Origin of the sequence: Sphingopyxis sp., from assembly GCF_016704835.1 — a bacterium.
Lineage (GTDB): Bacteria > Pseudomonadota > Alphaproteobacteria > Sphingomonadales > Sphingomonadaceae > Sphingopyxis.
The window spans coordinates 1337519-1393509 of the sequence record NZ_JADIZJ010000001.1; the positions used below are offsets into that span (position 1 = coordinate 1337519).

Here is a 55991-nt window from a genome sequence, read left to right on the forward strand (position 1 = left end):
GCGCGGGGCGCATGTGTTGCTCGCGGCAATCAGCGCGCTGTGCCTGCTGCCGCTGCTGTTTCTGCGCGAACCTGAACGCCAAGAGGTCGAGGCGAGCCCCGATGCGCCGTTCCGCATCGTCGCCGCCGAACTGTGGTCGCGGCGCTCGTTCCTCGGCCCGCTCTTCGCGGGTCAGGTCGCCGTCGTCATGGCCGATGTCGCCGCGACGGTGTGGGTCGCGCCGGTGCTGTCGCGCGATTTCGGGCTCCAGCCACAGCAATTTGCCGGTTGGGTCGGGGCGCTGATGTTCGGGACCGGGGTAGCCGGCGCGGTGCTCGGCGGCTTGTCGGCCGATATCGGCCAGAAGAGCCAGCGGCGCGGCGGCATATTATTAGGTGCGGTGATCGCGGCCGGGATCGGCGTGCCGGCGGCCCTGTTCCCGCTGATGCCGAGCGTGGCGGGCCTGGCGGTCGCGCTGGGGGTGATGTCGATGTGCGGTGCGGTGACCGGGCTGGTCGTATCGGTCGCGCTCACCGTGCTGCTGCCCAATGAGCTGCGCGGGCTGTGCATCGGCGCCTTTATAGCGATCGCCGGGCTGATCGGCTTCGGACTGGCGCCGTGGATCGTGACGCAGGTCAGCGGGCTGATGGGCGGCGAGGCGATGCTGGCCGAGGCGCTGGCGCTGGTTGGCGTGATCGTCAGCGCGCTGTCGTTCTTCGCCTTCATGCTCGCAATGCGGCGGGCGCCAGAACCTATCATACAGCTATTGCCAAAGCTGTAAGATAGGTCTATAGGGTCGGCGAGGGAGTTTCGTTCCATGCCGAGCAAGCACAGCGTCATCGTCTCGTCCGAAATGACAAGCTTTGTCGGTGCCGGAGCCTGCGATCGCCTGCTGCTGCCGCCCGATGCGTTGCTGATCGGCTTTGGCGATATCGGCGAGCCGGTCGTTCGTACGCTGGCGTTTAGCGAACTGGAAGGCGAAGGGCATTTGCTGGTGTTTGCGGTGTCGCGCGGCGCCTGCCGCCGATTGTTTGACGAACTGCCCGATCCCGGCGGGCGCTGGTATTTGCCGTCGGACCTCCGCGCGCTGGGACAATCGATCATCGCCCCCGAATGCGAGGCCGCCGCGGCAGATACGCTGCGGCTGGCGCGGAGCATCGAGATGCTCTGCCAGTTTTTTGCCGCGCTGCGGACGGGCAGCTTGGTCGCCGTCGACGGCCAGCCGAGTTTGAGCGAGGGCGACATTTCGCGGATCGCGGCAGCACGGCGGATCGTCGACACCCGCTGGCACGAGAAGCTGACGATCGACAATATTGCGCGCAGTTGCGGGATCAATCGCGACAAGCTGACCCGCGGCTTTCGCGAACTTTACCATTGCAGCGTCGGCGAGGCGCTGAGTGAGCGGCGACTGCGGCAGGCGCGGACCTTGCTTGCCGCGAGCGACTTGCCGGTTGCCAGCATCGGCTATCGCTGCGGATATCTGAACAACGCCAGCTTTACGCGCGCCTTTTCGCGGCGCTTCGGCATGGCGCCGACCGCGATGCGGCGGATGGGTGTCGCGGCATGAGCGCGGTGATCGACCTCGGCCGCGGCTCGCTCGTCGATCGTGCGGTCGATGCTGTTCGCGACTATATCCGCACCCATGACCTGAAGGTCGGCGACACGCTGCCGGGTGAGGGGAGCTTTGCGACGCAGCTGGGGGTCAGCCGTCCGGTGATGCGCGAGGCGTTCGGCGCGCTGACGGCGCTGCGGCTGGTCGACGTCGGCAACGGCCGCAAACCGCGCGTCGCGGCGATCGACGGCTCGGTGATGGCTGCATCGATGGGGCATGCAGTCAACACCGCGCAGGTGTCGCTCGCCGATGTGTGGGAGGTTCGCCGGACGCTCGAACTGCGCACCGCCGAACTGGCTGCGATCAACCGCAGCGAGGAACAGGCGCAGGCGATTCTGACCGCCGCGCACGGGCTGTCGGTCGAGCATGACGAAGCCGCGCGGACCGCGGCGGACACGCGCTTTCACCAGACGATTGCGGCGGCGAGCGGCAATCCGCTGTTCCTGCAGATCGTGCGCTCGTTCGAGCAGTTGATGGCGGTCGCGATCCCCCGCGCCTGGGCCGGGCGCACCACGCGCGAAGAGCGCGACGAAACGCTGGCGCTGCACCGTGAGGTCGCCGAGGCGATCGCGGCGCGCGATCCAGCGCGCGCGCGCGCCGCGATGGACAGCCATTTCGACAATTCGATCGGCGAAATGCTCAAGGATCAGTTCTGAGCCGATGTTGGCGGGGGTCGAACTGGGCGGCACGAAATGCATTTGCACGTTGGGCACCGGGCCGGACGATGTGCGGGCGCAGGTGGCAATTCCGACAACAAGTCCCGAAGCGACACTGGCCGCGATTGCAGCCGTTCTTGAGAGGTGGAATTTCCAAGCGCTCGGCATCGCCAGTTTTGGCCCGCTAGATCTCGACCGCGCGTCCGCAAAATTCGGGAGCATATTGTCGACGCCCAAGCCCGGGTGGAGTGGAACTGACCTGACGTCGCTCGCGAAGGACGTTCCATTCGCGATCGACACTGATGTAAATGGCGCGGCGATAGCCGAAGGTCTTTGGGGCGGCGCGCAGGGGCTGGACAGCTGGGCCTATATCACGATCGGAACCGGGGTCGGCGTTGGCTCGGTTTCCGCAGGGCAGATATTGCGCGGGGCGGGGCATAGCGAGGCGGGGCATCAGCGTGTCCCGAAACTGGCGGGTGATTGTTTCGAGGGATGCTGTGTTTACCACGGCGATTGTGTTGAAGGCTTGGCAAGTGGTCCGGCGATTGCGGCTCGGGCGGGCAAGGACGGCCGGGAGATCGCACCCGATGACGATGCATGGAACCACGCCGGGCACGCCATCGCGATGCTCTGTCACAATCTGGTGCTGACGACATTGCCGCGGCGCATTTTGATCGGCGGCGGCGTCGCGATCGGTCAGCCGCAGCTGCTCACAGCGATACGCTATCATTTGGGCAAGAGTCTTGCCGGCTATGGCCAAACCGAACGCGCCGAGGACTTGATCGTGCTTCCGGGTCTCGGCGAACGCGCCGGGCCTTGCGGATCGCTCGCACTGGCATCAAGGGCGGCAGATTAGCACTGATGAGCCCTCGCCAATTCATCCCGGCGCGGTTTTCGTCCGCTTTCGAAGTCTTTCAGCCAAAAGCGAACCAGCCGCTTCTGTCCAATTAATGTGCGACGGCCGCAGCCCCCTTCGGTGACGATCTCGCTTATGGCGTAGAGCCCAGAGGCCGCGCGAAGGGATCCCCGCTCAGCGATTATCTGGCGGTTGCGGGCAGGAAGTGGCGGGTGACCAGCCCGGCTTCGCAAGCGAGCATCACATAACTGGCGGGCAGGAGCGGGTCACCGGTGAGGCTGATCAGCCCGCTGCCGATCATCGGCCCCGTGCCGCCAAAGATCGAGGTCGATATATTACCGGCGATGGCGAAACCCGCGAAGCGCACCGCGGTGGGGGACATGGCGGGGAAGGTTGCCGAGATGGTGGCGAGCTGTGGGAGATAGGGAAGGCCGAGCAACAAAAGCCCCGGCGAAGGGGGCGGGTTGTCCCGGCGCCGGGATCATCCGTTCGGCCCGGCGTCACCTGTTTGCCAATGGGGCTCGGTTGCCGGAATGAATGAGCCAGGGCCGGCGGGATCAAGCAGCGCGGCGACGGGAGCCGTTCGCGGCAGGATCTCGCGACCCTGCTGTTCGAGGCTGGGCACCGGGTCGCTGATCGCGAGCCGGAACAGACCACAGGCAAGCATCGCCGCTGCCACCGCGGCGATGAAGAGGAAGAGTCCGCCGGCACCTGTCCACGTCATCGCCGCCGCAGTACCGAGCGGACCGAGTGCGGCGCCTGCCGAACGAAGCAGCACAAGTCGCCCGCTGGCGGCGACACACTCCGACGCGAGCAACCGGTCGGTCACGAAGGCGGCGCAGAGCAGATTATGGGCAAAGGCGAGCCCACCGAATGTTAACGGCGTCCCCCTTCCATCGGCAGAATGATCGGTAGCTGTTGCTGCGCGAACAGCCGCGTCTTTTTGCGTCGCGCGCATATTTTCCGTCGCCATGCATCCATAAACTGCCGCCGTGCCGTCTAGCCCTTGACTGGCCATAGCGCTGGTCCGGGCGGCGGCTTCGCGCGGCGGTTGATATGTGCTCCCCGGTGCAGTTCATCCCGCCTTGCCGGAAGTCGTCGCCTGTGGTTTCACCATCCCGGTGCGGTATGACGGAGAGATATGTCGATGGATTTTTTGATTGCAGCCGCGGCCGCTGCCGCCACCGTGTCCGCCCCCGCGGCGCCACCCTCCGCCCCGACCACGGTTTCGGTTCCGGTCGCGGAATCGATCAGCGCCGAAGATATCGCGGCCTATATCAGCCCGCGGGAAGTCGCGTCCTATGTCCCGGCGCCGCCGCCTACGACCGAGCTCGTTGCGGTCAGCGATCAGTTTTTCAGTCTGCTCGAAAATGTAACCGTCGTCGCGCTTTTTTCCGTGGGATTTTTCCTGCTCGCGCGGCTGCTCCACGCATGGATGCTGCATCGTTCGATCCGCCGGGCGCTCGAAGCCAAGTCGGATTCGGTCGGCCCGCTGATCGAAAAGCTCAACAAGCCGTATGAACATGTCGGTGGCAGCCGCGAGGCCGAAACGCCGGGTGACGACCGCAACGCGCTTGTCCTGCTGGCGATCGGCCTCGCTATGGCCGGCTTCGGGCTGATCCAGGGCAATGAACAGATCATCCGCACCGCTGCGGGCGCATCGCTCTTCCCGATCTTTGTCGGCATCGCGCTGCTCGTTCGCCGCCGCCTCGCGCGCGTCGCGGCTGCCGAGGAGCGCGCCGCTGCGTGATGACGGGAGCGCCGATGAAGATTGGGCTCTCAACCAGCGGGTTGCCGGGGGAGATCGCGCCGCTTTCCAGCTCCTCGTGCTACGACACGAAGGGCGGTTGCGCGCCTTCCTTGCGCGCGCCGCGGGATGCGACGCCGACGATCTGGCGCAGGAAGCCTTCGTCCGCGCGTGGCAACGCGCCGACGATTTTCGGGGGCAGGGGAGTTATGCGGCCTGGATCATGGGAATTGGCTGGCGGCTGTTTCTCGACCAGCGGCGCACCGCTCGGCGGCGTGAGGGACTGGCGGGCCGCGATGACGATGCGCCAACGTCAACCGATCCACGCGGCGCCAGCGACGCGGCGATTGACGCCGGTCGCTTGCTCGCCGCGCTGTCGCCACAGGAACGCGCCGCGCTTACGCTGTGCTTCGGCCATGGCTGGTCGCACGGCGAGGCGGCGGAGATCATGGGGGTGCCGCTCGGCACGCTTAAATCCCTGGTCTTGCGCGGGCGGGCCAAGGCGCAGAAGATGATCGGCGAAGGAGCGGACGGATGACGGCCCCGAACGACGCAGAAACGGACGCCATGCTGGCCGCAATGCTGGCGCCGCCGGCGCGCGCCGGCGACCGCGCCTTCACGCTCCAGGTCGAACGCGCGATCGACGCGCAGGCCGCTTACGCTCGCGCCCGCGCGCGCTTCTGGCGCAGCTTTGGGATCGAGGCGCTGACGGTCGCCGCGTTGCTTGCGGCGCTGTGGCTGCTGTCGTCGGCGCCGCTGCTCGCGCCGCTGGCCGGATCGACACATTGGGGACCCGCGCCGCCGCTGCTGCTCATCCTGCTGCTGTGGTTCGGGACGCAGCGCTGGCGCAATGCTTAGCGCACTACGCTAAATGCTGGGCGAATCCTCACCATCAATGCCCTGATATTTGAGCTGGAGATAACGTTCGCGGGTGGCGAGCTTGTCGAGTTCGCCCGCCGCGAGGCTGCGCGCGGCGTTGCCGATCTCGCTTTCGAGCATTTTCAGCCCGCCGACGAGCGTTTCGTCGGGGGTACGCCCGGCGTGTGCTTCGGTGCGCAGGCCGGCAGGAATGCGCTGATAGCCCGCGACGAGCTCGGGCAAATCTTCGCCGACGAGTTTGCGGATGTTCGCTGCCGCCGGGCTCGAAGCGTCGAGCGTCTGGAGCTGCGGTGCGAGCAGGTCGAGCTGGACGCCGATGCCATCGACGAGCTGGCGCGCAGGGGCGGGAAGGGCGGGGCGCTGCGCCTCGAGCCAGATTTCGGTGCGGCCCGCGAGCTGTTTCAAATCCGCCTTGGGCAGGTCGGCCTGGCGCGGCTCGGGGAAGGGCGAACGGCCGAACAGTACCGCGACACCGATCAGGAGGATGAACAAAGCGAGCAGTCCGGTGAAGCCGAGCGGCTGGATCAGCGCGCCGAAGACCGCGGCGCCGATCAACACGATCCCGCCCGCGATCAGCATGCGCCCGAGCTTTTTGTACAGATGCTGACGGCGCAGTGCGACGCTTTTGGTGCCGATTGGACGGCGGCGCTCGCGCGACCGTTCGATCGCCGATGCCGCCGAAACCCGAATCTTGTCGACTTCGCTCATGGTCATGATGTGCCTTAGCCTTCGAGCGACGCGAGCGGGCTGTCGGCGCCGCCGACGCTGGCCTGCGCCTGGCTCGCGCCCTCGGCGCGCGCGATATAGCCCTTCGATTTCGCGACTTCGCCTTCAAGCGTCGTCACCGTCGTCTTCATGCTGTCGAGTGCCTTCAGCTTGAAGGTGTCGATCGCATCCATCGTGTCATAGATATTCTGAAACGCGCGCTGCAGCGTTTCCATCGGGATCGTGCTCGACGCCGCCTGCTCGTGGATGCGCGCAGTGTTGTCCTTGAGCATCTTCGACGTGCCGTCGATGATGTTCGCGGTCGTCGTGTTGAGCGCAGTGATCTGTTCGAGCACCAGTTTCTGGTTGGTCATCGCTTGCGCGACGGTGATCGCGGTCTTGAGCGCGCCGACGGTGGTGGTGCTGGCGCGGTCGACACCCTTCACCAGCTCGACATTGTTCTTTTTGACGAGGTCGAGCGCGAGATAGCCCTGCACCGTCACCGCCATCTGCGTGAGCAGGTCTTGCGTGCGCTGGCGGGCGTAGAAGAGGGCATTTTCGCGCAGCACTTTGGCCTTGGCGGGATCGACCCCGTCGAGTTCGGTCGCCTTGGCTTCGAGCTTTGCGTCGAGCGTGCCCGCGATGTGGACCATCTGCTCAAGCTTGCCCATCGCTTCCCACAGCTTGCGGCGCTCGACGTCGATGGCGGCATTGTCCATCAACAGCTCGTCCTTGCCGTTGGACAAGGCGGTCAGGATGCCGCCGATATGCGTTTGCGCGCTGCGATACTGCGCGAAATAATTGCCGACCCTGTTGCCGAGGATCTTGTCAAAAAAGCCGCGCTTGGTCAGCAGCTTGCCATTCGCCGACGGATCGAGCCGCTCGACGGTGTTGCGCAGTTCGATCAGGTTCATCCCGATGTCGGTGTCGCGGTCCATGGCCTTGATCGGGCGGTCGAGGAAGCGGTTCGACTGGTTGGCCGCCTCCAGCATTTCCTTGCGGCCCATGTTGGTGATCTGGTCGACCTTTTGCCCGAAGGCAGGCGAATTGACATCCTGCGCGACGAGGTCGTCGATGAACCCGTCGACGCGTTCCTCGAGCTTCGATTTCTGCTCGGTCGACAGCGGCACGAGACCTGCCGCCTTTTCGGGGCTGACCACGGGCACAGGATCGGGCGGGGTCAGTTTCAGTTCGTCGGCTGCAGTCGCAGTGGCCGTCACGTCGCTCATTCGTCTTCCTTCCAACCCCCAAAGGTCCAAACGGGGCCGCCCGCCTATATGGCACGCGGACCTGTGTTATTCAAGCACCACACCCAGTGCGGGCCGATTCAGCGCCGGCGCGATCCACGCCGACAGGATCAGCTGCGCCATATGATAGACGAGGATCGGGACCAGCACCATGCCGGCAATCGCGGGCGGAAACAGCGTCGCGGCGAGCGGCGCGCCAACCGCGATGCTTTTTTGCGCCCCCGAAAACAGCAGGGTGATGCGGTCTGGCCGCGCGAGCATCAACAGCGCGCCAAAGCCCCAAGCTCCGCCGAACGACAGCACGAGCAGCGCCGCGACGACGCCGAACACAATAGCGATCTCGCGGCCGTCGAGCTGGCCCCAGATTCCCGCCACAACCGCGGCGGAAAAGGCGACATAGACGGCGACCGCGATTGCGGTGCGATCCATGATGGTTGTCAGCCCCTTGTGCGTCAGTACCCATGGCCGCAGCCAGCGCTGTGCCAGCTGACCGACGACAAAGGGCAACAACAGGATGGCAACGATCCGCAGCGCCGCCGCGCCGCTGATTTCGCCCGCGCTGCCCGCGAGCGCCGCGAATAGCAGCGGCGAGGCGATCACGCCGGTCAGGTTGAGCAGCGCCGCCGCGACGACGCTGGCGGCGACATTGCCCCCCGCCATGCTGCTCGCGGCGGTCGCCGACTGGACGGTTGATGGCAGGATGCCGAGGAACAGGAAACCGAGCGCGAGCGTCGCGGGCAGGACCGCTGCGATCGTGAGCTGCGCGCCGAGGCCGAGCAGCGCCATGACGCCGAAACAGAAAAGCAGCGCGCTGCCCTGCAACTTCCAGTTGCGGATGCCGTGGAGCACCTCGTCGCGCGGCAGGCGGACGCCATTGAGAAAGAACAGCAGCACGATCGCCGCAGTCGATACCCCCTGCGCAACCGGCACCGCCGCGCTGCGCACCGGCAGCAGGCTCGCGAGCAGGATCGTCGCGAGCAGGATGGGGACGAAGCGATCAGGGAAGATGCGGGCAAGCATGGCGGGGAGCGATGGCGGGGTGATACAGATTTGGCAAGCTGATGATCCTCCCTGTGGCCAAGCTATGGGGTGTCGCAGACGGCGCGTAGTGCCAACGGGACCGTTCGTGAGGCGAATGGTGGAGGGGCCTTGGCGTTAGGGTAATCGCCGCTCCGACAGCGCTTCGCGCTGCCATCTCCCCATCGCTGCGCGACAGGGAGGATCATCCTCGACGCGTTACCCTACCAAACCCGTTCGCATCGAGCGAAGTCGAGCTGCCCATCGGTTACGATCGCCTTCCCGGCGTCGCGACTTCGCTCGACACGACCGGAGGGAAGATTAGAGAGACGCAATGGCCAACCTCCTCATTCTTGCCGCGCTGCCGGAAGAAGCCGACGCCTTGCTCCCGGACACCGGCACGCGAGAACCTGGCCCTTTGCCCATCCGCCGCCTCACGGCCCACAAACACAATCTCACCGTAGCCACGTGCGGTCTCGGAAAGGTCAACGCCGCGCTCGCCGCTGGCATGCTTGGCCGCGACACCGATCTCATCCTGATGACCGGCACCTGCGGCGCGCTCGGCGCGGGGCCGGGGGCGTACTGGATCGCCGAGGCGCTGCAGCATGATTATGGCGCGATCCACCCGGGCACCTTCCGCCGCTACCGCGCCGGCGAATGGCCGATAGGCGAGGCTGGTGAAGCGCATTTCGCCGCGATGCCCGACCCTGGGCTCGGCCTCCCCCACGCGCGGATCGCCAGCGGCGACAGCTTCGTCGCCTGCCCCGACGCCGCGGCCGACCTGCAATCGCTCGGCGCGACGCTGGTCGACATGGAGGTCGGCGCTGTGGCGCAGGCGGCGGCGCGGCTCGGCAAGACTTGGGGGGCGATCAAGGCGGTGACCGATGACGCAAACGACGCCAGCGGCGGCGATTTCCAGGCGAATCTGCTGCGCGCGGCGCGGACCGCGGCGCAGCATATCGAACGGTTGGTGGCCCTGCTGTAACGAATGACTGGAACCCATCGGTTGCGGGGGCAATATCTTCCCCGCGATGGCAGGTCATGGGAAAGGGGACCCGTTCCCGAAGCCAATGGTGGAGGGGGTGCGGCGGCAGTGTCAGAGCCCCTGAGCCAGCCCGGCGCACGGCCACTTCCCCACCGCTCCTCGACCAGCGTCCGAAAGGTGGCCCCAAATGATCGGCTCGACAAAGCGAGGCAATTTTGTTGCGCCGCAGCACCGCTTCTGTTAGGGGCGCGGCGTTTCGCGGCGCTTCGGGCGCTGCCCCCTTCCATCAAGGCCCGTTCCCGCATGTCTCTGCGCAATATTGCCATTATCGCTCACGTCGATCATGGAAAAACGACCCTCGTCGACCAGCTGTTCCGCCAGTCGGGTACCTTTCGCGACAACCAGCGTGTCGAAGAACGAGCCATGGATTCCAATGACTTGGAAAAGGAACGCGGGATTACAATTCTCGCCAAATGCACCAGTGTCGAGTGGGGCGAAGGCGCAGACCTGACGCGAATCAATATCGTCGACACCCCGGGTCACGCCGATTTCGGTGGCGAGGTCGAGCGGATCCTGAGCATGGTCGACGGGGTCATCCTGCTCGTCGATGCCGCCGAAGGCCCGATGCCGCAGACCAAGTTCGTCACCGGCAAGGCGCTCGCGCTGGGACTCAAGCCGATCGTCGTCGTCAACAAGATCGACCGTAGCGACGCGCGCGCCGCTGAGGTGCTCGACGAAGTGTTCGAACTGTTCCTGACCCTCGAAGCCAATGACGAACAGCTCGACTTCCCGATCCTTTATGCCTCGGGCCGCGGCGGCTATGCCTCGGATAGCACCGACGCGCGCGACGGCACGCTCGAACCCTTGTTCAAGACGATCGTCAGCCACGTGCCGACGCCCGGCCTGCCCGAAGACGGCCCCTTCACTTTTCTCGCGACCCTGCTCGACCGCGACAATTTCATCGGCCGCGTCCTCACTGGCCGCGTTCAGTCGGGGACGATCAAGCTCAACCAGGCGATCCACGCGCTCGACATGGACGGCAAAATCATCGAGACTGGCCGCGCGTCGAAGCTGCTCGCATTCCGCGGGCTCGAGCGCGTTCCCGTCGAAGAAGCGCGCGCCGGTGACATCGTCGCGATTGCGGGGCTTTCGCAGGCGACCGTGGCGAACACCATCGCCGACATCAGCGTGACCGAGCCGATCGCCGCGCAGCCGATCGATCCGCCGACGCTGTCGATGCGCTTTGCGGTCAATGATTCGCCGATGGCGGGGCGCGAAGGCAGCAAGGTTACGAGCCGCATGATCCGCGACCGCCTGATGCGCGAAAGCGAAACCAATGTTGCGATCCGTGTCACCGAAAGCGCCGACAAGGACAGCTTCGAAGTCGCGGGCCGCGGCGAGCTGCAGCTCGGCGTGCTCATCGAAACGATGCGCCGCGAAGGCTTCGAACTCGGGATCAGCCGGCCGCGCGTGCTGTTCGGCGAGGACGAGAATGGCAAGCGCACCGAACCGTATGAAACCGTGCTCATCGACGTCGACGACGAGCATAGCGGCACCGTTGTCGAGAAGATGCAGATCCGCAAGGCCGAGCTCACCGACATGCGTCCGTCGGGCGGCGGCAAGACGCGCATCACCTTCAGCGGCCCGTCACGCGGCCTGATCGGCTATCATGGCGAATTCCTCTCCGACACGCGCGGCACCGGGATCATGAACCGGTTGTTCGAAAAATACGGTCCGCACAAAGGCCAGATCGCCGGGCGCCAGAACGGCGTGCTGATCAGCAACGGCCCCGGCGAGGCCAATGCCTATGCGCTCGGCCCGCTCGAAGAACGCGGCATCCTGTTCGTCTCGCCCGGCGAGGCGCTCTACGAGGGCATGATCATCGGGGAGAATGCCAAGCCCGATGACCTTGAAGTCAACCCGATGAAGTCGAAGCAGCTGACCAACTTTCGCGTCAGCGGCAAGGACGATGCGATCCGCCTGACCCCGCCCAAGCGCATGACGCTGGAGCAGGCGATCGCCTATATCGACGACGACGAAATGGTCGAAGTGACCCCGAAGAACATCCGCCTCCGCAAGGCGCTGCTCGACCCGAACGAGCGCAAGAAGGCGTCGCGCAGCAAGCAGGCGGCTTAAGATACGAACCGGCGGCTCCCAAGGCCGCCGGTTTTTCTTTGTGTGCGGTCCTATTTTCCCTTCGTGTCGAGCGCAGTCGAGACACCCTGCGGCTTGGCGCTGCCCCGATACCTGTCTCGGCTTTACTCCCCACGAACGGCTACGCGTCCCCTCATCGCTCCGCGGCGTGACCCAGCCCGACCTTGCGCAATGCCTGCCCGATTTCGCGGTCGCGGCGATGCGCGAGGCGACCGCGGTGTTCGGGCGCCAGTTCAAGCGGTACGAGCATCCCGATGTGATGATGACGGGGTCGAGACGCGCACGTCGTCGCCCGTGCGCTTTGCCCGGGGCGAGGATTTTCGGCGCTTGGACACCGCGCAAGGCGAAGGCGGCGAGGGAGGGGGCAGCGGCGTGATCCTCCGGTCGCCCTTCGGCTGGCCGGCAGGCCGGCCGCTCAGGATAAACGGCCCGTCGGGCAGCGATGGGGAGGGGGTCGTCGCCGCGGACGGTGGTGGAGGATTACTCCCCGTCGGCCATGCGGGCTGCCATCTCACCATGGCGCCGCCACAGGAGGATTTTCCGGTCGGATCGGACGGCGGCGCCCATATGGCCTAAGCCGCATCGCGCCGTACGGCCCTGGTCGATAAAGGCTAATGCGCGTTTACCGTCTTTTCATGCGGCCCTCATATGGCAGCGGTGAAGGGACCAATTTTAGAGAGGCGATCCATGCCGATTGGTCCCGAAATGCGGCGGCTGCGCGCCGAGCATGCTGCACTGGCCACGCTCGCACAGATATTGATAGGGCTGATCCGTACCCCCGAATCGCCGCGCCCGACCGAGCTGGCGTCGGTTCGCGTGATGCTGCGCGACACGTTGCTCCGCCATTTGAAGTGCGAGGACTGGATCCTCTATCCGCGCCTGAAGGCGAGCGGCAATGCTGCGGTGGTGGCGCTGGCGGGCGAGTTCGAGCGCGAACTGGGGCATATTGCGCAGGATTATGCGGCCTATGACGCGAAATGGACCGCCGAGCGGATCGCGGGCGACTGGCCGGCTTTCTGCCGCGAGACCGAAGCCGTGCTCGACGTGCTGGGCGTGCGGATGGAGCGCGAAAATTGCGAACTTTATCCGGTCGCTGAGCAGATGGACCTGGCGGGGCAGGACGGCGCGCGGGCGCAGCGATAATTTGGCGATGGCCTGCATGGCGAGCGGCCGCCTTGCCATTGACGATGATGGCGCGCTCCCGCTAGGGCCGCGCCATCATTTTATGGGAATATAGCTATGACCGATACCCCGCCCGACCATATGTCGACCAACCCGCGCTCACCCCATTTCGATATGGAGGTGCTCCAGCGCGGCATCGGCATCCGATTCAAGGGCAAGGAACGTACCGACGTCGAGGAATATTCGATATCCGAAGGCTGGATCCGCGTCGCCGCGGGCAAGTCGAAGGACCGCTTTGGCCAGCCGATGACGATCAAGCTGTCGGGCGAGGTCGAGGCGTGGTTCGAGGATACGGTGGCGGCCGGTGAGGGTGAAGCCGCCAAGGATGCGGGCGAGGCCTAACTTCCATTCGTTATGGCGAGCGCAGCGAAGCAATCCAAAGCGGTTTACGCCGCTTTGGATTGCTTCGCTGCGCTCGCAATGACACAGATTCGAGAAGGTTCGTCGAGCCTTACTGGCCCAGCGAGGCGACGACGACCTCGAGGCCGTTGCCGGGCTTCCAGTCGTTCTGTGCCCACACCGGAGCCTTGAAACTGGGCGCCTTGTTCGGCGTGCCGCCCGCATAGATGAAGCCCTGCACCGGGTTGGCGCGCAAGCCGAGGTCGCCGATCGGAGCGTACCAGACGCGGACCATGCTCCAGTCGCCGGCGTCGCTGACATCGACGACGCGGACATTGCGCTCGATCTGACCGCGGCGGCCGTTGATCGGCGACCAGTTGGCGTGGTCGATGCGGATTTCACGGTCGCTGACGATTTTCCTGACGACGGCAACATGGCCCAGCGGCATGCCGCGGGTACCAGCGAACGCCATCACCGCGCCTTCGCGCGGTTCGTCGCCGCGGGCATAGTCGCTGGCGGCCTGCGCCCACCAGGTCTTGGCATTGCCGCGAATATCGACGCCCGATTCGGCGCGGGCAAAGGGAACGCACTGGAGATAGCTCTGGGCCGCGGCGGGGGCGCTAACGAGGAGGCCGGTGAGCGTCAGCACGGACGCGATGGCGGCAGCCATAAAGCGGCGATAGAACATGAAATGCGACCCCCGATGCTTGTGTTCAAGCGTTGGAGTGTCTTTGCCATGCTTTGCACCGGCCACCACCCGCCGCGCGACGAGCCGCGCCGCGGTTGCGGTGAGCGGCGGAACCTCTTGTTCAGGCCGTCATTCGTCGTGCGAGAGGGTCGGTTGGTCGCCGTCAGGCGGCGGCGCTGGCGGTCGAATCGGCCGGACGGAACAGCGTTAGCACGTCGCTCGCGGGCATCGGGCGGCCGTAATAATAGCCCTGGATATTGCTGCATCCCATGCTGCGCAGCGTTTCGACCTCGAGCTCGGTTTCGGCGCCTTCAGCGGTCGTCGACATGCCAAGGCTGTCGGCGAGGGCGACGACGGCGCGGATAATCGCGATCGATTCGATGCTGCCTTTGGCGGCGCCGACGACGAAGCTGCGGTCGACCTTGATCGTCGAGAATTGCGTCTTGCGCAGATAGCCGAGCGACGAATAGCCGGTGCCGAAATCATCGAGTGACAGCCGGATGCCCAGCCCGATGAGCTGGTCGAGCAGCTGCGCGGCGCCGCCGCCGTCGCGCAGGAAAACGCTTTCGGTGACTTCGATCTCGAGCCGCTGCGGCGGCAGTCCGCTTTGCGCCAGCGCCGAGACGACGACCGAGGCGAAATTCGGGTCGGTCAGCTGGTCGGCCGACACGTTGATCGCGACCTTCAAATTTGACGGCCACTTCATCGCTTCGTGGCACGCGGTGCGCAGTACCCATTCGCCGATCGGCGAGATCAGCCGCGCATCCTCGGCGAGCGGGATGAACCGTCCCGGCGACACATTGCCGAGCTTCTGGTTGTGCCAGCGGATCAGCGCTTCGAAGCCGTTGAGCGTGCCGTCGACCGCGGTCACCACCGGTTGGTAATAGAGTTCGAATTCGCGGCGCTCGAGCGCCCCGCGCAGTTCCTGTTCCATCACGCGGCGCTCTTCGGCCTGTGCGTGCAGCGAGGCGACATAGCCGGCGACGACATTGCCGCCCTTGTCCTTGGACTTGTAGAGCGCGAGGTCGGCATTGCGGGTCAGCGTTTCGACCGTCGCGCCGTCCTGCGGCCCGATCGCGTAACCGATGCTGGCGCCGACGAACAATTGATGGTTGTCGACCACGTAAGGACGGCTGATCGTGGTGATCAGGCGCTTGGCGAGACCTTCCGCGGCATCGGCGGACGGAACATTGTGCAGCACGACGGCAAATTCGTCGCCGCCGAGCCGCCCGCAGGTCATGCCGCGTTCCATCAGCCCCTTCAGCCGCGCCGCGACCTGTGCGAGCAGCTTGTCGCCAACCGGGTGGCCGAGCGTGTCGTTAACCGCCTTGAAGCGATCGAGATCGATGATCAGCAGCGCGCATCGCGCCTTGGCGTCGATCGCGGTCGCCAGCGCGCGCGCCAGATCTTCGTTGAGACTGAGGCGATTGGGCAGGCCGGTCAGATTGTCGAAGCGCGCCATCTTGGCGATCTGTTCGGCTGTCGCGCGCTGTTCGGTGACGTCCGATCCGACGCCGCGAAAGCCGAGGAACTTGCCCGCTTCGTCGAGGCGCGGCGAGGCCGACAGCTCCCACCAGCGCGGCGCGCCATCGATCGTCACGGGGACGATCAGGTTCGAAAAGCTCTCGCGCCGCTTCATCCGTTCGGCCATTTCGTGCAGGCTCTTGGGGAAAAGCCCGGTATCCCAGGCATCGCCCGACAGCGCCTGCAACAGCGGGACGCCTTCGAGCGCGTCGGCGCTCGCGCCCAGCGCATAGGCCAGACGCGGCGACACATGGACCAGACGGCGGCTGTTGTCGGTCTGCCACAACCAGTCGGCCGAGGTTTCTTCGAATTCGCGCAGCAGCAAGCTGACCGTTTCGGTCTTTTCGTGCAGCGTCTCTTCGGCGCGGCGATAGCGGATGTGGTTTTGCGCGAAGCGAATACAGAAACCGCAAAGCAGTAGGCCGGCGACGAGCGCGACCGCGGCGAGCTGCGGCGCCCCGGCGCGCACAAGCGCCGTGGCCGCCGACAGCGTGACCGGCGCGATGAACAGGATGCATGCCATCGGGACGCTGTGCGCGACGATCGCCAGCGTGACCATCATCAGCACCGCGATGGTCCACATCGATAGCACATGGTCGAGCGTCGGTGTCAGCCCCTGTAGCCAGAAGGGCAGACCCCAGAGCAGCGCGGAATAGAAACCGTGGCGGTTGCACAGGTGATATTCGGCAACGCCCGACAGCTTCGGGTCGCCAAGCGGCAGGCGGCGGAACTGGTTGTAAGACCACAAGCTGAAGATCAGGCTGCCACCGAGCCAGCCGCCGACGAGCGGCAATGATACGCTGTGGATCATTGTGAATGCGGCGACTAGCGCCATGCCAAGCCCCATGAACAGGCGCAGCGATCCCTGACCGCGCAGCGGCGCAAGCTGCAGCTGGCGGAGGTTGCCGATGTCCGCATCGCGTGGTCCCAGCCCCAACAGGGTCCGCGCAGGAATCTCTTCGGCTGCTATTTGGTCGGTTAACAGGCTTTTCACAGGGCCTGTTTAGCGTCGGGGTGTTACCCGAAGGTAACCAGCGCGTTCATTTGACGTGTTTTTTGTCCAACTGCGGGACAAAATTTGCAGGCAAGGTCAGTGCCTTGAGTCAGGCAGCCATCGCAAAGGGTTGAATTTCCCCGGCAAGATATTGCGCGCGCGCTTTCGAGCGGCTGAGCTTGCCCGAACTGGTCCGCGGCAGGGTGCGCGGCGGGATCAGCTCGATCAGGCAATTCATGCCGGTGATCGCGCGCACGCGGTCACGAATCGTCTCGCGCAACGCGAGGCGTTCGGCTTCGTCGCTGGTGCGGCACTGAACGAGCACCGCAGGGGTTTCCTCGCCCCCCGGCGCGGTGATCGCAAATGCCGCGATGTCGCCCGATTTGAAGCCCGGCAATTGCTCGACCGCCCATTCGATATCCTGCGGCCAGTGGTTCTTGCCGTTGATGATGATCATGTCCTTGGCGCGGCCGACGATATAGATGTAACCGTCTGACAAATATCCCATATCGCCGGTATCGAGCCAGCCATCCACCAGGCAGGCGGCGGTCGATTCAGGGTCGCGATAATAGCCCGTCATCAACGACGGGCCGCTGCACCACACTTTGCCGACGGTCTGATCGGGCAGCGCGTTGCCCAGTTCGTCGCGGACCTCGATCACCATATCGCGCGCGGCGCGGCCGCAGTTGACAATGGCGCGATAACGCGTCGGCCGGCCCGCATCATTGGCGGCGCCCGACAGCTCGGTTTCTTCGACCAGTTCGACGACGATCCCTTCGCCTGGCGGCATTATGCTGACCGCGAGCGTGGCTTCGGCGAGGCCGTAGCTCGGCAGGAAGGCGCTGGCGCTGAACCCGGCATCGGCGAAGGCATCGACAAAGCTCTGCATCACGTCGGGGCGGATCATGTCGGCACCGTTGCCGGCGACGCGCCAGCGCGACAGGTCGAAACGGTCGGCGACATGCGTCTGGCTCGACACGCGGCGTGCACAGATGTCGTACCCAAAGGTCGGCGAATAGCTGAGCGTTGTGCCGGTGTTGCGGCTGATCAGATCAAGCCAGGCGAGCGGACGGCGCGCAAAATCTTCGGTCTTGAGATAATCGACCGACACCTGGTTGGCGACCGGCGAGAGCAGACAGCCGACCAGGCCCATGTCGTGATACCAGGGCAGCCACGAGACGCAGCGGTCGCTGTCCTGCACTTCCATGCCGTGCGAGTGCGCGGCGAGATTGTTGAGCAGCGCGGCGTGGGTGACGGCGACGCCGTGCGGGAATCTGGTCGAACCGCTGCTGTACTGGAGGTAGCAGGTGTCGTCCGACTGCTGCGCGGGCAGGTCGGCAACGGGCGCAGGTTTGGCGGCAAATTCGCTCCAGTCGACCGGCAAAACACTCTGAGCTTCGGCGGCTTCCACTGCCATGGCGGCGATTTCGGGCGGGAAGAACAGCATCGTCGGATCGCAGCTGGTGAGCTGAACGACGAGCTGGCCGACATAGCTGTCGCGGCCGCCAAAGCTGGTCGGCAGCGGCAGCGGCACCGGCCAGGCGCCGGCGTAGATGGTGCCAAAGAACAGCGCGGCGAATTCGGCGCCGGTCTCGGCGATCAGCGCGATGCGGTCGCCGGGCTTCACCCCCGCGGCGATCAGCCGATAGGCGGTCAGGACGGCATCGTCCTTCAACTCGCGATACGGATAGGGACGTACGAGCTTGCCGCGCGGGTCGTGGAAATTGAGCCCGCGGGTGCCGCTTGCGGCATAGTCGAGCGCTTCGCCGACCGTGGCGAAGTCCGAAAAGCGGCGCGGCTGGACGCAGTAAGTCGGCGTCGGCTTGAGCTCGTCCGCCGTAGGGGCGTTGGTATCGGTCATAGGGGGTGCGACATCCCGCGATACGAGCCGCGCGGCAACAAGCATGTCATCTTTCTGAGCCATGGTTACCGTGCGCGAGCCCTGTGTTGTTAGAACAATCGCCCATTTTCGGGCTTTATCCCCCGATATGGCGGTGTTGATCGTTCTCAATCAGGCCCGACTGTGGCACAAACATGGCATATGGCCAATCGCCGCGCTCCTCCTGACCGCTCAAAAAGGCCGCTTGGCGCAGTGCGGCTCGACGAGCTGGCGCTGTCCTACGTGGCGCGATTCGCCACCAGCCGCGCCAAGCTGACACGCTATCTCTCTCGAAAAATTCGCGAATCGGAGTGGACCGACGACCTCGATGCCGTCGCCGCGTGCGAGGCGGTGGCAGACCGGATGGAGCGGTTGCAGTTCCTCGACGACCGCCAATATGCGGCGATGCGCGCGGGGGCGATGACGCGGCGCGGGTTGGGGGTGCAGCGGGTCAAAGCGCAGCTCTATGTCGACGGGATCGCCGCAGCGGACAGCGATGAGGCGATCGAGACCGCCGAGGCGTCGGCGCTGGCATCGGCGGTCGGTTTTGCGCGGCGGCGACGGTTCGGTCCGTTTGCGACGCGACTCAGCGAAGATCCGAAACTGCGCGAGCGACAGATCGCCGCGTTTTTGCGCGCGGGGCACAGCATGACGCTGGCGCGGCGAATCGTGTCGATCGCTCCTGGCGACGAAGCCGCGCTGGCGGCGCTGGACGATGAAGCAGGGCTCGATTAGGGCTAGCCCAAATTGTCGGGATAAGGATCTGCCGATGCGCGCCATTTTGACCGCTCTTGCCCTGTCGCTTGCCATGCCGATGGCGGGGTGCAGCCCTTCCGCCAGCGAGGCGGAAAGCGTCACGACGATCCCGGTGACGATTACCGCAGCGGACCGGACGCACCGGTTCAATGTCGAAGTCGCGCGCACCGATGCCGAGCAGGACAAGGGATTGATGTTCCGCACCAGCCTGCCCCGGGATGGCGGCATGCTCTTTCCGTTCAAAAAGCCAAGGTTCGGCAGTTTCTGGATGAAGAACACACTGATTCCGCTCGACATGATTTTTATCCGCGCCGACGGTAGCATCGACCGGATCGCCGAAAACACGATTCCCGAATCGCTCGAGCCCGTGGTCAGCGGCGGCGAGGTGAGCGCGGTGCTGGAGCTCGCGGGTGGCACTGCGGCGCGGCTGAATATCGACGAGACGGCGAAGGTGACGTGGCAAGATAGGAAATAGCGCCGCCAAAGCGGGGTGATCCACCGTTTGACGCTTGCGAAGCGCGCATCCTTGCCTGTAAACGCCTCGCCATGAGCATCCTCGGCAAGATTTTCACCTGGTGGGACGGTGCGACCGTCGGCACGCTGCTGAATAGCTGGAAAACCGGCGAAAAGGTCGGTCAGGACAGCCTGGGCAACACCTATCACCGCGCGCGCAAGGGCGATCGTCGCTGGGTGATCTACAACGGATCGAACGACGCCAGCCGGGTGCCGCCCGAATGGCACGGCTGGCTGCACCGCACCTTTGACGAACTGCCGACCGACATGCTGCCCGCGCCGCGTGCGTGGGAACAGGCGCCGACCGCAAACCTGACCGGCAGCACCGGCGCCTATCGCCCCGCCGGCGCGCTCGAACGCGGCGGCCAGCGCGCTGCGGCGACCGGCGATTATGAGGCCTGGCGGCCCGACGAATAATGTCGCGCAGAATTTCGACCGCGCTGATCGCGCTGCTGGCCGCGACCGCGCTGACGGCTTGCGACCGGTCGCCATCGCCGGGCAATGGCAGCGCCACGGTTGCGACCGTCGCCAAATCCGAACGCGTGCGGCAGGAAGTCGGCGGGATCGAGGGCGCGACCCCGATGGCCGATCGCGTCGCCATCGTCGGCCTGCTGAACAAGCGCAACGGGCTGGTCCGCGAGCTCGAAATGAAGCCCGGCGAATCGGCACGCGTCGGGCGCGCGATCGTCCGCTTGCGCGCTTGCGAAAAAACCGCGCCGTGGGAGGACCCGCCCGAAACCGGCGCGTTCGTCCAGCTGACGGTGCAGGATCAACGGGACGACAAATGGCGGCGGGTGTTTTCGGGCTGGATTTTCCGCGAGCGCCCCGACCGCAATATCATCCAGCACCCGATCTACGACGTCTTTGTCAAAAGCTGTGCGATGACATATCCCGGCGGCGAGCCGGTGGCGCCCGCGGCGACGAAATCGGGTGCGGCGGCAGCACCCAAGGCATCGAGCGCACCCCAGTCGCCCGCGACGAACGGCGGCGAAGGCGGCGACGCGCCCGCTACGCCTGCTCCGGTTGCGGCACCCAAGGTGGCGGCGCCGTCGCCGCCCGCCAACACCGAATAGAGCCGCGCCAGATAGTCGGTCTGGCGGATTTCGATCGCGCCGAGACTGGCGAGGTGCGGGGTGATGAACTGGCAGTCGAGCAATTTCCACCCGCCCGCGCGCAAGCGTGAGACAAGGTGCGCGAGAGCGACCTTTGACGCGTCGCGCGTCCGGCTGACCATCGATTCGCCGAAAAAGGCGCGGCCGAGCGAGACGCCGTAGAGGCCGCCGACCAGTTCGCCATCCTGCCAGCATTCGACACTGTGCGCGTGGCCGATCTGGAACAGCCGGTCGTAACTCGCCTTGATCACGGGGTTGATCCACGTCGTCGGCCGGTCGCCGGCGGGCTCGGCGCACAGCGCAACCATGTCGGCGAAGGCCGTGTCGGTGGTGACGCGAAAGCGCTCCGCCACCAGCGTCTTTTTCAGGCTGTGCGACAGCCGGAAGCCGTCCAAGGGCAGGATCGCGCGCAGCCGCGGTTCGACCCAATGGACCGACGGGTCATCCGCCCCGTCGGCCATCGGGAAAATACCCTGCGCATAGGCGCTGAGCAGCAGCGCAGGGTCGATGGATTCGAAATGCTTCAGCTTGCGGGCTTTACGAATTTCAGCGTCATGCGATCCGATTCGCCGATCGCGACATATTTGGCGCGATCGACTTCACCTTCGCGCAGCACCGGCGGAAGCGTCCACACGCCCTTTTCATAATCCTTCGTATCCTTGAGATTGGCATTGATCTCGCTCTTGCCGGCCAGCTTGAAGCCCGCGGCTTCGGCAAAGGCGATGATCGAGCTTTCCTTCATATAGCCCGATTTTTCTTCCTTCGCGGCATCGTCGCTCTCGTTCAGCCGGTGATCGACGACGCCCAGCGTGCCGCCGGGTTTCAGCATCGCGAATATCTGCTTGAACGCATTGGCGGTATTGTCGGCGCCGCCAAAGCGCCAGTTGTGGACGTTGCGGAAGGTCAGCACGACATCGGCACTGGCATCGGGCACTTTGGGATTGGTGCCCGCATGGGGAAATTCGGCGAGCTTGATGCCGCCGTAGAGGTCGGCGTTCGCGCCTTGCCATTCCTTGATGCGGTTGAGACCGCGCTCCCAGGGTGCGGCGGCGTAGAGGGTGCCGCCGCCCGATTTCGCCAGCGGGGCGAGGATTTCAGTGTACCAACCGCCGCCGGGCCACAACTCGACCACGGTGTCGCCGGGTTTGACGCCAAAGAAGGCGAGCGTTTCGGCGGGATGGCGATAGGCGTCGCGCGCTGTGTTGGCGGCGGTGCGCGTCGGCGCGGCGACCGCGGCGGCGATCGCGTCGCTGGGCTTGGCGGCGGCTTCGCTCGCGGTGGCGTTCGGGGCGGGGGCGCTGCACGCCGCCGCGGCGAACAGGGCGGCTATTGCAACGGGACGAAAATTTCGCATATCGGCACCTCTCTTATTGGGGGGAAGTTCCCCTGTTTGCGAAGGTGCGCGCGTCAATGCAAGGGTCGATGCTGATTGTCAGTGCCGCGGGCGCTGCGGTGGCGATTGCCGCCGAGGTCGCCGACCATCGCCGCCGCAACCGGAGCGATGTCGACGCGGTGGGGTTCATGCCGTGGCGGGGGATTGCGTTGGTTGGGGTGGCGGTGGCGCTGCTCGCGGCGGCGCTTGCGTTGAAACCGTAAACCTTCACGTCATTGCGAGCAACGCGAAGCAATCCAGAGCGGTTTTTACACGCGCTGGATTGCCATGTCGTCTTCGGCTCATCGCAATGATGAGGATGAGTGGTTTTTAGAGACACGCCTCGAGATAAGGCTGATCGAACCCATACTGGCGCGCTTTTTCCAGCGTGTACGGACGCAGGCCCATCGCGCGATATTCGCCGACGATCTTGCCGTCCTTGTCCTCGTCGAGATATTCGAACTTGAACAATTCCTGGGTGACGATGACGTCGCCTTCCATCCCGATCACTTCGGTGACGTTGGTGACGCGGCGTGAGCCGTCGCGCAGGCGCTTGATCTGGACGATCAGGTCGACCGAATCGGCGATCTGTTTCGAAATCGCTTCCTTCGGAATCTTGATGTCGCCCATCAGCACCATATTTTCCATACGGCCGAGGCATTCGCGCGGACTGTTGCTGTGCAGCGTACACATCGACCCGTCGTGACCGGTGTTCATCGCGGCGAGCAGATCGAAACACTCGGCGCCACGCACCTCGCCCATGATGATGCGGTCGGGACGCATACGCAGCGCGTTCTTGACGAGATCGCCCATGTGGATCGCGCCGTTGCCTTCAAGGTTCGCGGGACGCGTTTCGAGCGGCAGCCAGTGCGGCTGTTGCAGGCGAAGTTCGGCGGCGTCTTCGATCGTCAGCACGCGTTCGCCGGGGTCGATCATCTTCGACAGCGCGTTGAGCATCGTCGTCTTACCCGAGCCGGTGCCGCCCGAGATGACGATGTTGAAGCGGCTGGCGCCCGCGATTTTCAGCGCGGTACACATCTTCTGGCTCATCGCGCCCCACTGGCAGAGCATGTCGAGCGTGATCGGTTTAGCCGAAAATTTACGAATCGAGATCGCGGTGCCGCGCAAGGACAGCGGCGGGACGATGACGTTGACGCGGCTGCCGTCCTTCAGACGGGCGTCGGCGAGCGGGGTGGTCTGGTCAACGCGGCGGCCGACGAGGTTGCAGATGCGCTGCGCGATCTGGAACAGATGCTGCTCGTCGCGAAACTGGATCGGGGCGATCATCAACTGCCCCTTTTTTTCGATATAGGTCTGGTACGGCCCATTGACCATGATGTCCGAAATGTCGGGATCGGCGAGCAGTTCTTCGAGCGGACCAAAGCCGAGCAGTTCGTCGACCAGCACCTTTTCGAGCGCGAATTGTTCGCGGCGATTGAGGGTGATGCGCAGTTCCGCGAGCACCTCAAGGATGATCGGGCGGAATTCTTCGGTGAGCTCGTCCTTCGACAAGGTCGCCGCAGCTTCGGGATCGACGCGTTCGAGCAGGCGCGGCAGCACCTGTTCCTTGATCTTGTGAACGCTGGCTTCGAACCCTTGCGCCTTTTCGGGCTCCATAGCCTCGGCGGTCGAACGCTGGTTCAGCCGTTCCATCGCCTCTTCTTCGGGCGACATGTTCGACGGCATTTGCGGAATGTTGATAGCCGGCGGCGTGTCGATCGCAGGGAATTGCGCGCCGCCACCCACGCCCGATCCACCCTGCATCGGCTTCGCCACGCCAAAGGCGGGGCGGCCAGCGGTTCCGGGTCGGCGTCCGAATGCACTCATTCGCTTTGTCCTGCTTTCCAAATCCTGTCAGAGGCATCGCCGCCAGCGGCTGACGCACCCCCATCCGACACGGTGAATAAAGTGGAAACTTTGACATTGTCCTAATGCGCGGGGCGATTGTGGCGCGGACATAAAAAAGCCCGCATCCGTTGGGATGCGGGCTTTGCTTGTGCCGTGGACGGCGGAAAGGATCAGCCGGCGATACGCTCGGCGAGGACGGTCAGGCCCGACTCGTTGACTTCGGCAAAGCCGCCTTCGACTTCGATCACTTCGGGCGCGGCGCCCTGGGTGCTATAGATGGTCAGCGGCGCGTTGCGGAGCGTTGCCATGAACGGCGCATGGCCTTCGAGCACCGAAAAATCGCCCTCGCTGCCGGGCACGGTGACCATGTATACCTCGATCGACCGCTCGAGGCGGGCCGGGGTGACGAGTTCGAACTTCAGAGCCATGATATGTCCTTAAACCCCTCCCGACTGGGGAGGGGTGTAGGTTTGTTACGCGTCTTCGGCGAGCTTCGCGGCCTTGGCGACCGCTTCGTCGATGCCGCCGACCATGTAGAAGGCCGCTTCGGGCAGATGATCATATTCGCCATCGACCACCGCCTTGAACGACTTCACCGTGTCTTCGATCGCCACGAACTTGCCGGGGATGTTGGTGAAGACTTCGGCGACGTGGAACGGCTGCGACAGGAAGCGCTGGATCTTGCGCGCGCGGGCGACGACCAGCTTATCTTCTTCGCTCAACTCGTCCATGCCAAGAATGGCGATGATGTCCTGCAGCGACTTGTACTTCTGCAGCGTTTCCTGAACGCGGCGGGCGGTTTCATAATGCTCCTGCCCGACGATCGCGGCGGTCAGCACGCGGCTGGTCGAATCGAGCGGATCCACCGCCGGATAGATGCCGAGTTCCGAAATCGCGCGGTTCAGTGTGGTGGTCGCATCCAAGTGGGCAAACGACGTAGCAGGCGCCGGGTCGGTCAAGTCATCCGCGGGGACGTAAATGGCCTGCACCGAGGTGATCGAGCCCTTGTTGGTCGAGGTGATGCGTTCCTGCAGCGCCCCCATGTCGGTCGACAGCGTCGGCTGGTAACCCACGGCCGAGGGAATACGGCCGAGCAGCGCCGACACTTCCGAACCCGCCTGGGTAAAGCGGAAGATATTGTCGACGAAGAACAGCACGTCCTGGCCTTCGACGTCGCGGAAATATTCGGCGATAGTCAGACCCGACAGCGCGACGCGGGCGCGGGCGCCCGGGGGCTCGTTCATCTGGCCGAACACCAGTGCCACCTTCGAACCCTCGGGGGTCGGGTTGCCATCGGCGTCCTTGGCGATGACGCCGGCGTCGAGGAATTCGTGGTAGAGATCGTTGCCTTCGCGGGTGCGTTCACCGACGCCCGCGAACACCGAGGTGCCGCCATGGCCCTTGGCGATGTTGTTGATCAGTTCCTGAATGAGAACGGTCTTGCCGACGCCGGCGCCGCCGAACAGGCCGATCTTGCCGCCCTTAGCATATGGCGCGATCAGGTCGATGACCTTGATGCCGGTGACGAGAATGCTCGATTCGGTCGACTGGTCGACAAATTCAGGAGCCTTGGCATGGATCGGCGAGCGGAGGTCGGTGACGACGGGGCCGCGTTCGTCGATCGGCTCACCGATGACATTGAGGATGCGGCCGAGCGTCTGCGGGCCGACCGGCACCGAAATCTGCGCGCCGGTGTCGCGAACCGGCTGACCGCGGGTCAGGCCGTCGGTCGCGTCCATCGCGATGGTACGGACGGTATTTTCACCGAGGTGCTGCGCGACTTCGAGAACGAGGCGGTTGCCGTTGTTGTCGGTTTCCAGCGCGTTCAGAATCGCGGGCAGGGTGCCGGTGAACTGGACGTCGACGACGGCGCCGATGACCTGCGCGATGCGGCCAGTGGCGATGCTGGTGCTGGCGGCCTTGGGCGCTGCGGCCTTCTTCGGCGCAGCTGCCTTGGGTGCGGCGGCTTTCTTGGCGGGTGCCTTCTTTTCAGGGGCGGGTGCGGTGGCCATTATCTTCTTCCTCGGGTTGATCGGTTACAGCGCTTCGGCGCCAGCGATAATTTCGATAAGCTCGGTGGTGATCGCCGCCTGACGCGTGCGGTTGTAAATGATGGTCAGCTTGTTGATCAGGTCGCCTGCGTTGCGCGTCGCATTGTCCATCGCGGTCATCGACGCACCCTGTTCGGATGCGGCGTTTTCCAGCAGGCCCTTGAAGATCTGGATTGTGATGTTGCGCGGCAACAGGTCGGCGAGGATCGCTTCCTCGTCGGGTTCATATTCGACTGCGGCGCCGCTCGATGCCGGAACATCGACCGGGGCAGGAACGGGTATCAGCTGCTGGCCGGTCGCTTCCTGGAGCAACGCCGAGCGGAACTTCGAATAGAAGAGATGCGCGACGTCGAACGCGCCGGCTTCGTACATCTCCATCACCTTGGCGGCGATGTCGCGCGCCTGCTCGAACCCGATGTCGCGGATGCCGGTCGTTTCATACTGCTCGACGATCTGGCCCGCGAACAGGCGCGCGATGACCGGGCGCCCCTTGCGGCCGACAAGGTAGAAGAGAACCTTCTTGCCCTCAGCTTGCAGCGCGAGCGCCTTGTCACGCGCGGCGCGGACGATGTTCGAGTTAAACGCACCCGCGAGGCCGCGGTCGCTGTTGAGCACGACGAGCAGATGCGTGTCGCTCTTGCCGGTACCGGCGAGCAGTTGCGGCGCCGAATCGGACCCGCCGACCTTCGATGCCAGGCTGGCGACGACGCCTTCGAGGCGCGTCGCATAGGGACGCGCGGCTTCGGCGGCCGCCTGCGCGCGGCGCAGCTTGGCGGCTGCGACCATTTTCTTGGCCTTGGTGATCTTCTGGGTCGATTTGACCGAGCCGATCCGCCCTTTGAGTTCCTTCAGACTGGCCATGAAGCCCTATCCTTGTGTCCCGGCGCAAGCCGGGATCTCTGTGGGCCCCGGCTTGCGCCGGGGAACAGGTTTAAGCGAAAATCTTGCCGAACGCTTCGAGCGCCGCAACGAGACCCTTTTTGGCGTCGTCGCCCAGATCCTTGGTGTCGCGGATCGTCTTCAGCACATCGGCGTGATCGCTGCGCAGATAGGCGAGCATCGCCTGTTCGTAGCGGTTGACGTCGGTGGTCGCGACATTGTCGAGGAAGCCGTTGGTGCCGGCAAAGATCGACGCGGTCTGTTCTTCGAACGGCATCGGCTGGAACTGCGCCTGCTTGAGCAGCTGGGTCAGGCGCGCGCCGCGGTTGAGCAGCTTTTGCGTTGACGCATCAAGGTCCGAACCGAACTGGGCGAAGGCTTCCATTTCGCGATACTGCGCGAGCTCGAGCTTGATCGAGCCCGACACCTTCTTCATTGCCTTGGTCTGCGCGGCCGAACCGACGCGGCTCACCGACAGGCCGACATTGATCGCCGGACGGATGCCGGCGTTGAACAGGCCGGTTTCGAGGAAGATCTGGCCGTCGGTGATCGAAATCACGTTGGTCGGGATGTACGCCGAAACGTCGCCCGCCTGCGTTTCGATGATCGGCAGCGCGGTGAGCGAACCCGAACCATTGTCGCTGTTCATCTTCGCGGCGCGCTCGAGCAGGCGGCTGTGCAGATAGAAAACGTCGCCGGGATAGGCTTCGCGGCCGGGCGGGCGGCGCAGCAGCAGCGACATCTGGCGATAGGCGACAGCCTGCTTCGACAGATCGTCATAAACGATCACGGCGTGCATGCCGTTGTCGCGGAAAAACTCGCCCATCGTGCAGCCGGTATAGGGCGCGAGGAACTGCAGCGGTGCGGGTTCCGACGCAGTCGCAGCGACGACGATCGAATATTCCATCGCGCCATTTTCTTCGAGCTGGCGGACGATCTGCGCGACGGTCGAGCGCTTCTGGCCGACCGCGACATAGATGCAATAGAGCTTCTTGCTCTCATCATCGCCCGCGTTCGCCGCCTTCTGGTTGATGAAGGTGTCGATCGCGACCGCGGTCTTGCCGGTCTGGCGATCGCCGATGATCAGCTCGCGCTGACCGCGGCCGACGGGGACGAGCGCGTCGAGCGCCTTGAGGCCGGTCTGGACGGGTTCGTGAACCGAGGTGCGCGGGATGATGCCCGGCGCCTTCACTTCGACGCGCATGCGCTTGTCGGCCTTGATCGGGCCCTTGCCATCGATCGGATTGCCAAGGCCATCGACGACGCGGCCGAGCAGGCCCTTGCCGACGGGGACGTCGACGATCGTGCCGGTGCGCTTGACCTGGTCGCCTTCCTTGATCTCGGCGTCGCTGCCGAAGATCACGATGCCGACGTTGTCGGCTTCGAGGTTGAGGGCCATGCCCTGCACGCCATTGGCGAATTCGACCATTTCACCGGCCTGGACATTGTCGAGGCCGTGGACGCGGGCGATGCCGTCGCCGACCGACAGCACCTGACCGATTTCGCTGACCGTGGCGTCGGTGCCGAAATTGGCGATCTGGTCCTTGATGACCTTGCTGATTTCAGCGGCGCGGATTTCCATTGTTTAGCCTTTCATCGGGGCATTTGGGCGTACGGGCTTTCAGCCCTTCATCGCCTGGGCGAAACTATTGAGACGGGTACGGATGCTGCCGTCGATCAGCTGGCTGCCCAGCTGGACGACGAGGCCGCCGAGGATGGCGGGATCGACGGTCGTCGCGACCGAAACGTCGCGCCCGACACGGGATTTGAGGTTCGCGGTCAGCTCCTTGAGCTGCTCGGCGGAGAGCGGGTGCGCGCTGGTAACCTTGGCGGTCACCTCGCCGCGATGATCGGCGACAATCGCGTCGAACGCGTCGATCATCTTGGGCAGGTCAGCGAGGCGGCGATTCTCGGCGAGCACGCCGAGGAATTTGGCGGTCAGCGAATCGAGCTTCATCGCCTTGGCCACCGCGCCGACGGCGTTGGCGGCGTCGGTGCGGCCAACGACCGGGCTGGCGATCAGCGCGGACAGGTCGGCCGATTCGGCGAGGCCCGCGCGCAGGTCGCTGAGGCTCCTGGCGACCGCGTCGATCGCGTTCGATTCGCGCGCCAGATCGAACAAAGCGACCGCATAGCGGCCCGCGAGGCCCGCCGTGATGTTGCCTTGAATGCCGCCGGAATTCTCCACGCGTGAAAGTCCTTTGCTACGATCCCGTGGGGGATGGGCCGCGCGGGTTTCAGCGGATATTCGGAAATATCCCCCGCAGCGAAGTCGCGGCGCGCCTAGCAACGATTTTGCTGCAATGCAAGGCGGGGGTGGGGTGAATCCGAGTCCGTCCCCAAAGCCGTTTGCCCTGAGCTTGTCGAAGGGCCACTCTTTCTCCAAAAGGCGCGCAAGCTGGGCTGCGCTTCGACAAGCTCAGCGCGAACGGAAGAGGGGTAAAGCCTGTGGGCGAGATGATCCGGATGACGATGGACGATGGCGCCGAAATTGCGGTCTATTATGTCCAGCCGACGGGCGAGCGGCGCGGCGGGCTGGTGCTGGTGCAGGAAATTTTCGGGGTCACCGACCATATTCGCGAGCTGTGCGACGAATATGCCGCTGACGGCTATGAGGTGATGTCGCCGGCGCTGTTCGACCGCGAGCATCCGGGGTTCGAGAGCGATTATTCGGGGCCGCAGTTCAAGCTTGCGGTGCAGCTGGCGCGCGAGCTGCACCCGTTCGAGCTGAGCCTGAAGGATGCGCAGACGTGTATCGACGCGCTGAAGGAGAAGGGTCCGGTATTCATCACCGGCTTTTGTTACGGCGGCTCGGTTGCGTGGCGGATGGCGCAGATCAGCCCCGATGTCGCCGCGGCGAGCGCCTATTATGGCAGCCTGGTGCCGACAATGTTCAAGGACGAGGCGCCGCGCAGCGCCGCAATCGCCCATTTCGGCCGCTTCGATGGCGGCATCCCCATGGAAGGGGTCGAGGCGCTGATCGCGCAGGAGCATCCGACCGCGCAGATCTTCATCTATGAGGCGGGGCATGGTTTCAACAGCGACCGCCGCAAGGATTATCACGAACCGAGCGCCGAGCTGGCGCGCGACAGAACCTTGATGCTGTTCAAGGCTTGCGGGGGGTGAGCTTCGCCAAGCTTGGCCTGTTCTTCCTCGTTCTCGTCGCGGCGGCGGCGCTGCTCTACACCCAGCAGCGACGGCTGATCTTTCCCGCGCCCGCACAATATCCGCAGGCGCCCCCGCCGGGTTTCCGACTTGTCCACCCGCAGACAAACGACGGGCTGCGGCTCGCTGCCTTCTACCGCGCCGCGCAGCCGGATCGGCGCATCATCCTTTTCTTTCACGGCAATGGCGACAATCTGCTGGGCGCGATCGAGGCGACGCGCGGGTTCGCGGCGACCGGCAACGGGCTGCTGCTCGTCGAATATCGAGGCTATGGCGGCAACCCGGGGTCGCCGGGGGAGGCTGGGCTGTACCGCGATGGCAACGCGGCGATGCGCTGGCTTGCAGCAGAGGGCGTTGCGGTGCGGGACATCATCGTCGTTGGCAATTCGATCGGATCGGGTCCGGCGACCGAAATGGCGTGGCGCCACGACGTTGCGGCGCTGATCCTCGTTTCAGGATTTTCCAGCCTGCCCGACGTAGTGGGTGAACAGCTGCCGCTGGCTCCGCGCTGGCTGGTGCGCGACCGGTTTGACAATATAGGCAAGCTGGCGCGGGTAAAGGCGCCGGTTTTCCTGATGCACGGCGACGCCGATACGCTGGTGAAGCCCATCAATTTGGCGCGGTTGCGGCGCGCTCGACCCGATGCGACGGTGGCCTTGGTCGCGGGCGTTGGGCATGAGCTGGCCTATACCGCCGCGGCGCAGGCGGTCCTCACGGGCTGGGTCTCCGAGCTACCCTGATCGGGCTCTAACCCTCTTGCAACCTCTTTGCGCGATGATTGCGTTTGAGGAGAGCAGGATGTCGATCGCTTTTGCCCTAATGCTGATGTCTGGAACCACATTTGACCTCGATCCGGCATACAAGCCGGTGCGCGACCAGCTGGCCCCCGCGCGGGCGGGCCAGATCCAGTGCCACGAGCCCGACACTGCAGCGCGCACCTGCCGGATCATGACCTGGCTCAGCGCGGGCGTCGATGGCCGGGTGCAGGTGCGCCAACTCACCGCGCTCAGCGACAGCCCGGCGCTAGCCGCCGAGCTGCGGATGACGGTGACGCGCGAGGGCGATGCAATCTGCGGGGTCGTCAACGACGCCTATATGGCAGGGTTTCGCATCGTTGGCAGCCGTGCCCCGCATGCGCCAATCAGCGACAAGCGCTACACGATCCTTTACCGCGATACGCTCGTCGGGGCGCTGTGGAACCGCAAGACCTGCGCCTATGCCTATGCACGGCCCGACAATGCGATGCAGATTGAGGTCGGCACCGTCGACGGCGAATTCGCCGGCGAGATGATGAGCCAATATATCTGGATCAGCCCCGGCGCGGGCTATCGGCTCAAGGCGCGGCCGCCGGTTTGACCGCAGCCGCACTGCCCGCCGCGGGCTGGCAGCGATAGACCAAGCGTTCGTTCGGGCTGGCGGGCAGCGCGCTGCGGATCGCGTCCTGTTGCGCCGCGAGGCCGGCGAGCGCGTCGGGATTGGCGGTGCAACCCTTGACCGTCACCCCGGCGCGGATTTCGCGCGCCTTGGTCATTGCCTCGGCGTCGAGCAGATAGCGGTCGACGCGATAATCGCGCCCCGTCGAATCGATCGACGCGACAGTGACCGTCGCTTCCTCGTTCGGAACCAGGATGCGCTGCCAGCGGTCGTCGGCGCCCTGGGTATATTGGGTGCGGTCGTTGACGCAGCCGCCAGCGCCGATTGTCACCGGGACGTCGGTGGTCGCCGACACGGTGATGCGGCTGCGGTCGGTGCGGATCGTGCAGAGGAAATTGCCCTTGGCAAGCTCGGGCGCGGATGCGGCGGGGGTTGGCGCACTCTCGGCCGCACTCTCGGCGTGCGCGTCGGGGCGGGTCACGAACAGCACCGCGGCGCTTAGCATCAGCACCGCGCCCGCGCCGCCCGCGATCTTGGCGTTGCGCATATTCTGCTGGCTGTAAAAAAGCAGCCCCGCCCCCGCTGCCAGCGCGCCGATCACGAACAATACCCCGGCGAGCGCGATGCGGTTCTCGCGCGATGCCAGCGCTTCCTCTTCGGCGCGCGCCTGTTTCAGGTCGCGGTCGAGCTGCGCGGCGGCGTCCTTCGCGGCATTGGCCTCGGCGCTGGCGCGCGATTCGGCATCCATGGCGGCGCGGTCGCGCGCGTCGGCTTCGGCGAGCGACAGGCAGGGGGTGCCAACGCTGGCATATTGCTGGTTCGCGTCGGTCAGAAACCGCGTCAACTCGCGCCCCGCGATTGCGAATGCAAAAGGGCGAATCGCCATCGTCGGCGCGGGTGATCGCGGTGTTGATGCCGGTGATGCGGCCGCACTGATCGACCAGTGGTCCGCCCGAGTTGCCGCGCGAAATCTTGGCGGTGTGGATCAGCATTGCCACGCCGTCGACCGCCTGGGTGTTCGACAGATTGCCTTCGCTGCGCGTCGGGGTGCGCGGGACGATATAGTCATTGGCGCTGCGCGCGGTCGCGAGGTCGACATTGCCTGGATAACCGAGCGCGACGATATCGGCGCCCGATTCGAGCGGACCGGTATAGATGGCGGCGGCGGGCAGCCGCGCCTCGGTGATTTCGATCAGCGCCAGATCGCGCGCGGTGTCGATTGCGATCAGTTTCGCGGCATAGCTTTTTTGCCCTTCCGACGGGACAACGCCGAGCGCGACATTGTTCGGATATTTGACGGCCGATTCGACGACATGCGCGTTGGTAACGATGCGCGTCGGCGAAATCGCGATGCCGCTGCCATGGCCGAAACCGACCACTTCGCCGTCGACCAACGCAACGGTGACAACGCGCACAACGCTGCGCGACGCGGCGCTGATGTCGTCGGCGGCGTGCGCGGGCGAGATGAGGGCAAAAAATGCGAGGAGCAGGGGCAGCAGGCGGGTCATGGCGCGGAACCTAACCGCTCGGGCTGCGAAGGCAAGCGGGCTAGATGTACGGCCCCCACATCATCATCCACGCCCCGCCGCTGCCTGCGAGGATGATGACGCCGCAAACCACCAGCAGCGCCGCGACGCCTTTGCGCGCCGCTGGCGTGCCGCTGGCGCCGGTTCGCAGGTAGAGTTCGGCGATCGCGAGGGGGAGCAGCGAATTGGCGAAGGCGAGGAAGAGGTCGAACGGCCCGTCCATCGCCTCGCCGATCCCGGCGCCGCCGGTCGCGAGGCCCCACGCCATATAGCCGACGCGCATGAACCATACCGCGCTGGCGACCGCGAACAGACGGATCGCCCACCGGCGGTGATCGACGAACTGGCGATGGCGGGCGGCCTGCCATGCGAGCGCGGCGAAACCGACGATCAGGATCGCGTCGAGGGTGATGCCGATTGCGCCGCCCAGCGCCAGCCAAGTGCCGCGCCCCCACGTCATCCACAAGCCCCCGAGCGCCAAGGTCAGCGCGCTCACCACATAGAGCCGTCCGTTCCAGCGGTGCAGCGCGGGCGAGTAGGTGCGGATCGCGGGGACCAGCTGGATCAGCCCGCCAAAGGTGATCGCCGCCGCCATCAGGACGTGGACCGCAAAGAAGATATTGCCCGCGGTGTCGCCCGCCACATAGCCGGTGATGATCGGCTTGTCGTTCCAGCCCGCAAAATTGCCGCTCAGCGTGCGCGTATAATAATAGAGCAGGATGAACGCGACGAACAGCAACTGCCCTGCCGCGATGGTCAGATAACAGAAGGTCGCGGCGCGGCCGAGCCAGTCGGTGCGGCGGGCGGGCCTTGCTGCGGTGATCGATGCGTCGGTGGCGGCCAAGGCTCAACTCCCCATTTCCAACGGTCTTCATGCGCCGCGCCACTAGGTGGGTCAATGATATAATACAGTAACACACCTATGAACGCAGGTTTGAACGCAAGCATCGGGACGCGGTCCGACGGGCGCCGTGGCATTGGGGTTCGACAATCAGAAAGGACGATGTGATGACCTATTCGATTCGCGGGCTCGGCCCCGAACGCTTTGCGCCGCTCTTCGCGCTCGATGACGCCGATCTTGCGGCGATGAACGCGCGCCGCGTGACGGCGACGAGCGATCGCGGTTTTCCGTGCCGGATCAGTCTGGAGGATGCCAAGGCTGGCGAGGAACTGATCCTGCTCCACTATGTCAGCCATGATGTCGAAACGCCGTACCGCAGCGCTTATGCCATTTACGTCCGGCCGGAGGTCGATGCGGCAAGCTACCGCGACGAATTGCCGCCGGTGTTCGCGGAGCGACCGATCGCGCTGCGCGCCTTCGATACCGCGGGCATGCTGCAGACCGCACGGCTTGCGGGGCCGGGCGAGGCCGATGGCGCCATCCGCGACCTGTTCGCCGATGCGGGCATAGCCTATATCGATGCGCACAACGCCGCGCATGGCTGCTTCGCCGCGCGGATTGAAAGAGATGTGCTGTGAGCCGCGACCTGATGACCGATGACGAGCGCTGGGCCGCCGCGATCCGCCGCGACAAGGCGTATGACGGACGGTTTATCACCGGAGTGCTGACGACGGGCATCTATTGCCGGCCGAGCTGCGCCGCGCGCCACCCGTTGCGCGAAAATGTTCGCTTCTTCGCCGACGGCGCGGCGGCGCGCGGCGCGGGCCTGCGCCCGTGCAAGCGTTGCCTGCCCGACGATGTTGCGCGCGACGAGGGCGCCGTGCTTGCGGCGATCCAGGCGATCAAGGCGAGCGAGGAACCGCTCGCGCTCGCCGATCTCGCGGGCCGGACCGGCTATTCACCGACGCATTTCCAGCGCGTCTTCACCCGCCATACCGGCTTGTCGCCCGCCGCGTACGCCCGCGCGCTGCGCGAGGAGCGCGCGCGGCAGGCGCTGAGCGAGGGCAATCGGGTGACCGACGCGATCTATGACGCGGGCTTTTCGGGGCCGTCGCGTTTCTATGACAATATGGAGGGACGAATGGGCATGACGGCATCGGCGTGGGTCAATGGCGGGAAGGGTGCAACGATCCACTGGGCGGTCGTGCCGACCAGCCTTGGCGATATGCTGGTTGCCGCGACCGACAAGGGTGTGTGCCGCCTGTCGTTTGCCGAAGGGCGCGAGGCGCTCAAAGACCGGTTTCCCGCGGCCGAGCTGGTCGCGGGCGGCGAAGAATTTGCGGCGTTGCTGAAAGACGTCATCGCCGCGGTCGAGGCGCCGACGCAGGGCTTCGACCATATTCCGCTCGACGTGAAGGGCACCGCCTTTCAGGAGGCGGTGTGGCGCGAACTTCGGAAAATTCCCGCGGGTGAGACGCGCAGCTATGCCGATATTGCAGCGGCGGTCGGCAAGCCCAAGGCGGTGCGCGCGGCGGGCAGCGCCAACGGCGCCAACAATGTCGCGGTGCTGATCCCCTGCCACCGGGTGGTGCGAAGCGACGGATCGCTTGGTGGCTATGCTTACGGCCTGCCGATAAAGGAAGAATTGCTCAAGCGGGAGAGTATTTGATGTCCGACAAGATTGCTGAATTTCGCGCGCTACATGCCCCGGGCGATCCGCTGATCCTCGTCAACATCTGGGATGCGGGGAGCGCCATAGCCGTCGCCGCGGCGGGCGCCAAAGCAATCGCGACGGGCAGCTTCGGCGTCGCGGGTGCGCAGGGCCGCGCCGATGGCGAGGATTTTCCGCTCGAGGATGTGTTCGAAAATCTGGCGCGCATCCTGGCGGTCACCGACCTGCCCGTCACCATTGACATGGAATCAGGCTATGGCGCCGATCCGGAGGCGGTCGGGGCGTCGGTCGCCCGCGCGAAGGACGCAGGTGCGGCGGGGATCAATATGGAGGACCGGTTGCCCGGCCAGTCGGATCTGCTGCCCGTTGCCGTAGCCGTCGCGCGTTTCCGTGCCGCGAGCGACACCGGCATCTTCGTCAACGCTCGCTGCGACACGTTTCGCGGCGCCGATGTTGCGCACGATGGTGACGCGCTCGTCGCCGCGACGCTTGAACGCGCGCGCGCCTATGCCGACGCGGGGGCAGGGTCGCTATTCGTCCCCTTCCTGCTCGATCCCAAATGCATCGCCGCGATCTGTGACGCCTCGCCGCTGCCGGTGAATATCCTGCGCGGCAAGGACGGACCGACGCACAAGGAACTGGCGAACCTCGGCGTCGCGCGGATCAGTCATGGGCATCAGCCGTGGGCGGCGGCGATGGCGTGGCTGACGGCACAGGCCGAACAGGTTCTGGGCGGCGCGGAACCTGATTATTGACGGTCACTCGGCGCGCAGCCCTTTGCCGTCGCGCGCGTCCTTCGCCTTCTTGAATATTTCGGCCATCTTGGTGCGGGCTTCGTCCAGATTTTTCGCGTCGATCGCGGCGATGACGGGCTGCAGCGGGTTTTCCTCGTCGCTGCTGTGCGACCCGAAGGCGATGGGTGCCAGCACGCTGCGCGCGATATCGCCCTTTTTCTCGTCGAGCAGCTGGCGACCAAGCAGCAGACGGTAGGTGGCGTCGTAGGCGGCGTTGGGGAAGACCTCTTCCAGCGCTATGATCGCCGGTTCGGGCACCGCATCGCCCGCATCATAGAAGGATTGATAATAAGCGATCGCCGGGCGCGGGTCATAGGTGTCGAGACGCCGTGCCTTCACCAGATGCGGCCGCGCCGCGGCATAGGCAGACTTGTCCTTCTCGCCGCGGCCCATCGCCACCATGGCCTTCCAATAATGCGCGAGCGGCGATTGGGCGTCGATAGAGATTGCGCGATCCGCGGCGGCGTCGGCGGCGTCGAAATTCTGGGCGTCGATCTCGGCCTCGGCTAGCGCCAGCTGGGCGAACAGGCTGTCGGGATATGGCGCCGCCTTGGCCCGCACGTCGCTTGCCACGTCCTTCGCCTGCGACCGCGTGACGCCGCGTAGCGATCGCATATGCGCTTGCATCACCGCCTCTTCGGCGGCGGTCATCCGGCGCATCGTGACCGTCGGGTCGACATAATTGGCCGGTTTGATGTCGTAACCGAGGAACGGGCCGCTCTTATATCGACGCACCTCGCGTTGCAATGCGTCGAGGTCGCCGAAAGCATTTTTGGCGGCAGCGAGCGAATCCTCGCCGCGATTGACCGCCGACAAATAGGTTTGGATTTGCCCCTTCCGCGCCGGGTGGAAATTGAGATAATGCGCGAGCAGCCAGCCAAAGCTGTAGGACTGATAATATTCGAGCCCGTTCAGCTTAACCGTGGTGTCCAGCAGCCGCGTCAGCTTGGTGTCCGACAGCTGTTTGAGCATCTCGCCGCGATGCTGCGGTACGTCACCGACGTGAAAACTGCCGTCGGGATTGAACCGGATCGTGCTGTATAACTCAGCGAAGCCCTCGGTGTACCAGTGCGGATAGGCGGTGCTGAAATTGGTCAGCATGAAATGATGGGTATATTCATGAAACAGCGTCGAGCGGATGTCGAGTTGTGGTCCGCTGGAGTCGATGCCGCGCGACAGCGAGCGTTTCTCGCGCGCCGGCACGAAAGAGGTCGGATTGCCCGCCCGCCCGAAATAAATGCCGCCGATCCCGGCGCCCGATGCGTTGAGGATATAGCCGAGCCGGTCGGTGTCCCCGGTGCGATACACTTTCAGCCGGTTGGCGTCGCCGACGTCGGGGCCGGGGACCGGCATATTCTGCATCGTGCGCAGCGCATTGTCGAAGCGTTCCAGATCACGCGCAAAGCCTTCGGCATCTTCGCGCTTGGTTTCGGAATAGATGATGAAATGGCTGGTACGCGCCTCCCACCATTCGGCGCGCGAAGTCGTGGCGGTCAACGCCATGGCCAATGTCATCATCGTGGCAATAACCCGCGTGGCAATTTTCGGCGTCACTGCAAATCCTTCTTTTTCGCGGTCGGCCAACTATCGAGCCGACAGTTGCTGCTTCAGTCCTGGGTGGCGACGTCGGCGTCGGTCGTCGACCTGTCCTCGCCGCGCTTGCGCATCGCTTCGATCTGGTCGAGCAAATTCTGCCCGCTACCGCGATCATGCGGATCGAACGCGATCGTCTTGGCCAAGTTTGTCGCCGCGTCGAAATCGCCGGTATTGGCCAGCGCAAAGGCGTGGTTCATGCGAATGGTGACATTTTCAGGTTCCAGCGAGAACGCCTGCGCCAGCCCCTGCAACGCGATCGTCGGCGGTTGCTTGCCTTGATCGACATAGGATTGGAAAAATTCGAACAAGGGCAGCGGGTCGTCGGGGTTGGTGCGGTTGGCTAGCGCAATCGGTTTGCGCACCGCGCGCCAGGATGCTTCGCTATAATCGCCTTTCTTGTCCATTTCTGAGGCGAGTAATCGTCCTAGCAAGACATTCGCGCGGACATGGTCGGACTTCAATGTCAGCGCCTTATCGACCGCGGCGCGCGTTGCCGGCACGCTGCGATGTTCGTCGCCCTTGTCCCATTCGGCCGCCGCCAGTTCGTACCAGACGCCGGGGTCTCCCGGATGGACCGTTGTCAGCTCCTGCAGATCCGCGGCGATCGTGGCCAGACGCTCTGGCTCGCCGCTAGAACTCAGTCGCGCCAGTCGCAGCGGCATGAACGCATCTTCGGCCGCCGAGAGCGGTGATATGCTGATTTCCCCTTCGACAACCATCGCCTTGTGCAGCAGCGTGTAGTTGAGACGCCGGTTGAGATATGCGTTGAGATCCTTGTCGAGCTTTGCGAGGTCGCCGAAGGCGGCCGGCGCGGCCTTCGCCGGATCGTCGCCGCGGTTGATCGCCTGCATATAGGCGAGCAATTGCCCCGCGCGCGCCGGATCCGAATATAGCATGTGGGTGAGCAGCCAGGCGCGCCCGTAATAGGCGTCCTGCTGCGCGCTGTCCTTCATCGCGGTCGGGCGCTCGGACAAAAGCCGTTCAGCGGGAATCTTCGGCAAGGCGATCAGGCCATAGGCGCGGCTATAGACCGGCATGCCGACCGCTGGTCGGCCATCCTTTTCGAAATCGACCGTCGACAGATATTCGGCGAACCCTTCGATGAACCAGGCCGGAAACGCAGCCGGCATGTACCGCTTCATGAAATGATGGCTATATTCGTGAAACAAGATTTGTTGCGAGGCGGGGGTGCCGCGCCCATTCCCGCCGTCGTTCTCGCGGTTCGATACGGCAAAGCTGCCGTCGGTTGTGACGCTGTAGAATCCGGCGGTACCCGGGCCCAGCCGTCCGCCCGACAGCCGGTTCACGTCGACGCCGCGCGGCAGCAGATAAATGGTCAGTCGATTAGGTTCGAAGCCACCCGGCACATTAAAGCGATGGCGCAGCGTTGCGTCGAAAAGCTGGAGGTTTTCGGCAAAGCGGCGCAGCGATTTTTCGTCGCCTTCGCTGTAAATGATGAAATTGTTGGTGTCGGCGCGCAGCCAGCGCGCGGCGGCAGGTTGGGCCGTGCAGCACAAAGACAGCGCGATCGCCGCCAACACCCGCCTCACCATGCCCAATTTCATGCGACCCCCCGGACTTCATGTTCCCCGTCATGCTGCCAAGCCGCAACCGGTGTGTAAAGTCTTGTGCGGTCAGACGAAACTATAGGGATCAATGTCGATCGCGAGCCGCGACTTCGATGGCCAGTCGATGCTGGCGACCCAGTCGCGGATCGTCCCCTGCAGGTCAAAACTGCGCGGGGCGTGAAGCAGCAGGCGAAAGCGGTGGCGGCCGCGCAGCATCGCGAGCGGGGCGGGGGCGGGGCCATAGACCGCGAGCCCTTCGGCCACCGGCGCCTTCGCCCCCAGCCGCTGCGCGACGCCGCGCGCGACCTCGATGTCTTCGGACGAAATGACGAGCGCGGCAAAGCGGCCGTAGGGCGGCGCGCCCGCATGTTTGCGCGCCGCGGCCTCGGCGGCGTAAAAGCCATCGCGGTCGTTGGCCACGAGCGCGGCCATCACGGGGGCGCCGGGCACGCGCGTCTGGATCAGCACCTCGCCGGGCTTTACCCCGCGCCCCGCGCGGCCCGCGACCTGCGCGATCTGCTGGAATGTGCGCTCTGACGCGCGGAGGTCGCCGCCGTCGAGCCCCAAGTCGGCGTCGACGACGCCAACAAGGGTGAGATTGGGGAAATGATAACCCTTGGTGACGAGCTGCGTCCCGATGATGATGTCGACCAGCCCGCCCTCGACATTGTCAACGAATTCGGCTGCCTTGGCGGGCGACCACAATGTGTCAGAGGTGACGATCGCGACGCGCGCCTCGGGAAAGCGCTGCGCAATCTCGTCGGCGACGCGCTCCACGCCCGGGCCGCACGCGACTAGGCTATCCTCATCCTCGCATTCGGGGCAAAGCCGCGGCGGCGGCATGACATGGCCGCAATGGTGGCAGGCGAGGCGGTGGACGAGGCGGTGCTCGACCATCCACGCGGTGCAGTTCGGGCACTGGATGCGGTGGCCGCAGGTGCGGCACAAAGTCAGCGGCGCAAAGCCGCGGCGGTTGAGGAACAACAGGCTCTGCTCGCCTTTTGCAAGGCGGTCGGCGAGCGCAGCGACCAGCGGCGGCGCAAGCCATCGGCCGCGGTCGGGCGGGTCGCTGCGCATGTCGATCGCGGTGAGATCGGGCAGGGTCGCGCCGCCGAAGCGTGCCGGAAGGACGATGTGGCGATAGCGTCCCGCCTCGACCATCGCGAGGCTTTCGAGCGCAGGTGTCGCGCTCGCCAGCACCACCGGCAGCCCCTCGAAATGCCCGCGCATCACCGCGACATCGCGCGCGTGATAATGGACGCCGTCCTCCTGCTTAAAGCTCGTTTCATGCGCTTCGTCGACGACGATCACGCCGAGCCGGGCGTAGGGCAGGAACAAGGCCGAGCGGGCGCCGACGATGATCTTCGCCTCGCCGCTGGCGATAGCGTGCCAGGCGCGGCGGCGTTCGGTCGAACGCAGCCCGCTATGCCATGCGACGGGTTCACAGCCGAAGCGCGCGGCGAAGCGCGTCAGCATCGGTTCGGTCAGCGCGATTTCGGGCAGCAGAACGAGCGCCTGCTTGCCCGCGTCGATCGCGGCGGCGATCGCTTCCATGTAGACTTCGGTCTTGCCCGACCCGGTGACCCCGTCGAGCAGCAGCGTCTCGAATTTCTCGGCGGCGACGGCATCGGTCAGCTGCGCGGCGGCGGCGAGCTGTTCGTCCGACAGGTCGGGGGCGGCGAAGGCGGGATCAGGGTGGGGGTAGGGTGCGTCGGCGGATACGGTCACGGCCTCGAGCGCCCCGGTATTCACGAGCCCGCGGATCACCGCGTCGCTGACCTCGGCGAGCGCGGCAAGCTCGCGCACCATCCCCTGCCGGTCGCCGATCTTTTCGATGGCGACCGTGCGCTGCGGAGTCATGCGGGCGGGCAATTCTCCGGTGGCGCGATATTCGACGATGGGGCGCTTCGCGTCGGCAAACGCAACCCCGGGCAACACCATGCGCAGCACCGAGCCCGGCGGGGCGAGATAATAGTCGCTGGTCCATTCGACCAGACGGCGCAGCGGCGCCGCGATCGGCGGGACGGCGACGACTTCGTAAAGATTGCGCAGGCGATTGTCGCCGACCGCCTCGGGCGCGCCAAAGCTCGCATCCTCCCACACCACGCCGCCCATCCGCCGCGGCCCGAGCGGGGCAATGACGACGCTCCCGAGCGGCGCATCGCTGCACTGCGGGACACGATAGTCGAGCGGGCCGAGGGCGGCGGTGAGCAGGAGAACGCGGGCGCGGGTCATGGGTGGGGGAGGATATAGGTTGCGCGGTGAAATAGGAAAGCGCTGAGGATGGTTCCTGCCCCAACGCCCTTCGCCATCGGGGACTTGATCCTGCATCCATTGCCGCACGCGTCGCATGGGCCCCGGATCACGTCCGGGGTGACGAGGGTGTCAAGCTTTGGCCAACGTCGCCTTCTTCACCACCTGCTTCGCCGGTTTCGGCCGGCGAAACCAGAACGTCCACACCGTCAGGCTCCCCAGTAACGCCAGCACCAGCCCCGACGCGGACATCAGCAGGCGATAGGGCAGCCCGCCTACCTTGGCCGCGTGGAGCGGATAGGCCATGTTGAACGCCTGCGCCCCGGCGGGCATCGCCAGCGCGTCGCGTGCGCCCAGCATTTTGCCGGTCTCGGCATCGAACCACAAGGTCGAGCGCCCGTTGGGCAGCCACTCGCCGGGCTGTTTCATGCGCAGGCTGATCGGGTCGCCGGGCTTGCGCGGTTTGCTGAGGATGCGGAACTCGGCATCGGGAAAACGCGCCCGCGCGGTGGTCAGCATTGCGGTCCAGTCGGGATCGGCGGCGAGTAGGCCGCCCTTATATTTTGGCGGTTCGAGCGCCTTGGCAGTCTCGGCAACCGGGCCGAACGGCGCGACGATAATCGCGGCAAAGGGGCGAAAGATCATCATCGTTCCGCTGACGACCGACAGCAGCAGTAATGGCGCGACGACGATGCCAAGGTCGCGGTGCTGCGTGACGATCGCGGAGCGGGTCATCCGCTTTGGCCACAGCCGCAGCTTGAAAGTCTTGCGGGTACGCCACCACAGGATCACCCCCGAGATGACAAAGAACAGCCCGGCCAGTCCCGCGATCCCGATGACCCATTCGCCGGTGTCGCCGGTGAACAGATGGTGGTGGAAATCGAACAGCCAGATTTCCGGGCGCTCCCACTGACTCGCCCAACGCGTGACGATCCCGCCCGACTGGTTCGCATAGAGCCCAGCGCCCTCCTCGAACCGCATCTGGTGCAGCCCGAGGCGCTTGCTGGCATAGATGATCCCTTGCGGATCGCCGGGCATCGCCATCAGCTTTTCGGTCGTCGCCGCAACGGTGGCGAGGTCGGTGATCTGCGCATCGCCCGCGTGCGGCAAGCCGATCCACGCTTCCTTATGAACGAGGATCGCGCCCGACAGGCCGAGCAGCGCGAGCACGAGGCCAATCAGCCCCCCGGTCCAGCGGTGCAGTGTGTCGAGCAGCTTCATCATCAGAACCGGTAATCCCACCCCAGCGTGAAGGTGCGCCCGCGGCCGGCGAAATAGGACAGCTGGTCGGTCGGCAGCCGGGTGTCGCTCGAATAATCGATATATTGTTTGTTGAAGAGATTCTGCACCGACAGGCTGATGCCGCCGATCCCGGTCTGGTACCGCACATGGGCATCGGTCAGGGTGTAGCCGCCGAAATCATTGTCGCTGAGCTTCAGCGGGTGCAGCGGGTTGGCATCGTCGGCGGCGCGCGCCTTGCTGTCGAAGCGGCGCTTGAAATAGACCTGTGTCTGGACGCGTGCAGAAAACGGGCCGCTGTTGTAGCTCGCCGCGAGGTTCAGGCGATCGGGCGAAATGTTGGTGCCGTCGAGGTCGCTGTCGACCTTGCCGTCCGGCACCGCGTCGCTGTCGAAGCGGCCGATCAGATGCGCATAGCCGACATTGAGCTTGAGTCCGTCGATCGGGGTCTGGACGCCGAGATTCAGCTCGAGCCCCTGAATTTCCACGCGCAGCCGCTGGACGTCAAAGGTGCGGTCGGGGCGCGCGATCAGCAACTGACCCTTGTCGCTCGACGACCAGAAATAAGAGGCGCTGGCGTCGAGCGGGCCGCGCTTGACCTCGAAACCGATCTCGCGGTTGTTCGAAACGATCGGCGAGATGTCGAGGAAGGTGTCGATGTCGACCCCAGGGGTGCCGATGGCGCGGGTGATGCGCCCAACGTCGGGGACGGTGAAGCCCTCGGCATAGCTCGCGTAAGCGCGGATGCCGTCGATCGGCTCGATGATGACGCCGCCGTTGAGTAGCACATCGTCAAAGGTTGGTGACCCACCCGCGACCGACACCCCGCCGCGCGGCGTTGTGGTCGTCGCCAGCGTGGTGTAATCGTCGATCGTGATCTTCACATTTTCATAGCGCGCGCCGCCCGCGACGCGGATCAGCCCGTCGAACAGCTTCAGGTTGGCCTGCGCAAAGGGCGCGAGGCTGCGGAAATCGGTCGGCGGCACCCAGGTCCGACCGGTCGCGATCAGCCGCTGTTCGGTGGTGTCCCACAAGGCGTCGAAGCCCAATGTCAGCGTCAGATCGTCGAAGCCAGGGAGGCCGCGCTCGTAGCTCAGCTTGCCGCCGAATTTGCGGCTACGGTTCTGCGACTGGTCGAACAGCGTCCCGATCGGCGCGATGCGGATGTCCTGGAACGCCGCCTGCGTCGCGATTTCGCCGCCAAAGGTGTCGCGGCTGCGGTTGAAGAAGATCTGGCTGACCAGATTGCCGCCGCTGAGGTCGGTGTCGGTCAGCGATAGCGCGACGCTTTCGGTGCGGTTCTGCGCCGACTTGCCGGGCGGGTTGCCGCGCCCCGCGCTGGTCGGGATACCGAGCGCGCGGCTGCCGGCAATCGCAACATAGTCGCCGTCGCCCTTGAGCTCGAAGCGGCTCGCGATCAGGTCGATGCGCGCGCTCGGCGACAATTGGTAGCCAAAGCGCCCGAACAGCGAGAGGGTTTTCGAATCCTGCGTCTCGCCTTGCGTCAGGTTGAGTCCGATCGGGCGGCCCTTCGCGTCCGAAAAGACGCCGCGGATTTCATAGGCGGCGCCCACCGTCGCGTCGAACGCGCCGGCCTTGTACTGGATCAGCCCCGCGAGCTTGCCGCCCATCCCCGCCTCGGAAAGATCATTGTCGGCGGTGCCCTGCAACAATGTGCGGCCGCTGATGCCTTCCTCGGTCGGCGCGCCGACGGTGACCTGGTTGACGATGCCGCCGGTGCCGCCGATGCCCTGCAACGCGTTCGAGCCAAAGATCAGCTCGACACGGTCGACGAAAAAGCCGTCGATGGTGAAACCGTCGCGGCTGCCGTCGCGCAGCGGGGTCGATTGCGGGATGCCGTTGATCGCATAGAGCGGCGAACGTCCGCGCAGCGTCTCGCCCGCGCCCGACAATTTCTGCCGCGTCGGCGAAAAGCTGGGGGTCAGAGTGGCGACCGCGTCTGTGACCGATCCCGCGAGCGCGACCTGCTGGTCGAGCGCCTCTTTGCCGATGATGTCGATCGTCAGCGGCAGCGCGCTTGGCGGCAGGATCGTGCGCGCGGCGGTGACGATGATCGTGTCGTCGCTCGCCGTTGAATCGCCGTCGGCCTGCGCGAAGGCGGGGGCGGACAGCGCGGTGGAAGCCAGCGCGGCGACGAGCAATTTGCGAATCATTCTTAACTCCTGTTCGGATCGCCGCTAATGCGAGCGATTTGCATATGCAAGAACATTCTCCCCCCTTTTGACCGGCGTGTGGCCCGGCGATTTCCGTTGCGACGTTCAAGTAACGACAAGCCCCTCCACTTCAGAGGAAGGGGGGCGAGGCTTGCGAACTTATTCGTTAGTTGCAGCGAGCTGGTGATCGAGGCTGGGCGTGATAACGAGGCGGCCACTCCGCTCGACGAAAGTCCCGGCTGCGCCGGACCAAGTCTCAGCGACCCTCTTCTAAAGAGGAGGGGATAGACCACGCCTGCCGACGCCTGGAAAAGTCGTCGCGAGCCCTGAGGGGTGACGGCGCACCCCAAACCGCGCTATCGTCCCGGCAATGCGGGAAAAGGAACTGCGCTTCGCCCTGATTTGCTACGGCGGCATCAGCCTCGCCGTCTATATGCATGGCATCACCAAGGAGGTGTGGCGCCTCGCCGCCGCGTCGCGCGCTTTTCATGATGGGACGACATTGCCCGGTTCAGGCGCGGTCTATCGCGACCTGCTGACCCAAATCGCGGCGCGCAGCAATGTCCGGCTGCGCGTCCTCGCCGACATTGTTGCGGGCGCCAGCGCGGGCGGGATCAACGGCATTTTTTTAGCGCGGGCGCTCGCGACGGGGCAATCGCTCGACCCGCTCACCGACCTGTGGCTTGACAGTGCCGACGCCGACCAGCTGATCGATCCCGACGCGCGCCCTTTGTCAGCGGCGACCAAATTCTGGGCGGTGCCGATCGCCGGGTGGATGATGAAAAAGCGCGGGAACGTCATCGACCGCACCGTCGGGCATGACGCGCAGGACGAGGTGCGCGCCAAGCTGTCGCGCTTCGTGCGCGCGCGCTGGTTCGAGCCGCCGTTCGGCGGCGAGACCTTCGCGAACCTGCTGCTCGATGCGTTCGACGCGATGGAAAAGGGACCGCGCGGGCCGGTGCTGGTGCCCGATGGCCAGCCGGTCGACCTGTTCGTGTCGGTCACCGATTTTGCGGGGCATAGCGTCCCGCTGGCGCTTAACAGTCCGCCGCGGGTCACCGAGGACGAACACCGGCTGATGCTGCATTTTCGCGAGGATAGCCGCACGGGAGCACGGCTCGACGATGTTCCTGGCCTTGTCGCCGCAGCGCGTGCGACTGCGAGCTTTCCGGGCGCCTTTCCGCCCTTCACGCTGCGCGAACTCGACCGGGTGCTGAGCAAGCGGGAGATCGACTGGCCAAACCGTGACAGCTTCATCCGCACCCAGCTGCCCGCCACCGCGGAAGGCGATCCCGCCGACCGAGTGCTGATCGACGGCTCGGTGCTCGCCAATGCGCCGTTCCGCCCTGCGATTGCGGCGCTGAAACAGCGTCCGGCACGACGCGAGATCGACCGACGCTTCGTCTATATCGACCCCAAGCCCGATTATCGCTCGATCAGTTTTGGCAAACCGGCGGCGGCGGGCGAGGCGCAGCTTCCCGGCTTCCTGCCGACGATCCTCGGCGCGCTGTCTGAAATCCCTCGCGAACAGCCGATCCGCGAAAATGTCGAGGCGATCGAGGGCATGTCGCGCCGCATCCGCCGCATGCAGCATATCGTCGACGCGATGAAGGTTGAGGTCGAGGAACAGGTCGCGGCGCTGTTCGGCACCACCTTCTTCCTAGACACGCCGACGGTCGCGCGGCTGGAAAAATGGCGCGCCAAGGCGCAGGATCAGGCAGCGGCGCGCGCGGGCTTTGCCTATGCGCCGTACGGGCACCTCAAACTGTCGGCGGTGATTGAGGAACTTGCCAGCCTGATCGACCGGCTGTTGCCGCCCGAGGGCGCGGTGCATCAGGCGAACCGGCGCCTTGCCTTGTGGGACGAGGCGCGGGCGCGCGGGCTCGACCGGATTTCGGGCAAGAAGGGGGCGGGGGCGAGCGGCGATGCAATCGCCTTTTTCCGTACCCATGATCTCGGTTTCCGTATCCGCCGCCTGCGCTTTCTGGCGCGCGAGCTCGACACCGCGGTCGAGGCGACGCGCGATGGCCGCGATCCGGTGTGCGAGGACATGCGCGAGGCGATCTTTACCGCGCTCGGCCTTTATCTCGATCGTCAGGGCGATGCGTGGCTTGCGGGTCTCGACCTGCCCGCCGATGCAGGGCCGGGCCACTGGATCGATGCGGTTGCGGCGCGGCGTGATTTGACCGCGATCGACGGTCAGGCCGATGCGTTGATCGCCGCTGCGCTGGCGGCGATGCCGAAGGACGACCGCCGCACCCTGCTCCTCGCATATCTCGGCTATCCCTTTTACGACATTGCGACGCTGCCGCTGCTGCAGGGCGAGGGGTTCGACGAATATGACCCGATCAAGATCGACCGCATTTCGCCGTCGGATGCGACCGCGATCCGTTCAGGCGGCGCGGCGGCGATGCTCAAGGGGATCGAGTTCAACAGCTTCGGGGCTTTTTTCAGCCGTGCCTATCGCGAGAATGACTATTTATGGGGCCGCCTACATGGCGCCGACCGGCTGATCGACATCGTCGCGAGCAGTGTGGGTGGAGAAAAGGGGCTGTCGGCGGAAGAGCTCAAGGCGCTGAAGCGCAGCGCGTTTTATGCGATATTGGATGAGGAGGAGGGGCGATTGCCGAAGGTTGCGGGGCTGATCGCGGAGCTCAGGGGGGAGATTGGGGCGACATAATCCTCGCCATTGCGAGCGAAGCGAAACAATCCAGAGCGGTTCACGCCCACTCTGGATTGCCGCGTCGCTTCACTCCTCGCAATGACGAGGTGAAATATTCAGTGGCTATGGCTTTCCCCGCCATGCGCATTATCGCCGCCCTTGGCGCCCATCACATCCTTCGACCGGTCGGGCTGCACGCCGCGCGGATGGCCTTTCTGGCTGTTGAACACCGCCGCGACGAAGGCATCGCCTGAAATAAAGGCTTTCGGCACTTCGTATTTCGCCGCGAGCTTCATTGCTTGTACCTGTTCCAGCGTCTTGCCCGCCGCCTTGGCGCTTTCGACGGAGGCAATCACATCTGCAAGCATCGCGCGGTAGGCGGCGAGGTCGGCCTTGGTAGCGAGCGGCCCATGCCCGGGGATGATCACGCTCTTGTCGTTCGCCAGCGCCAGCACCTTGTCGGCGGCAGCGAGCAGGCCATAGGCCGAGCCACCGCTTTCGAGGTCGATGAAGGGCAGGGTGACCTTGTTGAAGAACAGGTCGCCCATGTGAAAGACGTTCGCGCCCTGCCATTGAAGGATCGAATCGCCGTCGGTGTGGGCGTGCGGCGCGTGCATGACGCGCAGCGTGTCGCCATTGAGATACAGTGAAATACCGTCGTGATAGGTCAGGATCGGCAGCGCCTCCTTCGCAGCGGGGGGCACCGCTTCGCCGCGCAATATCTGGCCCGCCGCCATGCGTTCGCGGACATGGTCGTGTGCCATGATCATCGCGCCCGCCTTGCCGAAATTCTCGTTCCCGCCACTATGGTCGCCGTGCCAGTGGGTGTTGATCAGCCATTTGACCGGCTTCGCGCCCAGCGCTGCCACCGCGGCTTCGAGCTTGGGGGTCAGCGGTGCGAACTGGTCGTCAACCAGCACCGTGCCATCGGCGCCGTGGCTGACCGCGACATTGCCGCCGGCACCGAACAGCACCGCAATGCCGGGGGTGACGACCTCGGTCTTGATTTCGACTTTTGAGACATCCTGCGCGAGCGCGGGAACCGGGGCGAGGAGCAGGGCGGAGGCGAGCAGGGCGGTGCGGATCATGATGGGCCTTTCGCTTGGGAAGTCAGGCGACCTGTCTAGCCGTCCTGCCGTCCCGTGCAACGGCCTCAGTCGGTCAGATCGTCCCACATATCCTTGATCCGCCCGAAAAAACCTTGGCTCGCTGGACATTCGTCGCCGGTCTCGGTCTCGCGAAATTCGGCGAGCAGTTCCTTCTGGCGAGCGCTGAGCTTCGTGGGGGTTTCGACATCGACCTGCACCACCAGATCGCCGTGGCCGCGGCCGTTGAGCACCGGCATGCCGGCACCGCGCTGGCGCAACTGCTTGCCCGACTGGATACCCGCAGGAATGTTGATGTCGTGCCTGGCGCCGTCGAGGCCGGGGATGCTGATCTCGCCGCCGAGCGCCGCGGTGGTGAAGCTGATCGGGGCGCGGGTGAACAGCGTCGTGCCTTCGCGTTCGAACACCTTGTGCCGCGCCATATGGAGGAAAATATAGAGGTCGCCCGGCGCTGCGCCGCGCGCGCCGCTCTCGCCCTCGCCCGACAGGCGGATGCGCGTTCCTTCATCGACCCCGGCGGGGATATTGACGGTCAGCGTCTTGCGCCGGTCGACGCGGCCCTCGCCATGGCATGAATTGCACGGATCGGCGATGACCTCGCCCGCGCCCTGACAGGTCGGGCAGGTGCGCTCGACCATGAAGAAACCCTGTTGCGCGCGCACCTTTCCATGCCCGGCGCAGGTCGCGCAGCGGCTGGTCTGGGTGCCGGGCTTGGCGCCCGATCCGTCGCAGGCATCGCAGCGCGCCGCGACATCGACCTGAATCTCGCGCGTGATCCCGCTGAAGGCGTCCTCCAGCCGGATTTCCATGTCGTAGCGCAGGTCGGCACCGCGCGCGGGACCGCGTTGCTGCCGCCCGCCGCCAAACGCCGAACCGAAGATCGATTCGAAAATATCGCCGATGTCGCCGAAATCGGCTCCAGCCCCGCCGCCGCCGCCCCGCACGCCGTCTTTGCCAAAGCGGTCATAGGCGGCGCGTTTTTGCGGATCGCGCAGGCAATCATAGGCCTCGCTGATCGCCTTGAAACGCGATTCGCTGTCGTGGCACCCCGGATTCTTGTCAGGGTGATATTTCATCGCGAGCTTGCGGTAGCTCGCTTTCAGCGTCGCATCGTCAGCGGTACGTTCGCATTCGAGCAGTTCGTAATAATCGATGTCGAGTGACATAGGTCGTCGGCCCCCTCCGGCCTGCCGGATCCGTGAGCCACGGACCCGGCAGGGGAGTTCTTATTTCTTGTCGTCTTCGACTTCGGAGAACTCGGCGTCGACGACATCTTCATCGGCCTTGGTCTCGCCAGCATCGTCGGCGCCGGGGGATGCGGCGGCCTGCTGTTCCTTCTCGTAGATCGCCTGACCCAGCTTCATCGCGACCTGCGCGAGTGCCTGCGACTTTTCGGTCATAGCGGCAGGTTCGCCGCCCTCGACCGCGGTCTTGGCTTCGGCAACTGCTGCTTCGATCTCGGCCTTCAGCGCCGCGTCGACCTTGTCGCCATGCTCGACGAGCTGGCGCTCGGTCGAGTGGATCAGGCTTTCGGCATTGTTCTTCGCCTCGGCCGCTTCGCGGCGTACCTTATCTTCTTCGGCGAACTGCTCGGCGTCCTTGACCATCTGGTCGATGTCCGCATCGCTAAGGCCGCCGCTAGCCTGGATCTTGATCTGCTGCTCCTTGCCGGTGCCCTTGTCCTTGGCGTGGACCGACACGATGCCGTTGGCGTCGATGTCGAAGGTCACTTCGATCTGCGGCACGCCGCGCGGGGCGGGCGGAATGCCGACGAGGTCGAACTGGCCAAGGATCTTGTTGTCCTGCGCCATTTCGCGCTCGCCCTGGAACACGCGGATCGTCACCGCCGACTGATTGTCGTCAGCTGTGGAATAGACCTGCGACTTCTTGGTCGGGATCGTCGTGTTGCGGTCGATCATCTTGGTCATGATGCCGCCGAGCGTCTCGATGCCGAGGCTCAACGGGGTGACGTCGAGCAGCAGCACGTCCTTGACGTCGCCCTGCAGCACGCCCGCTTGGATCGCGGCGCCAATCGCCACGACTTCATCGGGGTTCACGCCGGTGTGCGGTTCCTTGCCGAAGAAATCCTTCACGACTTCGCGCACGCGCGGCATGCGGGTCATGCCGCCGACGAGCACGACTTCGTCGATCGCGCTCGCTGAAATGCCAGCGTCCTTGATCGCCTTCTTGCAGGGTTCCAGCGTGCGCTTGACCAACTCTTCGACCAGCTTTTCGAGGTCCGAACGCGTGATCGTCTTGACCAGATGCTTCGGCCCGTTGGCGTCGGCGGTGATGAAGGGCAGGTTGACCTCGGTCGTCGCGGCCGATGACAGTTCGATCTTTGCCTTTTCGGCGGCTTCCTTCAGACGCTGGAGCGCGAGCTTGTCGCCGCGCAGGTCGATGCCTTCGTCTTTCTTGAATGTGTCGGCGAGAAACTCGACGATCTTCGAGTCGAAATCTTCACCGCCCAGGAAGGTGTCGCCGTTGGTCGACTTCACTTCGAACACGCCGTCGCCCACCTCGAGGATCGAAATGTCGAAGGTACCGCCGCCAAGGTCATAGACCGCGATAGTCTTGTTCTCGGTCTTGTCGAGGCCATAAGCGAGCGCTGCCGCGGTCGGCTCGTTGATGATACGCAGCACTTCGAGGCCCGCGATCTTGCCCGCGTCCTTGGTCGCTTGGCGCTGGGCGTCGTTGAAGTAAGCGGGAACGGTGATCACCGCTTGCGTCACGGTTTCGCCCAGATAGGCTCTCGGCGGTTTCCTTCATCTTCTGCAGGATGAAGGCCGAAATCTGCGACGGCGAATAATCCTCGCCGCCTGCCTTGACCCATGCATCGCCGTTGGTGCCTTTGACGATCGTGTAGGGGACCAGCTCGGTGTCCTTCTTGGTGATCGGGTCGTCGAAACGGCGGCCGATCAGGCGCTTCACCGCGAACACGGTGTTTTCGGGGTTGGTGACCGCCTGGCGCTTCGCCGGCTGGCCGATCAGGCGCTCGCCATCCTTCGCAAAGGCGACGATCGACGGCGTCGTCCGCGTGCCTTCGACATTTTCGATAACCTTGGGCTTGCCGCCTTCCATCACCGCGACACAGCTGTTCGTGGTGCCCAGATCGATCCCGATCACTTTTGCCATGTGTTACTCGTCCTTGTTGCTTCTGTGACGCCCTGAAAAGGCGCGTCGGTCGTGGGTCCCATTCGGGGTTTCAGGCCGCGATATAGGTGCGCTTATCCTTGGCACAAGGGCTTTGAGGGCTTATCGGGGATGCGAATTCACGCGCTGTCACGGAGTCCGCCTAAAATGAAACCTTTCGCTGTCATTGCTCTCGCCGCCACCGCGCTCACCCTGTCCGGGTGCGGCGAAAATCTGGGCAAGGGGCAGCCGCTCAATGTCGTCAGCGGTCATATCGTGATGGGCGCCACCGCCGACCGCCCCGCAGTCGGCTATTTCAAGGTCGAGGGCGGGCCGCAGCCGGTCCAGCTGGTCGCGGTGACCGCCGATCTCGCCCAACGCGTCGAAATGCACGAAAGTGTGCGTGAGAATGGCGTGGTCACGATGAAGCCACTGGCACGCGCCGATGTCCCGGCCAAGGGCGAACTGGTGTTCAAGCAGGGCGGCAAACATCTGATGATCTGGGGCATCAACGGCGCTGCGGTGCGTGCGGGGAAGCTACCGATGGCGTTTGTGTTCACCAACAACAATAATGAACGCATCCTGTTCGACATGGTGATCAAACCGGCTGAAAGCGCGGCGGGGGGCGAAGCGGCGATGGACCATGATGCGATGGGGCATCGGTCGGCGCCAGCAGATGCTGCACCCGAAAAGACAGCGGACGCGAAGAAATAGGGGTGCCTTCCAGCCGGTTGTCATTGCGAGCGCAGCGAAGCAATCCAGCGTGGCGTAAACCGCCCGGGATTGCTTCGCTGCGCTCGCAATGACGAGGTTCTGATGGCGCGATTGTCTCGGCCTTTGACCAGCGGTGAGGTCGCGCTTTCCCGAACGGTGTTCGGCGACGCGATCCGCTACGCCGACGTCCGCATCTGCCATCACAAGTGGATCTTTTTCCAGCCGCGCGGCGTCGTCATGGCGCCGATGGGCAGCCTGCATTTCAACCCGCATGGCGAGCTGTATTGCGACGATTTCAGCGCCGCGTCGCAGCGGCTGCAAGGGCTATTCATCCACGAAATGACGCATGTCTGGCAGGCGCAGACGCGCGGCCGCTGGTATCTCGTGCTGATGCGCCATCCCTTCGCTCCGTACAGCTACAGTCTGAAACCCGGCTGGCTGCTCGAGCGCTATGGGCTCGAACAGCAGGCCGAGATCGTCCGTCATTACTGGCTGCTGACGCAAGGCATGGTTGTCGGCGGCGGCCCGGGGGTCGAGGCGTATCGTGCGATTCTGCCCTTCACACCGGGGTTGGACGTTCCCGCGCCGATCGCGTAGCTTGCTCTTCAAATCGCAGGAGACGCCCATGCCCGAAGTTCTCGACCGCTTTCGTTCCTCGACTTGGGGCTGGCTGCGCGGCACCTTGCTCGGATGGTTAACGCTTGTCCTCTGCTTCGTCGGCGTAGGGCTGATCATCATCCTGATCCAGTGGCTCCGCTTCCTCGACGTCACCTATGAGCTGACCGAAGACCGGCTGATCCTGCGCAAGGGCATCTTCGTCAAAAGCATCGACGAGATCGAGCTCTACCGCGTCAAGGACGTGCGGATGGATTTCACGCTGATCAACCAGTGGGCGGGAATCGGCACGATCGGCATCGATTCGAGCGATGAAACGACCCGCGAAGGTGCGCTGGTCATGCCGCATATCGAGCGCGCCGCCGAACGGCGCGAGGAGATGCGCCGACTGGTCGATGCGGCGCGCCAGAAGCGCCGGGTGCGCGAACTCGACGTTTCGAGCGATTTGCTCTGACCGGGCAAATTACGGGCTAGCCAGCGGGGCGACGTTCGTCCTATGTTCCGTTGATGGATGGAATATCGCTTCTCACCGCCCTTTTTGCTCTCGCGGTCGGCGGTCTGATCGGTTGGCTTTTTGCTGGTCGCCAGGCGGGCGCGCTCAAGGCTGAGCGCGATGGGTTGTCGGAGCGGTTCAAAGTTGCGGTCACCGACCTTGCCGCCGAGGCCGGAGCGCGCAAGGCCGCCGATATCCAGCTCGCCTCGCTGCTCAGCGAACAACGCGCGCGCGACGCCGCACATGACGCTCAGATCGCGCAGCTCAAGGACGCGCAGGCCGCGCTCACGACGCAGTTCCGCGAGGTCGGACAGGTGATGCTCGACGGCGCGCAAAAGGCGTTCCTCGAACGTGCGGAAGCACGCTTCAAGGAAAGCGAGGCGACCGCGGGACAGAATCTGAAAGCGCTGCTGTCGCCCGTCCACGAGCGGCTCCAGAAATATGAGGAAGCGGTCGGCAAGGTCGAGGCCGAGCGGCGCGACGCCTTCGGACTGCTTCACGGTCAGATCGCCGCGATGCGCGAAGGCACCGAACGCGTGTCGAGCGAAGCGGCGAAACTGGTCAACGCGCTGCGCAATGCGCCCAAGGCGCGCGGGCGCTGGGGCGAGCAACAGCTCAAGAACGTCCTCGAAAGCTGCGGCCTGTCTGAACATGCCGATTTTCAGACCGAGGTCAGCGTGACCGATGGCGACGGCGGCCGGCTGCGCCCCGATGTCGTCGTAAAGGTACCGGGCGGGCAGAGCCTGGTGATCGACGCCAAGGTGTCGCTCAACGCCTATCAGGATGCGTTCGGCGCGGTCGAGGAGCGCGAAAAGGCGCTGCATCTCGCCGCGCACGCCGCGGCGATGAAGGCGCATGTCAACACGCTCGGCGCCAAGGCCTATTGGAACCAGTTCGACGACACCCCCGATTTTGTCGTGATGTTCGTGCCGGGCGAACATTTCCTCGCCGCGGCGCTCGATCAGGATCCGACGCTCTGGGACTATGCGTTCGAGCGCAAGGTGCTACTTGCGACCCCGACCAACCTGATCGCGATCGCGCGCACCGTCGCCGCGGTGTGGCGGCAGGAAAAGCTCGCCAATCAGGCGCGCGAGATCGCCGCGCTGGGCAAGGAGCTGTATGCGCGCATGTCGGTGATGGGCTCGCACATCGCGAAGGTCGGGCGCAACCTTGATCAGGCGACCGGCGCGTACAACGCCTTTGTCGGCAGTTTCGAATCGCAGGTGCTGACGCAGGCGAAGCGCTTCGAGGCGCTCGATATCGAAACCGGCGACAAGGAAATTGCCGTGCTGCCGGTCGTCGAACAGGCGGCCCGCCCGCTGGCGAAGCTGGCGGCGGCGCCAGCGGCGGTCAATGACGGCGATTGACGTCTAGCGTCCCCCGCCTCGGCGGGGGGGGCGGGCTAAATCACCCGCTTCAGCACCGCAGTCCGCCCCTCGCTCCCGGTCAGAATCAGCGTTCCGTCGTCGGCAAAGGTCAGGCTCACCGGCGCCGCGATTAATTTGAAGAACCCCGCTTCCTGCGTCATGCCGGGGCCGGGACAGGCCATTTCGGTCGCCATCAGCGGCCCTACGGTCAGATTGCCGTCGGCTGCCGAATAGCCCCCCGAAAAACGGTTGCAACCCGCGCTGCCGCTCAGCCGCGAACCGTCGAACTGGAGTGAGGTCGGCCGATCCTTCGCCACTGCAACGCCGCCGATCGATACGAAATTCCAGCTCGATCCCGCCAGCGTATTGGGCGGCAATATCTTGCCGCCGCAGCCTTGCAGCGTTTTGCCATCGGCGACGACGCGCACGGTGTCGGCAAAGCGCCGGTCGCTCATCCCGTCGCTGCACGGCGCGGTTTTGATCACCACCGAAAGCCGGTCGGCGGCATAGGTCCGGCCATTCATCGATGGCTGCGCGCCAGGGTTCGGCACCATGATCTTCGTCTCGCCATAGTCGCCGTCATAGTTGAGCCGCGACGGGGTAATCTCAAGCGTCCATCCGGGCTCGGTGCCAAGCGCCATATAGGCTGCGGGCTGCTCGCCGGGGCTTTTCCGCGGGGTTTCGGGGGTTGGCGCACACGCGGCAAGCGCGAGAACCGAAGCGACG

General features: G+C 64.9%; 50 protein-coding genes and 6 pseudogenes (2 of these 56 running past the window's edge). 28 read left to right on the forward strand and 28 right to left on the reverse strand.

Annotated features, from left to right (window positions below; all coding sequences use genetic code 11):
* The 4 genes in view from IPF76_RS06630 to IPF76_RS06645 are tightly spaced (at most 36 nt apart) and all read left to right on the forward strand, a layout consistent with a single transcriptional unit that may run on beyond the window.
* On the forward strand, positions 1–760 hold the 3' portion of the coding sequence (locus IPF76_RS06630) for an MFS transporter (protein ID WP_293841235.1). Its footprint begins 569 nt before the window's first position; the window shows 760 of its 1329 coding nt (coding positions 570–1329); its start codon lies off the left edge, out of view; the stop codon is at positions 758–760.
* A gap of 36 nt (positions 761–796) precedes the next feature.
* Complete coding sequence (locus tag IPF76_RS06635; protein WP_293841238.1) at positions 797–1546, forward strand: AraC family transcriptional regulator; 750 nt, start codon at positions 797–799, stop codon at positions 1544–1546.
* Positions 1543–2247, forward strand: a complete 705-nt coding sequence (locus tag IPF76_RS06640) for an FCD domain-containing protein (protein WP_293841241.1) — start codon at positions 1543–1545, stop codon at positions 2245–2247. The genes IPF76_RS06635 and IPF76_RS06640 overlap by 4 nt, the downstream gene beginning before the upstream one ends.
* A 4-nt stretch (positions 2248–2251) precedes the next feature.
* A complete protein-coding gene (locus IPF76_RS06645; protein WP_293841244.1) occupies positions 2252–3103 on the forward strand; it encodes an ROK family protein in 852 nt (283 codons plus the stop codon).
* A gap of 181 nt (positions 3104–3284) precedes the next feature.
* On the opposite strand, the pseudogene IPF76_RS06650 reads toward IPF76_RS06645, so the two are convergent.
* A pseudogene (locus IPF76_RS06650) lies at positions 3285–3551 on the reverse strand (MFS transporter); the annotation flags it as partial.
* A gap of 33 nt (positions 3552–3584) precedes the next feature.
* Positions 3585–3977 (reverse strand): annotated as a pseudogene (locus IPF76_RS06655) (MFS transporter); the annotation flags it as partial.
* A 273-nt stretch (positions 3978–4250) separates the two neighbouring features.
* Here IPF76_RS06655 and IPF76_RS06660 point away from each other — a divergent pair.
* The 3 genes from IPF76_RS06660 to IPF76_RS06670 are packed head-to-tail and all read left to right on the forward strand — an operon-like array spanning position 4251 to position 5708.
* Complete coding sequence (locus IPF76_RS06660) at positions 4251–4853, forward strand: hypothetical protein (RefSeq protein WP_293841247.1); 603 nt, start codon at positions 4251–4253, stop codon at positions 4851–4853.
* Entirely contained in the window at positions 4780–5388 is a 609-nt protein-coding gene (locus IPF76_RS06665; RefSeq protein WP_293841250.1) for an RNA polymerase sigma factor, read from the forward strand. Before IPF76_RS06660 ends, IPF76_RS06665 begins: the two co-directional genes overlap by 74 nt.
* On the forward strand, positions 5385–5708 hold the full coding sequence (locus IPF76_RS06670) for a hypothetical protein (RefSeq protein WP_293841253.1): 324 nt from the start codon (positions 5385–5387) through the stop codon (positions 5706–5708). Before IPF76_RS06665 ends, IPF76_RS06670 begins: the two co-directional genes overlap by 4 nt.
* 9 nt (positions 5709–5717) lie before the next feature.
* Here the strand turns inward: IPF76_RS06670 and IPF76_RS06675 are convergent, their stop codons facing one another.
* The 3 genes from IPF76_RS06675 to IPF76_RS06685 form a co-directional block, all read right to left on the reverse strand.
* On the reverse strand, positions 5718–6443 hold the full coding sequence (locus IPF76_RS06675) for a hypothetical protein (protein WP_293841256.1): 726 nt from the start codon (positions 6441–6443) through the stop codon (positions 5718–5720).
* A gap of 8 nt (positions 6444–6451) precedes the next feature.
* Positions 6452–7663, reverse strand: a complete 1212-nt coding sequence (locus tag IPF76_RS06680) for a toxic anion resistance protein (protein WP_293841259.1) — start codon at positions 7661–7663, stop codon at positions 6452–6454.
* 66 nt (positions 7664–7729) lie between these two features.
* Positions 7730–8701: a bile acid:sodium symporter family protein gene (locus tag IPF76_RS06685; RefSeq protein ID WP_293841262.1), complete on the reverse strand. Its 972-nt coding sequence runs from the start codon at positions 8699–8701 to the stop codon at positions 7730–7732.
* Positions 8702–9032: 331 nt separating this feature from the next.
* On the opposite strand from IPF76_RS06685, the gene IPF76_RS06690 reads away from it, so the two are divergent.
* The 5 genes and pseudogenes from IPF76_RS06690 (at position 9033) to IPF76_RS06710 (ending at position 13361) form a co-directional block, all read left to right on the forward strand.
* The gene (locus IPF76_RS06690) at positions 9033–9683 is read left to right on the forward strand and encodes a 5'-methylthioadenosine/S-adenosylhomocysteine nucleosidase (protein ID WP_293841266.1); all 651 of its coding nucleotides are present in this window, start codon (positions 9033–9035) and stop codon (positions 9681–9683) included.
* 303 nt (positions 9684–9986) lie between these two features.
* Entirely contained in the window at positions 9987–11819 is a 1833-nt protein-coding gene (typA, locus tag IPF76_RS06695) for a translational GTPase TypA (protein ID WP_293841269.1), read from the forward strand.
* A gap of 178 nt (positions 11820–11997) precedes the next feature.
* A pseudogene (locus IPF76_RS06700) lies at positions 11998–12173 on the forward strand (FAD-dependent protein); the annotation flags it as partial.
* 351 nt (positions 12174–12524) lie between these two features.
* Positions 12525–12980 (forward strand): hemerythrin domain-containing protein, encoded by a 456-nt coding sequence (locus IPF76_RS06705; protein ID WP_293841272.1) that lies wholly within the window; start codon positions 12525–12527, stop codon positions 12978–12980.
* A 96-nt stretch (positions 12981–13076) separates the two neighbouring features.
* Positions 13077–13361 (forward strand): DUF3297 family protein, encoded by a 285-nt coding sequence (locus IPF76_RS06710; protein WP_293841275.1) that lies wholly within the window; start codon positions 13077–13079, stop codon positions 13359–13361.
* Positions 13362–13470: 109 nt separating this feature from the next.
* Here the strand turns inward: IPF76_RS06710 and IPF76_RS06715 are convergent, their stop codons facing one another.
* From IPF76_RS06715 to IPF76_RS06725, 3 genes are all read right to left on the reverse strand, one after another.
* Positions 13471–14046 carry a CHAP domain-containing protein gene (locus IPF76_RS06715; RefSeq protein WP_293841278.1) on the reverse strand — a complete coding sequence of 192 codons (576 nt, stop codon included), beginning with the start codon at positions 14044–14046 and terminating at the stop codon, positions 13471–13473.
* Positions 14047–14209: 163 nt separating this feature from the next.
* Positions 14210–16564: a GGDEF and EAL domain-containing protein gene (locus IPF76_RS06720; protein WP_293841281.1), complete on the reverse strand. Its 2355-nt coding sequence runs from the start codon at positions 16562–16564 to the stop codon at positions 14210–14212.
* A gap of 109 nt (positions 16565–16673) precedes the next feature.
* On the reverse strand, positions 16674–18425 hold the full coding sequence (locus tag IPF76_RS06725) for a fatty acyl-AMP ligase (protein ID WP_293841284.1): 1752 nt from the start codon (positions 18423–18425) through the stop codon (positions 16674–16676).
* Positions 18426–18605: 180 nt separating this feature from the next.
* Here IPF76_RS06725 and IPF76_RS06730 point away from each other — a divergent pair, with 180 nt between their 5' ends.
* The 4 genes and pseudogenes from IPF76_RS06730 to IPF76_RS06745 form a co-directional block, all read left to right on the forward strand.
* Positions 18606–19178, forward strand: a complete 573-nt coding sequence (locus IPF76_RS06730) for a RecX family transcriptional regulator (RefSeq protein WP_293841287.1) — start codon at positions 18606–18608, stop codon at positions 19176–19178.
* 34 nt (positions 19179–19212) lie between these two features.
* Positions 19213–19674 (forward strand): DUF192 domain-containing protein, encoded by a 462-nt coding sequence (locus IPF76_RS06735; protein ID WP_293841290.1) that lies wholly within the window; start codon positions 19213–19215, stop codon positions 19672–19674.
* 71 nt (positions 19675–19745) lie between these two features.
* The gene (locus tag IPF76_RS06740; RefSeq protein ID WP_293841293.1) at positions 19746–20129 is read left to right on the forward strand and encodes an NADH:ubiquinone oxidoreductase subunit NDUFA12; all 384 of its coding nucleotides are present in this window, start codon (positions 19746–19748) and stop codon (positions 20127–20129) included.
* Positions 20129–20605: pseudogene (locus tag IPF76_RS06745) on the forward strand (DUF2155 domain-containing protein); the annotation flags it as partial. The gene IPF76_RS06740 and the pseudogene IPF76_RS06745, both read left to right, overlap by 1 nt.
* On the opposite strand, the gene aat reads toward IPF76_RS06745, so the two are convergent.
* Complete coding sequence (gene aat / locus IPF76_RS06750) at positions 20566–21351, reverse strand: leucyl/phenylalanyl-tRNA--protein transferase (protein WP_293841980.1); 786 nt, start codon at positions 21349–21351, stop codon at positions 20566–20568. The pseudogene IPF76_RS06745 and the gene aat overlap by 40 nt on opposite strands.
* Positions 21348–22178 carry a methyltransferase domain-containing protein gene (locus tag IPF76_RS06755; protein ID WP_293841296.1) on the reverse strand — a complete coding sequence of 277 codons (831 nt, stop codon included), beginning with the start codon at positions 22176–22178 and terminating at the stop codon, positions 21348–21350. The genes aat and IPF76_RS06755 overlap by 4 nt, the downstream gene beginning before the upstream one ends.
* Positions 22179–22246: 68 nt before the next feature.
* Between IPF76_RS06755 and IPF76_RS06760 the strand changes: the two genes are divergently transcribed.
* Positions 22247–22420 (forward strand): hypothetical protein, encoded by a 174-nt coding sequence (locus IPF76_RS06760; protein WP_293841299.1) that lies wholly within the window; start codon positions 22247–22249, stop codon positions 22418–22420.
* A gap of 106 nt (positions 22421–22526) precedes the next feature.
* Here the strand turns inward: IPF76_RS06760 and IPF76_RS06765 are convergent, their stop codons facing one another.
* The 6 genes from IPF76_RS06765 to IPF76_RS06790 form a co-directional block, all read right to left on the reverse strand.
* Complete coding sequence (locus tag IPF76_RS06765) at positions 22527–24023, reverse strand: CpaF family protein (RefSeq protein ID WP_293841302.1); 1497 nt, start codon at positions 24021–24023, stop codon at positions 22527–22529.
* 191 nt (positions 24024–24214) lie between these two features.
* Entirely contained in the window at positions 24215–24472 is a 258-nt protein-coding gene (locus IPF76_RS06770; protein WP_293841305.1) for an ATP synthase F1 subunit epsilon, read from the reverse strand.
* A gap of 45 nt (positions 24473–24517) precedes the next feature.
* Entirely contained in the window at positions 24518–26056 is a 1539-nt protein-coding gene (gene atpD, locus IPF76_RS06775; protein WP_293841307.1) for a F0F1 ATP synthase subunit beta, read from the reverse strand.
* Between the two features lie 24 nt (positions 26057–26080).
* Positions 26081–26956: a F0F1 ATP synthase subunit gamma gene (locus tag IPF76_RS06780; RefSeq protein WP_293841309.1), complete on the reverse strand. Its 876-nt coding sequence runs from the start codon at positions 26954–26956 to the stop codon at positions 26081–26083.
* Positions 26957–27026: 70 nt separating this feature from the next.
* Positions 27027–28556 carry a F0F1 ATP synthase subunit alpha gene (gene atpA / locus IPF76_RS06785; protein ID WP_293841311.1) on the reverse strand — a complete coding sequence of 510 codons (1530 nt, stop codon included), beginning with the start codon at positions 28554–28556 and terminating at the stop codon, positions 27027–27029.
* A gap of 39 nt (positions 28557–28595) precedes the next feature.
* Positions 28596–29162 carry a F0F1 ATP synthase subunit delta gene (locus IPF76_RS06790; protein ID WP_293841314.1) on the reverse strand — a complete coding sequence of 189 codons (567 nt, stop codon included), beginning with the start codon at positions 29160–29162 and terminating at the stop codon, positions 28596–28598.
* A 269-nt stretch (positions 29163–29431) separates the two neighbouring features.
* Here IPF76_RS06790 and IPF76_RS06795 point away from each other — a divergent pair, with 269 nt between their 5' ends.
* From IPF76_RS06795 to IPF76_RS06805, 3 genes are read left to right on the forward strand one after another with little or no spacing between them, the layout of a single operon-like run.
* A complete protein-coding gene (locus IPF76_RS06795) occupies positions 29432–30100 on the forward strand; it encodes a dienelactone hydrolase family protein (RefSeq protein WP_293841983.1) in 669 nt (222 codons plus the stop codon).
* On the forward strand, positions 30097–30879 hold the full coding sequence (locus tag IPF76_RS06800; protein WP_293841317.1) for an alpha/beta hydrolase: 783 nt from the start codon (positions 30097–30099) through the stop codon (positions 30877–30879). Before IPF76_RS06795 ends, IPF76_RS06800 begins: the two co-directional genes overlap by 4 nt.
* Before the next feature lie 58 nt (positions 30880–30937).
* On the forward strand, positions 30938–31495 hold the full coding sequence (locus IPF76_RS06805; protein WP_293841320.1) for a hypothetical protein: 558 nt from the start codon (positions 30938–30940) through the stop codon (positions 31493–31495).
* On the opposite strand, the gene IPF76_RS06810 is transcribed toward IPF76_RS06805, so the two are convergent.
* The 3 genes and pseudogenes from IPF76_RS06810 to IPF76_RS06820 form a co-directional block, all read right to left on the reverse strand.
* Entirely contained in the window at positions 31473–32357 is an 885-nt protein-coding gene (locus IPF76_RS06810) for a hypothetical protein (protein WP_293841323.1), read from the reverse strand. The genes IPF76_RS06805 and IPF76_RS06810 overlap by 23 nt on opposite strands.
* Positions 32358–32454: 97 nt before the next feature.
* A pseudogene (locus IPF76_RS06815) lies at positions 32455–33021 on the reverse strand (serine protease); the annotation flags it as partial.
* Between the two features lie 40 nt (positions 33022–33061).
* Positions 33062–33883, reverse strand: a complete 822-nt coding sequence (locus IPF76_RS06820; RefSeq protein ID WP_293841326.1) for a DUF2306 domain-containing protein — start codon at positions 33881–33883, stop codon at positions 33062–33064.
* A 164-nt stretch (positions 33884–34047) separates the two neighbouring features.
* On the opposite strand from IPF76_RS06820, the gene IPF76_RS06825 reads away from it, so the two are divergent.
* The 3 genes from IPF76_RS06825 to IPF76_RS06835 are packed head-to-tail and all read left to right on the forward strand — an operon-like array spanning position 34048 to position 36307.
* Positions 34048–34518 carry a DUF1203 domain-containing protein gene (locus tag IPF76_RS06825; RefSeq protein WP_293841329.1) on the forward strand — a complete coding sequence of 157 codons (471 nt, stop codon included), beginning with the start codon at positions 34048–34050 and terminating at the stop codon, positions 34516–34518.
* Positions 34519–34529: 11 nt separating this feature from the next.
* Positions 34530–35549, forward strand: a complete 1020-nt coding sequence (ada, locus tag IPF76_RS06830; RefSeq protein ID WP_293841986.1) for a bifunctional DNA-binding transcriptional regulator/O6-methylguanine-DNA methyltransferase Ada — start codon at positions 34530–34532, stop codon at positions 35547–35549.
* Positions 35549–36307, forward strand: coding sequence for an isocitrate lyase/phosphoenolpyruvate mutase family protein (locus tag IPF76_RS06835; RefSeq protein WP_293841332.1), 759 nt, complete (start codon positions 35549–35551; stop codon positions 36305–36307). The genes ada and IPF76_RS06835 overlap by 1 nt, the downstream gene beginning before the upstream one ends.
* A gap of 3 nt (positions 36308–36310) precedes the next feature.
* Here the strand turns inward: IPF76_RS06835 and IPF76_RS06840 are convergent, their stop codons facing one another.
* The 5 genes from IPF76_RS06840 to IPF76_RS06860 form a co-directional block, all read right to left on the reverse strand.
* Positions 36311–37900 (reverse strand): hypothetical protein, encoded by a 1590-nt coding sequence (locus IPF76_RS06840; RefSeq protein ID WP_293841335.1) that lies wholly within the window; start codon positions 37898–37900, stop codon positions 36311–36313.
* 53 nt (positions 37901–37953) lie between these two features.
* The gene (locus tag IPF76_RS06845; protein ID WP_293841338.1) at positions 37954–39507 is read right to left on the reverse strand and encodes a hypothetical protein; all 1554 of its coding nucleotides are present in this window, start codon (positions 39505–39507) and stop codon (positions 37954–37956) included.
* A gap of 69 nt (positions 39508–39576) precedes the next feature.
* On the reverse strand, positions 39577–41745 hold the full coding sequence (locus tag IPF76_RS06850) for a primosomal protein N' (RefSeq protein ID WP_293841341.1): 2169 nt from the start codon (positions 41743–41745) through the stop codon (positions 39577–39579).
* Positions 41746–41895: 150 nt separating this feature from the next.
* The gene (locus IPF76_RS06855; RefSeq protein ID WP_293841988.1) at positions 41896–42984 is read right to left on the reverse strand and encodes a PepSY-associated TM helix domain-containing protein; all 1089 of its coding nucleotides are present in this window, start codon (positions 42982–42984) and stop codon (positions 41896–41898) included.
* A gap of 2 nt (positions 42985–42986) precedes the next feature.
* The gene (locus IPF76_RS06860) at positions 42987–45176 is read right to left on the reverse strand and encodes a TonB-dependent receptor (protein WP_293841344.1); all 2190 of its coding nucleotides are present in this window, start codon (positions 45174–45176) and stop codon (positions 42987–42989) included.
* 370 nt (positions 45177–45546) lie between these two features.
* On the opposite strand from IPF76_RS06860, the gene IPF76_RS06865 reads away from it, so the two are divergent.
* Positions 45547–47856, forward strand: coding sequence for a patatin-like protein (locus IPF76_RS06865; protein WP_293841347.1), 2310 nt, complete (start codon positions 45547–45549; stop codon positions 47854–47856).
* A 98-nt stretch (positions 47857–47954) separates the two neighbouring features.
* On the opposite strand, the gene IPF76_RS06870 is transcribed toward IPF76_RS06865, so the two are convergent.
* From IPF76_RS06870 to dnaK, 3 genes and pseudogenes are all read right to left on the reverse strand, one after another.
* Entirely contained in the window at positions 47955–48926 is a 972-nt protein-coding gene (locus IPF76_RS06870) for an MBL fold metallo-hydrolase (RefSeq protein WP_293841350.1), read from the reverse strand.
* Between the two features lie 65 nt (positions 48927–48991).
* On the reverse strand, positions 48992–50110 hold the full coding sequence (dnaJ, locus tag IPF76_RS06875; RefSeq protein WP_293841353.1) for a molecular chaperone DnaJ: 1119 nt from the start codon (positions 50108–50110) through the stop codon (positions 48992–48994).
* Positions 50111–50170: 60 nt separating this feature from the next.
* Positions 50171–52079 (reverse strand): annotated as a pseudogene (gene dnaK, locus IPF76_RS06880) (molecular chaperone DnaK).
* Positions 52080–52244: 165 nt separating this feature from the next.
* Here dnaK and IPF76_RS06885 point away from each other — a divergent pair.
* From IPF76_RS06885 to IPF76_RS06900, 4 genes are all read left to right on the forward strand, one after another.
* The gene (locus IPF76_RS06885) at positions 52245–52790 is read left to right on the forward strand and encodes a copper chaperone PCu(A)C (RefSeq protein WP_293841356.1); all 546 of its coding nucleotides are present in this window, start codon (positions 52245–52247) and stop codon (positions 52788–52790) included.
* Positions 52791–52892: 102 nt separating this feature from the next.
* A complete protein-coding gene (locus IPF76_RS06890; RefSeq protein WP_293841359.1) occupies positions 52893–53387 on the forward strand; it encodes a vgr related protein in 495 nt (164 codons plus the stop codon).
* A 28-nt stretch (positions 53388–53415) separates the two neighbouring features.
* Positions 53416–53859 carry a PH domain-containing protein gene (locus IPF76_RS06895; protein ID WP_293841362.1) on the forward strand — a complete coding sequence of 148 codons (444 nt, stop codon included), beginning with the start codon at positions 53416–53418 and terminating at the stop codon, positions 53857–53859.
* Between the two features lie 53 nt (positions 53860–53912).
* Positions 53913–55265: a DNA recombination protein RmuC gene (locus IPF76_RS06900; RefSeq protein WP_293841364.1), complete on the forward strand. Its 1353-nt coding sequence runs from the start codon at positions 53913–53915 to the stop codon at positions 55263–55265.
* A gap of 35 nt (positions 55266–55300) precedes the next feature.
* Here the strand turns inward: IPF76_RS06900 and IPF76_RS06905 are convergent, their stop codons facing one another.
* On the reverse strand, positions 55301–55991 hold the 3' portion of the coding sequence (locus IPF76_RS06905; RefSeq protein ID WP_293841367.1) for an META domain-containing protein. The gene runs 20 nt beyond the window's last position; 691 of the gene's 711 nt are visible here — the last part of the coding sequence; its start codon lies off the right edge, out of view; the stop codon is at positions 55301–55303.

Excerpts from the sequence above, each read along its gene's own strand:
- IPF76_RS06635 (WP_293841238.1), top strand. The coding sequence starts at position 797 with ATGCCGAGCAAGCACAGCGTCATCGTCTCGTCCGAAATGACAAGCTTT.
- IPF76_RS06640 (WP_293841241.1), top strand. The coding sequence starts at position 1,543 with ATGAGCGCGGTGATCGACCTCGGCCGCGGCTCGCTCGTCGATCGTGCG.
- IPF76_RS06645 (WP_293841244.1), top strand. The coding sequence starts at position 2,252 with ATGTTGGCGGGGGTCGAACTGGGCGGCACGAAATGCATTTGCACGTTG.
- IPF76_RS06660 (WP_293841247.1), top strand. The coding sequence starts at position 4,251 with ATGGATTTTTTGATTGCAGCCGCGGCCGCTGCCGCCACCGTGTCCGCC.
- IPF76_RS06670 (WP_293841253.1), top strand. The coding sequence starts at position 5,385 with ATGACGGCCCCGAACGACGCAGAAACGGACGCCATGCTGGCCGCAATG.
- IPF76_RS06675 (WP_293841256.1), bottom strand. The coding sequence starts at position 6,443 with ATGACCATGAGCGAAGTCGACAAGATTCGGGTTTCGGCGGCATCGGCG.
- IPF76_RS06680 (WP_293841259.1), bottom strand. The coding sequence starts at position 7,663 with ATGAGCGACGTGACGGCCACTGCGACTGCAGCCGACGAACTGAAACTG.
- IPF76_RS06685 (WP_293841262.1), bottom strand. The coding sequence starts at position 8,701 with ATGCTTGCCCGCATCTTCCCTGATCGCTTCGTCCCCATCCTGCTCGCG.
- IPF76_RS06690 (WP_293841266.1), top strand. The coding sequence starts at position 9,033 with ATGGCCAACCTCCTCATTCTTGCCGCGCTGCCGGAAGAAGCCGACGCC.
- typA (WP_293841269.1), top strand. The coding sequence starts at position 9,987 with ATGTCTCTGCGCAATATTGCCATTATCGCTCACGTCGATCATGGAAAA.
- IPF76_RS06705 (WP_293841272.1), top strand. The coding sequence starts at position 12,525 with ATGCCGATTGGTCCCGAAATGCGGCGGCTGCGCGCCGAGCATGCTGCA.
- IPF76_RS06710 (WP_293841275.1), top strand. The coding sequence starts at position 13,077 with ATGACCGATACCCCGCCCGACCATATGTCGACCAACCCGCGCTCACCC.
- IPF76_RS06715 (WP_293841278.1), bottom strand. The coding sequence starts at position 14,046 with ATGTTCTATCGCCGCTTTATGGCTGCCGCCATCGCGTCCGTGCTGACG.
- IPF76_RS06725 (WP_293841284.1), bottom strand. The coding sequence starts at position 18,425 with ATGACCGATACCAACGCCCCTACGGCGGACGAGCTCAAGCCGACGCCG.
- IPF76_RS06730 (WP_293841287.1), top strand. The coding sequence starts at position 18,606 with ATGGCCAATCGCCGCGCTCCTCCTGACCGCTCAAAAAGGCCGCTTGGC.
- IPF76_RS06735 (WP_293841290.1), top strand. The coding sequence starts at position 19,213 with ATGCGCGCCATTTTGACCGCTCTTGCCCTGTCGCTTGCCATGCCGATG.
- IPF76_RS06740 (WP_293841293.1), top strand. The coding sequence starts at position 19,746 with ATGAGCATCCTCGGCAAGATTTTCACCTGGTGGGACGGTGCGACCGTC.
- IPF76_RS06755 (WP_293841296.1), bottom strand. The coding sequence starts at position 22,178 with ATGCGAAATTTTCGTCCCGTTGCAATAGCCGCCCTGTTCGCCGCGGCG.
- IPF76_RS06760 (WP_293841299.1), top strand. The coding sequence starts at position 22,247 with ATGCTGATTGTCAGTGCCGCGGGCGCTGCGGTGGCGATTGCCGCCGAG.
- IPF76_RS06765 (WP_293841302.1), bottom strand. The coding sequence starts at position 24,023 with ATGAGTGCATTCGGACGCCGACCCGGAACCGCTGGCCGCCCCGCCTTT.
- IPF76_RS06770 (WP_293841305.1), bottom strand. The coding sequence starts at position 24,472 with ATGGCTCTGAAGTTCGAACTCGTCACCCCGGCCCGCCTCGAGCGGTCG.
- atpD (WP_293841307.1), bottom strand. The coding sequence starts at position 26,056 with ATGGCCACCGCACCCGCCCCTGAAAAGAAGGCACCCGCCAAGAAAGCC.
- IPF76_RS06780 (WP_293841309.1), bottom strand. The coding sequence starts at position 26,956 with ATGGCCAGTCTGAAGGAACTCAAAGGGCGGATCGGCTCGGTCAAATCG.
- atpA (WP_293841311.1), bottom strand. The coding sequence starts at position 28,556 with ATGGAAATCCGCGCCGCTGAAATCAGCAAGGTCATCAAGGACCAGATC.
- IPF76_RS06795 (WP_293841983.1), top strand. The coding sequence starts at position 29,432 with ATGATCCGGATGACGATGGACGATGGCGCCGAAATTGCGGTCTATTAT.
- IPF76_RS06805 (WP_293841320.1), top strand. The coding sequence starts at position 30,938 with ATGTCGATCGCTTTTGCCCTAATGCTGATGTCTGGAACCACATTTGAC.
- IPF76_RS06825 (WP_293841329.1), top strand. The coding sequence starts at position 34,048 with ATGACCTATTCGATTCGCGGGCTCGGCCCCGAACGCTTTGCGCCGCTC.
- ada (WP_293841986.1), top strand. The coding sequence starts at position 34,530 with ATGACCGATGACGAGCGCTGGGCCGCCGCGATCCGCCGCGACAAGGCG.
- IPF76_RS06835 (WP_293841332.1), top strand. The coding sequence starts at position 35,549 with ATGTCCGACAAGATTGCTGAATTTCGCGCGCTACATGCCCCGGGCGAT.
- IPF76_RS06845 (WP_293841338.1), bottom strand. The coding sequence starts at position 39,507 with ATGAAATTGGGCATGGTGAGGCGGGTGTTGGCGGCGATCGCGCTGTCT.
- IPF76_RS06850 (WP_293841341.1), bottom strand. The coding sequence starts at position 41,745 with ATGACCCGCGCCCGCGTTCTCCTGCTCACCGCCGCCCTCGGCCCGCTC.
- IPF76_RS06855 (WP_293841988.1), bottom strand. The coding sequence starts at position 42,984 with ATGAAGCTGCTCGACACACTGCACCGCTGGACCGGGGGGCTGATTGGC.
- IPF76_RS06860 (WP_293841344.1), bottom strand. The coding sequence starts at position 45,176 with ATGATTCGCAAATTGCTCGTCGCCGCGCTGGCTTCCACCGCGCTGTCC.
- IPF76_RS06865 (WP_293841347.1), top strand. The coding sequence starts at position 45,547 with ATGCGGGAAAAGGAACTGCGCTTCGCCCTGATTTGCTACGGCGGCATC.
- IPF76_RS06870 (WP_293841350.1), bottom strand. The coding sequence starts at position 48,926 with ATGATCCGCACCGCCCTGCTCGCCTCCGCCCTGCTCCTCGCCCCGGTT.
- dnaJ (WP_293841353.1), bottom strand. The coding sequence starts at position 50,110 with ATGTCACTCGACATCGATTATTACGAACTGCTCGAATGCGAACGTACC.
- IPF76_RS06885 (WP_293841356.1), top strand. The coding sequence starts at position 52,245 with ATGAAACCTTTCGCTGTCATTGCTCTCGCCGCCACCGCGCTCACCCTG.
- IPF76_RS06890 (WP_293841359.1), top strand. The coding sequence starts at position 52,893 with ATGGCGCGATTGTCTCGGCCTTTGACCAGCGGTGAGGTCGCGCTTTCC.
- IPF76_RS06895 (WP_293841362.1), top strand. The coding sequence starts at position 53,416 with ATGCCCGAAGTTCTCGACCGCTTTCGTTCCTCGACTTGGGGCTGGCTG.
- IPF76_RS06900 (WP_293841364.1), top strand. The coding sequence starts at position 53,913 with ATGGATGGAATATCGCTTCTCACCGCCCTTTTTGCTCTCGCGGTCGGC.